Below are 56,549 nucleotides of genomic sequence, written 5' to 3'. Positions count from 1 at the left end.
AAGCAGCGCTTTCGTCGGTGATCAGCGTGTTGCAGCCTATGCGCTTTATCGTGGCGCGGATCGCCACGGCGCGATGTGCGCCCCCCGAGGAAAGCACGATGTGCCTTGCATTCTTCAGGGTATCCAGGTCGACAGACATGACGCGGCTGTTGATCGAATGATCGACGCTGTTGCCGTCCTTGTCGAGGAAGTTGAACATCGTGTCGCAGACGCACCCCCCATCGATCAACTGCTGCAATTCCGCCTTTGAGATCCAGCCTTCGGAGAGTGACGTCGAGTGCGGGCCGATGTCGCCGCAGCTGACGATCGCAAGATCGAGGTCTTCCGCCAGACGATAGATCGTATCCAATCCGCATTTGTCGATCAGGTTGCGCTTGGTCTCCACCGAGTCCACGAGCAGCGGCGACAGAAACATGTAGCACTCGGCGCCAAGCTGATTTGCGAGCCGCCACGTATAGTCGATGGGGTTCGTTTGGTGGACCGCGACGATACCCCCGAGCAGGGAGACGACCTTGCAATTGTCGCGCCGCGGCGGGCGAAAGCTCGACAGCGACGCCGTCATCGTGCGGCCCCAGCCGACGCCAATCGTGTAGTCGTCCGGGATTGCTTCGGAAAGAAACTGACCAAGGGCAAGTCCGACGCTCTTTGCCAGACGATCGACGTCGCACTTAACGGGCGCTGGCACGACGATCGCTTCATCCAAACCGTAGGCGCGTTCCAGCTTCACCGAGAGCTCGACGCATTCGCCGATCGAGTCGTTGATCCAGATCTGTACTTCGCTGCGCTTCATCGCCTCATCGAGCAAGCGGATGACAGTGGTGCGACTGATGCCCAGTTGCTCAGCAACATCCTTCTGAGTAAGGCCCTGGTTGTAATAAAGCCATGCCGCACGCAGTCTCAGCGACGAGGCTTCGGAGTAAGCTGTATGTGTGCCGCGCTTCAGCTTGACCATGTCTTGTCCCGTATCAATTTCACCCTGCTTGCACCAGAAGATCAAGGTCGGCAACTGCCTTGTTTCTGGTTGATGGTGACGGATATGACACTTTTGTCAATTCACATACGCAAATGTCCTTGACTTTCGCGTTGTGAAGCGGCGATAGTCACCTCACAACACAGCTGTTCTTGTTGCCCGAAGAGGACAACTTCGCGGACCCCAAAACGTTGCAGCCGGTTTTGAGCCACAGGCGGCATCGCCCGAGCAGCGTGCATGTTTGCCTTCGTTGCGTGATGAAGGCGCGCCTTCGCCTGATGCACGCAAGTCGTCAGTTTGTAGATTACCGCGTTGCCGACGGAATGCCCACCGGTCAGCAGCTCAAGATTAAGTTCGATTTTACAGGGGATTTGACAATGACATCCAAGCTTGACCAACTCCGCGACATAACAACAGTCGTCGCCGATACCGGCGACATCGAGGCCGTTGCCCGCCTGAAGCCGGTGGATTGCACGACCAATCCGACTATTGTTCTGAAGGCGCTCGGCACGCCGATGTTTGCCGATGCGATCAAGGAAGCCATCTCCTGGGGCAAGAAGCAGGGCGGAAGCAGCAACACGGTTGCGGCAGCGGTCGCCGATCGTCTGGCCATTTCCGTTGGCGCTGCGTTGTCGAAGCTGGTGCCGGGTCGGGTATCGACGGAAGTCGATGCCGACCTCTCCTTCGACACGGACGCATCCATAGCCAAAGCGCGCGGCATCATAGCATCCTACAAGGAGCGCGGCATCGAGCGTGATCGCGTCTTGATTAAGCTTGCCTCGAGCTGGGAAGGCATCCGCGCCGCAGAAATATTGCAGAAGGAAGGCATCGACTGCAACCTGACGCTTCTCTTCTCCAAGGCCCAGGCTGTTGCCTGCGCCGACGCGAAGGCCTTCCTCATCTCGCCCTTCGTCGGACGCATCCTCGACTGGTACAAGAAGTCGACCGGCAAGGATTACACTGCGGAAGAGGATCCGGGTGTTCAATCCGTGCGCGACATCTACAACTACTACAAGGCGCATGATATTAAGACGATCGTCATGGGCGCTTCATTTCGAAATGTTGGCGAAATCGAAGCGCTGGCCGGTTGCGACCGCCTGACTATCAGCCCGGCGCTGCTCGATGAGCTTGCCAACGACCAGGGCACGCTTGTCCGCAAGCTCTCGCCCGACGCCAAGAAGGCCGAGCCGAAGATCGAAATCGACGAGAAGACCTTCCGCTGGATGATGAACGAAGATGCGATGGCCACCGAAAAACTTGCCGAAGGCATCCGTGCCTTCGGCAAGGACCTGACGGCGCTTCGCACCATGGTCCAGAAGGAATTGCAGCTCGCTGCCGCTTGAGGCTCTTAACACGAAACGATCGGGAAGGCACGGCGCCATTGGCGGACGCGTCGCAACGACGTCCCAGCAGGGGCTCCATAGCGCGTGCTCGCCGGCAATGAGACTCTCTATGCGCAGCTTTGAAATCTACGACAACTGACCGGCCTTCCCGGTCAAACGCCAATTCTCCTGAAAGCCACTTACAATGATCTCTCGCAAACAACACGACCGGATGGCAAATGCGATCCGTTTCCTTTCCATGGATGCCGTCGAAAAGGCCAACTCCGGTCATCCGGGCCTGCCGATGGGCGCTGCCGATGTGGCAACGGTTCTATTCTCCCGTTACCTGAAGTTCGATCCGAAGGCCCCGCTCTGGGCAGACCGCGACCGCTTCGTCCTGTCGGCCGGCCACGGCTCCATGCTGATCTATTCGCTGCTTCATCTGACGGGCTACGAAGACATGACGATGGAGGACCTCAAGCTGTTCCGCCAGCTCGGCTCGAAGACCGCCGGCCACCCGGAATACGGCCATGCTTCGGGCATCGAAACGACCACCGGTCCGCTCGGCCAGGGCATTGCCAATGCCGTCGGCATGGCGATCGCCGAGCGCAAGCTCGCCGAAGAGTTCGGCAGCGACCTGCAGAACCATTACACCTACGTCCTCTGCGGCGACGGCTGCCTGATGGAAGGCATCAGCCACGAGGCGATCGCGCTTGCCGGCCACCTGAAGCTCAACAAGCTGATCCTCTTCTGGGACAATAACAACATCACCATCGACGGCGCCGTCTCGCTCTCGGATTCGACCGACCAGATCGCCCGCTTCAAGGCCGTTCACTGGAACACGATCCGCGTCGACGGCCACAATCCGGAGGAGATCGCAGCCGCCATCGAGGCTGCACAGAAGTCCGATCGCCCGACCTTCATCGCCTGCAAGACCGTCATCGGCTTCGGCGCGCCGAACAAGGCCGGCACGCATAAGGTTCACGGCTCCCCGCTCGGGGCCGAGGAAATTGCCGCAACCCGCAGGGCGCTCGATTGGGAAGCCGAGGCCTTCACCGTCCCGGCCGACATCCTCGAAGCATGGCGTGCAGCCGGCAAACGTTCCGTTGGCGCGCGCAGGGAGTGGGAAGGCCGCCTGGACGCGACAGAAACGGCCAAGAAGTCCGAGTTCACCCGCCGCTTCGCCGGGGAACTGCCCGGCAACCTCGATGCCGCCATCGACGCCTACAAGAAGAAGATCGCCGACGCGCCACCGACGGTCGCGACCCGCAAGGCTTCCGAAGATGCGCTTGAAGTCATCAACGGCACACTGCCCGAGACGCTCGGCGGCTCGGCCGACCTGACGCCGTCGAACAATACCAAGACCAGCCAGATGAAATCGATCACCCCGACCGATTTCTCCGGCCGCTACATGCACTGGGGTATCCGCGAACACGGCATGGCTGCCGCCATGAACGGCATTGCGCTGCACGGCGGTGTCATTCCCTACTCCGGCGGCTTCATGATCTTCACGGATTATTGCCGTCCGTCGATCCGCCTTGCGGCGCTGATGGGCATCCGGGTCATCCACGTCCTGACGCACGATTCCATCGGCGTCGGCGAAGACGGCCCGACGCACGAGCCGATCGAGCACATGGCCGCCCTGCGCGCCATTCCGAACCTCCTGATGTTCCGGCCGGCAGACGCGGTTGAAACCGCCGAATGCTGGCAGCTGGCGCTCAAGGAGCCGCATCGTCCGTCCGGTCTGGCGCTCACCCGTCAGAACCTTGCGCCGTCCCGCCTGAAGTACGACGCTGAAAACCTCTGCGCCAAGGGGGCTTATGAACTGGTTGCCGCCGACAATGCCAAGGTTTCAATCTTTGCATCAGGCTCGGAAGTCGAGCTCGCCGTCAAGGCAGCGGCCGAACTGAACGGCAAGGGTGTCGCCACCCGCGTCGTCTCGGTTCCCTGCTTCGAACTTTTCCAGGAACAGCCGGACGATTACCGCAAGGCCATCATCGGCAATGCGCCGGTAAAGATCGCCGCCGAAGCGGCTGTCCGTCAGGGCTGGGACTATTTCATCGGCTCGGATGGCGATTTCATCGGCATGCACTCCTTTGGAGCATCCGGCCCGGCCAAGGATCTGTTCAAGCATTTCGGCATCACGGCAGAGGCGATCGTCGCCGCCGCCGAGGCCAAGCTATCCTAATTGGTAATGGCGCGGTTCAACGCCGCGCCGACGCCCGATTTTCGCGCAGCAGAACTCCGTAGCCCGCCCTGAACCGCATGCCGAACCTGCTTGGCTCTTTAGCGCTGCCGAGCCAACGACCGCGCAATATCGACAATGTCGTTGCGTGATGTCGTCGGATCTTCTGAGTTCCAAGCAATACCCAGCCCGATCCGGAAGTCGACACCCCGTACTTTCCGAAGCGCGACATTGCGGTTCGGAAGCCCCCCCGTCCATTCCGGCGCAAAACCGATCCCAAGCCCGGCCGAGACCAACGAAACCAGTGAAAAAGTATCATCGCACGTGTAAGCGATGTTCCGTGTCAAATCATGTTCGGCGAACTTCTCGGCGAAATATCTCTCCGTGTAGGAGAGGTTTTGCCGTGAGAACGAGATGATTTTCTGGTCGCGCAGGTCTTCGACGCAGATCTCCTCTCGGGATGCGAGCACACTGCTTTTTTCTACCGCCAGCAGATAGTTCTCATGAGCAATGGAAACGAACCGAAGCGACCCAATGTTCTCCACCGGCCGGATAAAGCCGAGATTGATTTGTCCGCTTTCGAGGTTACGGATGATGTCGTCGGTGGTGCCGCTCGAAATATGCAGCTGGATCTCCGGATACTTCCTGGCGATACGTGCAAGGAATGCCGGCAGCAACCCGACGGTGGCGGGGTATATTGTTCCAATCCTGATTCTGGCCACTGTCTTGCCCGCGACTGATCTGGTGATCTCCGCGCTCAAATCTATGTCGCTCAAGATGCGCACGCATCGATCGTAGAAGGTGGCCCCTGCCCTGGTCAGCTCGACCCTTCGTGTCGTGCGAACCAGCAACTGGACACCGAGCTCGCGTTCGAGGGACTGGATTTGCGTGCTCAGTGCAGGCTGCGCGATGTGCACTCTCGATGCCGCCCGCGCGAAATGGAGCTCTTCGGCGACCGCGACGAAATAGTGGAGCTGACGAAGTTCCATATGCCAGTGATCCATCTATCTCACTTTTATGGGAATCCGAGAGAGGTCGACATCAGACAACCAAGACGTCTCGACGGAGCGAATGTAGAGAATACTCCGTGGTTGAATACTCTACAACCGCTTTCTCTGGCGTGTATGGAGATACGCGAAACATTTGCAAAAAATCTGCGGCGCCTTCGCCAGTCGAAAGGACTGTCGCAAGAAGAACTTGCTCACCGCGCCGACCTTGACCGAACCTACATAAGCTCCCTTGAGCGCTCGATATACAGCCCGAGCATAGACGTAGTTGATCGGCTTTCGACGGTGCTTGGTGTGGAGGCTGCCGACCTGCTTAAAAAATCGCACTGACTTCTCAGTAGGTCATTGATAGCCCACGTTTAACAATGGCTGGCAATCCATATTAGACCCGTCTCCCGTCAACCATCACCATCCTCCCGGGAACAATGAAACCGGGAGACCCTGCCGTGAATGTGAATCGCTGCCTTCCTCTATGTCTTGTGCTTGCGTTGGGCGGAGCACCGGAGCCGGCCTTTGCCGAAACTCTCATCGTCAATAGCTATGGCGGGCCGTACGAGGCGATCATCGAGGAGCGGATTATCAAGTCCTTCGAGGAGAAGTCCGGTATCGATGTCGTCTATGACGCTGTCGGATCAGCTGCCCAGGACTACGCGAAAATCAAGGCCACCAAGGGCCAGCCCGGATTTGATATCGTCATCATGACCGCCTCGCAGTCACTGCAGGGCTGTAAGGAAGGGCTTCTGGAGAAGCTGGACGCCGCAGCGATCCCGAACCTTGTAAAACTTTCGCCAAGGCTTTCGGACGTGGCCGGTCCCTGCGGCGCCGTCCATGAGGTGCAGTATATGTCGCTGCTTTACCGCACCGACAAGCTGACCTCTCCTCCAACCTCCTGGTCGTCGCTTCTAGCGCCCGAGCTCAAGGGCAAGATCATCCTGCCCACGTTCCAGAACATCATGGCGGTCTTTCTCCTTGAAATCATGTCGGTCGCCCGCGGTGGCGACATGATCGAAAACGTCGGTCCCGGTTTTACCGCCATGGCTGAGCTTGCACGCCAGTCGATCGGCTTCGAACAATCCTCGGCAATCCTCGAAAGCTACATCAAGGACGGGACTGTGTGGGCGATGCCGTTCTGGAACGGGCGTGCCCAGCTTCTCGTCGATCAGGGAGTTCCGGTCGACTATGTCCGCCCAAAAGAGGGTACGATCCCGCTGATCGCGACGCTGAACGTCCCTGTTGGTGCTGAGAACAAGCAAGCCGCCATGGCCTTCATCGACTTCTTCCTCGAAAAGTCCAGCCAGGAAGCATGGGTGACCGGCTACAAAGTCGGAAGCGCCCGCATCGATATCGATATTCCCGACGATGCTCGCAAGCGTCAGATCACCACTGAGGCCGATCTAAAGAGCCTGAAGCTGCCGGATCTCGCGCGTGTTGCCGACAAGCTCGGGGCATGGGGCGAGCGCTGGGAACGCGATGTCGTTTCCCAGGCCAAGTGAGAAGGCGGTTCCATGTCTACCATTGCACTTGCCGCGCCGGCAGTAATGCCGGCGGCGCCCGCCAGGACGTCCGGCTACCTGGTTCTCGCACCCTCCTGTCTTATGCTGACCGTGTTCTTTGCCCTGCCAATGGGCGTCATGATCGGGATGAGTTTCACGGACGGTGAGACTCTTGCCCCGACGTTTGCCCATTATCAGCGGTTCTTCTCCGACGGTCTATCGCTTGCCGGTCTTTATCGGACCGCCATGATGTCGATACTCGTCGCACTGAGCGTGACGGTTCTTGGCTCTCCGATTGCCTACTTTCTGGCACGCTCGCGCTCGCGCTGGCGGGCGGTAGTCTTTGCGCTGGCGCTGGCGCCGGAGCTTGCCGGCGTCGTTTTGCGCACCTACGGCTGGCTCATCATTCTTGAGGATCGAGGGTTCATCAATGATGCGCTGATGAATCTCGGTCTCATCGCCTCGCCGCTTCCCTTGTCGAAGAACCTTTTTGCCGTCGTTGTCGGTCTGACCCATGTCGTCCTGCCGTTCGGCATCCTGTCCCTGACGACGAGTATCCAGGGCATTGATCCCAATCTGGAGAGGGCAGCACAGATGCTTGGCGCATCGCGGCTCTCCGTCGTTCGCCACGTCATCCTGCCGCTGTCGGTGCCGGGGATCGTCAGCTCACTGCTGATCTCCTTCACGATGGCAGCAAGCGCCTATGCCACGCCGGCGCTCCTCGGCGGCGCCCGCTTCAAGGTGCTTGCGACGATGATCTACGAGCAAGTGCTCTTCTACATCGACTGGCGCTTTGCCGCCGTCATGGCAGTCGCGCTTCTCGTTATGATGCTCACCGTCTCGTTCCTCGGCATCCGATACGAGACACGCCGCAGCGCCCGAAGAACAGGAGAAAGGTCGTGAACAGAGTTCTGGCAGTTCTTTTCTGGCTCGCGGTCGGTCTGGTCCTGGCGTTCATCACCCTGCCGCTTGTGGTCGTGGTCGCCGCCTCGTTGAGCCCATCCTCCGCTGTCACCTTCCTTCCGTGGGGATGGACGCTTGACTGGTATGGCGCCTTGCTCACCGATCGATGGCTGCAGCCGTTTTTGCTGAGCGTCAGGATCGCAACCCTCGTCGCGGCGATCAGCGGTGTGCTTGGAATTCTAGCTGCCTACGCGATCGTCTATGAGCGGATCCCGGGTGCCACGGCGATCATGGCGGGCCTCCTGTCGCCACTGTCGGTGCCGCAGATCGTCAAGGGCGTGGCGATCGTGCTGTTCCTGTCGATCATCGGCCTGCAGGGTATTCTTGGCACACCGGCTCTGATTGCCGCCCATGTTGTGCTCGCCCTGCCCTTCGTGACCCGCATGGCGGCGACGTCCCTTGCCAATTTCGACGGAAATCTTGATCGCGCGGCCCAAAGCCTGGGTGCCACCAAGCGTCAAAGGCTGCAGCACATCGTGTTGCCGATGATCAAGCCCGGTGTCCTGTCGGGCATCACCTTCGCCTTCATCATCTCCTTCAACAACATCCCCTTGTCCGTCTTTCTCGTTCGTCCCGGCGACACGACGCTGCCGATCGCGGTGATCAACTACCTCGAATACAGCCTCGATCCCGTGATGGCGGCCGTCAACGTCGCATCGATGATCTTCATCCTGGCGGTCATTTTCCTGTTCGAGAAAATCGGCGGTTTCTCAGCCCAACTGCATGGTGGAAGCAAATGAACAATTACGACATTGAACTTGTGTCGGTCAGCAAATCCTTTGCCGGCCTCCCAGTGGTCAAGGACCTCAACCTTCAGATTCCGCGCGGCGAATTCGTCAGCATTCTTGGACCCTCCGGCTGCGGCAAGACGACAACGCTCAACATGATCGCGGGATTCAATACGCCGAGTAGTGGCGATATTCGCGTTCGGGGAAAAAGCCAGACGCGCGTCCCCCCGGAAAGACGCAATTTGGGCCTCGTGTTTCAGAATTACGCGTTATTTCCGCATATGACTGTGGCTGAAAATGTCGGCTTTGGGCTTCGCATGCGCGGCACGCCCAAGGCCGAAATCGGGCCGGCCGTCGAGGCCGCTTTGCGTAGCGTTCGCCTCGATGGCCTGGGTGGGCGTTACCCCAAGGCCCTTTCCGGTGGCCAGCAGCAGCGGGTTGCCCTGGCGCGCGCCATTGCTCCTCGGCCAACGGTCTTGTTGCTCGATGAGCCGCTCTCCAACCTTGACCTGAAGCTGCGCGAAGCTATGCGCATCGAACTTAAGGAAATTCACGAACACCTGGGTATGACCTTCGTTTATGTCACCCATGATCAGGAGGAAGCGATGGCCATGTCCGATCGGATCGTGGTCATGTGGCAGGGAGCCATCGCCCAGCAGGGAGAACCGGATTCGATCTACAGGAATCCGGCGACGCGCTTCGTCGCTGATTTCATCGGACGATCCAATATCCTGTCCGTCAGCAAGAACGTTCGGGAAGCCGCGTTTCTCACCCTCAACGTCGAACGAAGCCCGATTGTCCTTCGCTCAGCGTGCCTCACAGGTCCCCAGGCCGTTCGATCCTGTTGCATTCGCCCCGAGACCATCGCGCTTCTGGATGGGGCCCAAGAATTGATACCTCGGCAAAACCGCCTCGACGGTGTCGTTCGGCGGATCGTCAACCTGGGCGCCCATCAAGAACTGTTGGTCGAAATCGCAGACGGGCTGGCCCTCACCGTTCTTGTCCGCTCGGGCCGGTCTTCCAGCCCGCCGGAGCCCGGAAGCACCGTCACGCTCGGGATCGATCCGCACGACGTGCAGGTCCTCACCGACTGAACCGCAATCCATCGTTCAGCCCTATCAATGCACGCCGATCGGTATTGGAAACCCCGCCGCGGTCACTTCTAGGGTGATGATGGCCTTAGAGGAAGGCTACCAAAGGAGACAGGAAATGCTGATGAAGGAAAGACTACGGGCGGTTCAGAACCAAAGCAATGTCTGCGCCGATATCGAAGGCTTCGATTTCCATTCTTACGACGCCCATGACATCGAGGAGCTTCGCCGTTTCTGGCTGCAATATGGTGTGCTGCGTTTCAGACAAGCCGGCATCACCGATGCACAACAGGTGGAATTCTCCCGCCATTTCGGCGAGTTCGTCATTCACCCCAAACAGAAGCAGGAAGGCGGCCATCCGGACCATCCGGAAATCCTCGTGATCAGCAACGCCATGAAGGACGGCAAGCCGAGCGGCGCAATGGGCAACAGCGAGGCGACATGGCACACGGACACATGGTTTTACGAACGGCCGCCCGCAGGTGCAATCCTGCGCGCGGTGACCGTGCCGCCATCTGGTGGCGATACCTATTTCCTGTCGACCTACAGCGCCTTCGAAACCTTGCCGGATACGTTGAAAAAGATGACCGACGGGCGGCAGATCTTCTTCCAGAACGTCTATGACAAAACCGGCAAGCTGCGTCTTGGTAGGAGCGTGCCCGACGCCAAGGATTTTCGGGAGTGGAGCGGCATTGTTCATCCGCTGGTGCGAACCCACGGGGAGACAGGCCGCAAGGCCCTTTATCTCGGCGGCACCACCGAGGGCGCATGGATTGTCGGCCTGCCGCTGGATGAGAGCGAAGATCTGCTCCTGGAGCTGTGGCAGCATACAACGAAGGGACAGGAAGTCTTCATCCAGCGGTGGGACGAGGGCGACATCATGATGTGGGACAACCGCTGCACCATGCACCGGCGCGATGGGTTCGACCCGACCCTGATCCGCATCATGCATCGCACGACGACCGCGGGCGAACGGCCCGTCTGAACCCCGTTACCTATGATTTCGGAAGGACAGGCAACATGACGCCGATCTATCGCATTGATGACCGCCCACCGTCCTCGTCGATCGCTCTGCAGAATATGCTTTGCGATGTGGAAACGGCGACCATCGGTCACATAGAGCATCTCGGGTTCGTCAGCGATGACATCCGGCCTGTCTTTCCAGCGCGGGCCGTTGGAACGGCCCTCACCGTCGCGGCACCGGGTCGCGACGGCATCGTGATCTACAAGGCGATCGACCTGCTGCTGCCTGGCGATGTGCTGGTGATTTCACGCGTTGACCGGGACGACATTGCCTGCGTCGGCGGCGGTGTGGCCACGGCGGCAAAAGCGAAGGGTGCTGCTGCGATCGTCATCGACGGACCTTGCACCGACATCGATGAACTCGTCGCAATCGGCCTGCCGGTCTGGTGCCGTGGACGCTCGTCGAAAACCACCAACCGCAGCTTTCCGATCGGCGGCTCTGTAAATGTCCCGATCGCCTGTGGCGCGACCGCCGTTTTGCCCGGTTACATCGTCCTCGCCGACAACGAGGGTGTCTTTGTCGCCGACGCCACGCGGATGGCGGACCTTGCCATGCTGGCGATCGAACGCCAGCGCCGGTCCACGGCTCTGCGCGCCCATCTGTCCGCAGGCCGCTCAATCTTCGACTTTCAGAAGGAACCCTGCCCGTGAAGATAGCGCTCATCCAAATGAATTCGCAGCCTGATCGGGCTTGCAACCTCAAAGCCGCCCAGAACTTGATGGAACAGGCGGTTGCTCGCGAGCATCCTGATCTCATTGTGCTGCCAGAGCATTTCGACTGGACTGGCGGAACGGCTGAGGACAAACGCCTTGCTGCCGACCATGTTCCGGGTGGTGAGGCCTATGCCTTGGTCCAGGCCTTTGCCGCAAAACACCGGGTCTGGGTGCATGCTGGCAGCCTGCTTGAGAAAAGTCCGGGTTTTGAGCGGATCCACAACACGACAGTGGTTTTCGATTCCTCTGGCCGGCAGGTGGGCGTCTACCGCAAGATCCACCTGTTCGACATCACCTCACCGGATGGCAAGGTCTACGCGGAGTCCGCAACAGTCGCGCCCGGCGATCAGCTGCTGATCTATGAGATCAATGGATTCCGCATTGCCTGCGCCATCTGCTACGACCTCAGATTTTCAGGGCTCTTCAATCGGCTTTCAGCTGAAGGCGTCGATCTCTTCATCCTTCCGGCAGCATTCACCGAGCAGACGGGAAAGGATCACTGGGAGGTGTTGTGCCGCGCCAGGGCGATCGAATTTCAGGCCTATCTCGCCGCCTGCGGCCAATGCGGCTCGTATCCGGCGCCCGGAGGGGAAGTGCGGCGAACCTTCGGACACTCCCTGGTCTGTGATCCATGGGGTGACGTTATCGCGCGGGCTGCTGGCAATGTCACGGTTATCAGCGCGACACTGGATGCTTCGCGTTTGAAGGAGGTTTGCCAGTGGATCCCGATGCGGGACCACCGCCTGGATTTATCGGGCGTTGACGTCCGCATCGCCACATAACCCGGACACTGGGAGGCCTTGGCACACGAAATTCACGACACCGCACGTCACAGGTGGGTTCATGGTGTCGGGACATCCGGCCGCACAAGGTCCATGTGGTCGACGCCGAGCGCCTGCGCAAGTTCGTAGAGCGTCACGATGCTCGGGTTGCGTTTGCCCCGCTCGAGACCACTCAAATATTGCTGGCTGAAGCCAGCGCGCGCCGAGACATCCTCCTGCGTCAATCCCTTTTCCCGACGCAGGCGCGCAAAGTTCCGTCCGACCAATTTGCGCATGTCCATGCGCCACTGATGCCAGCCTGCAGAATTTAAGTTTATCAACTATAGTATGTAATTGCCGCGGACTGGCTGTCACACGGCTGAGGTCAAATGCGCGTAGCGGCTGCGTCGGGCGGCAAACGGTCAACGATCTCACAATTGACATCCAGCAATTGGAAGGCATGAAACTGGCTGTACGAAAACCAAACGTCATTGACCTTGCCATCGGCGGCAGAATTCGGGAGCACCGGCGAAGGCTGGGAATGAGCCAGCCCGAACTTGCACATTCCCTCGGCGTCACCGCGCAGCAGGTGCAGAAATATGAAGTTGGGCTTTCGCGTGTCGGGTCAAGCCGTCTACAACAGATCGCGAAGAAGCTTCATGTCCCGATCTCGTCGCTGTTTGAGACATCCGCAAGTTCGACCCGCAGCGTCACCGAGTCGACAGCCTCGATCGATACAGCGATCCTGGCCTGGTTGGGCACTCCCGAATGCATCGAGCTTAACCGTGCGTTCAAACAGATTGCCGACGCGAAAATCCGACGAAGGGTCGTTGCGCTGATCGTCGCTGTTTCCAAAGCCAGAGACTTGCCCTAGGCCCGGTCTCGCCGTCGGATTTGCGCGAACCGATCCACCGCACATTTGTTTACCCAGATTTATCCTGCGCGTGTCCTACGCTTCACAGGCGATACCGAAGCTTTGCGAAACCTTCATCCCGCGTGTCGCCTGCAAAAGCTAAGATTTGGCGAGCGCTCAATGGCCACACAGCGCTGTCGGTCCTGGGAGGAGCAATCATGTATCATTACGCGGGCGTCAGCGAGCCCGTCACCTTCATCGGCATCGACGAATTGCAATCGATGCAGGCCGACCTGACGACTGCCGAGTTGCTCACAACGATCAATTCGGCCTGGCGCGACATCCGGGCGGCCAAGTCATTCGGCGGAAAAGCTGTCCTGTCATTGCCCGAGGAGGAGTTCTGGAACAGGCCGGAATTCCAACCCTTCAAGGCTGACTTCGCCGAGCAGCGCCTCGGATGGAAGCTATCGTCGCTCTACAGCGTCAATGCGCATTTTGGCGCGGTCAAGATCATTGGCGCCAATGCATTCAACAGACGGCTCGGTCTGCCGCGATCGACGTCCACGATCGTCCTGCTGGAAAAGATGACGATGCGTCCCGTGGCCATTCTCGACGGTACGACAATATCGGCGACGCGAACCGGAACATACGCTTCGAAGGTGTTTCAGCGGTGCTTTCCTGAACAAGAGAGGGTTTCGGTCTTTGTCTTTGGCGCAGGGCCGGTTGCCAGAGCTGTGATTTCATGCCTGGACCACATCGGGTCGGGTAAGATCCGAGAAATCTTCGTGCGCAGCCGGACGCTCGAAAGTGCAGAATCCATGATAGGACTTCTGCGTGCGCAAACGACAATTCCCTTGATCCCGGTTGCCGACAACAGTCGGCTCTGCGACTGTGCTTTCGTCGTCACTGCGTCCAATGCCCGGCAACCCGTGTTTGAGGACGGTGAGCTTCTCGCAGACGCCGTGACGCTCCACCTGGGTGGCGATGAAGTTCCGCAAGCATACCTCGTTCGGGCGCTCCGCACGGGCACTGTCGTCTGCGACAGCCTCGCGATGGTGTCGCATCGAAAGTCGCAAAGCCTAGCCCTGCATTTCTGGCGCAATGGGTTGTCCCTCGAAACCGTTGGATCGCTTTTGGGGATCCGCGAATTTCAAGCACCGCAGGATTGGTATTTAAAGCTGGCTGGACCGGTCTGCATAACATGCGTCGGACTGCCAATGCTCGACCTCTACGTCGCCCAGGCAACCTTCGAGAAATACGCACGCGCGCGCGACAGGTTTTCCTCCTCAAATTAAACGCCGCGAAAGCGATCGCTTATCGGCTATCTGCGGTACAGGCTGGACATCACCATGCACCTGACAGGTATTTTGGCGGATCACATATGCAGCGTCTCGCAAGTGGAGGTCCCGCCCTCAATCGATGAAACCGTTTTGCGTTGCCTCCTTGACCTGGTTGGTGCTGCCATTGCCGGCGCGGAGGCAAAAGGTCCGACTGCAACGCGACAGTCAGCACTGCTCATCTTTGGTCAGGGCACCGCCCCGATCTGGACGTCGGCAAAGACAGCCGCTCCTGTTGCCGCCCTCATCTGCAATGCAGCGGCAGCTTGCGCACTTGATCTTGACGACGGGCACCGTGCAGCCCGCGGCCACCCCGGCGCCTGCGTGATTCCCACCGTCCTCACCCTCGCCACGCAGACGAAAGTGACCGGCCGCACACTCGTGTCAGCAATCATCGCTGGTTATGATATCGGTGTGCGGATCGCCGCAGCGCAAAATCCGCAAGGCATCCCGACCCGCCAATCCGGCCGCTGGGCAGCCTTCGCTGCGGTCGCCGCAGCGGCCTCAATGATGGGGGCCAGGCCCGCTCACATCGCACAGGCTCTGGCGATTGCCGGTGTGCTTGCCCCCAATCAGCAGGCAAATGGCAGCTCCGGCTATTCCAGCGACACGGGAAACGATGTGAAGGAGGGCATAGCCTGGAGCGCTGCGACTGGGTTGACAGCTCTCTACTTGGCGATGAGTGGCCATACAGGACCTGCTGATCTGCTCGATCATCCCGATTATTATGATCGTGAAAGGATTGTCGACCGATTGGGCAACCGCTGGGAAATCGGCGGTACGTATTTCAAACTTTATGCCTGCTGCCGATATATTCATGCACCTCTCGACGCCCTGTTGACGATCATGATCGAGCAGGCTCTCCTTGCCGAGGAGATCACGGGTGTAACTGTCGACACGTTCGGATGGGCGCTCAGGCTTGGCAACAAGACCAATCCCGAAAACCTTGTCGATATCCAATATAGCCTGCCATATTGCCTTGCCGTAACGGCCATCGACGGACCGGCGGCGCTCGCTCCCGTTGGCGTGGGACTGCTCAACCGCTCCGATCTTTCGCGTTTTGCCGAAAAGGTGCGGATGAGCGCCGATCCAGAGCTCGACCGGCTCTTTCCCCATCAGACTTTGGCACGGATCACGGTCGAAACAACCAGAGGCCGTTTCAGATCGCCGGTTGCGGGACCCGTCGGGGACCCGGCGCACCCGTTGTCCTTCGGTGCGCTCGAAGAAAAATTCCTCAGGGTGACGCGCGGGATCATCAGTCCTGGACAGCAAAAGACGCTGGTTAACGCCGTGCTGCGGCTCCGGGCCGATGACGGTGCGCTGCTCCTCCACGAACTTGGCTCCATTCGCTCGTCTGAGGCATGAACTCTGACCTTCTAAGTGGCGCAAGGCCACGCACATTACGGCCAGACACGCCGCGGCCTCGCGTTCACACGATCCTAGATGATTCCCGCACCGTGAGGTGCGGGAAAAACGCGTAGCTCCGGGAAACGTGCACTTGGCCCTTGCATCGAAAGAACCCCCTGGCTTCACCGAGAAAGGTACCTCGTCGAGCACCGGTTTTTTCGCCCGGTCATAGGTTTTCGATAGGCCTGCAAGTTTCGTGTGGTCCCACGTCCTGTCCTCAGAACCGTTAGAGACCGATCTTAAAGGGTTCCTGCCAGGAAGTCGTTCCAAAGCTGGATGCGACGCTCCACATCCTCCGGTTCTTTGAAGAAAAGGAGGTTCTCCTTGAGCGCCGGGCTGTCCGCGTCGAGGATGTTGGTGGTCTGTAGAAAGTCCTCAGAAAGTCCAGCCTTGCGGGCTCCCGCTGACGTCAGAATGCCGTTGCTCCCCGAGAAATTCATGAATCTCGATTGCCATTCCAACGACATCGTGTCGTTGATAAACTTGTAGACGATGTCCCGCTGACCCTGTTTGGTGATATACGTCCCTTCAATCCAGGATGGCGTGCCTTCCTTGGGCAAGGTATACGCGAAATTGAGCTTCTTCTTCTTGAGCGAGTTGACGACCGAGACAAGGTGGCAATAACCGATGACCGCCTCGCCCGACGCGTAGAGGTTAGTGGCGTCATCAAATCCACGCGTGATAACCCGCACCTGCGACCGAAGCCCTCGCAGTGCATCGGCGACGAGGGTAAACTCATCCTCCGTCAAATTAAAGGGATCTTTCGCGCCGACATACAGTGCGACCATCGGGATGTTGACCGTCGCGTCGTCGAAGGTGCTCACCTTCCCTTGGTGGGCCTTGTCCCAAAGCGCCGCCCAGGTCATCGGGGGCTCCTTGATAACATCGGCGTTGTACATGAGCGGCTGCGTACCCCAGTGCAAGGGAATACCCATCAGAACACCATCCACGCTCAGCGGATTCTTCCAGTTCAGCGCTGGGAGGATGTTCGCAATGTTGGGAACTTTTGCGATATCGAAAGCGTCGATCTGGCCGGCCTTCTTGAGGCGCCCAGCTGTGGACGCCTCTGAATAGATAACGTCTGGCTTTATCGCCCCGGATTGGAGTTGCGCGAATACTTCGTCAAGGGAAGAAATGACCACCGGGTTAAGCTTGACACCTTCGTTAGCTGCTTCCCACTCCTTGACCCAGTCAGGTTCCTGATAGGTTTCCCAAGTGAGCAGCGTGATCGTCTCCGCCGCCGCTGCCCTGCCTATGATGGCCGGAGCAAATAGCGTACCGGCGGCGAATGCACCGCTAGCCTTAAGAAGGGTGCGACGGTTGATGGGCTGTAAAACTGAGTTTTTCATGCGCTTATTCCCCTTGGTTATGGTTCGATTACACAACTCCGCTGACCGTTAACGAGCTCCCTTTGGAAAAAATTTCGTTCGGTCTTGTTCTTTTCGTATTCAATTCGGCCGGCCGGCGCTCTCCTGCACACCGGAATTCCAATGCCTCGTCGTTTAACTCAAAGCGCACAGCACCGAGTACGGCCAAAGGCATCCCCGTGAATGAAGGACAAAAAGTGGATACAGGCAGTCGCCCTATCGATATCAAGGACCCTGCAGTTACCGCGGCCGGCACAGGGTGGATGCTGCGCGCATCCATCCGCACAAAACAACTCTCCACTTCCGTATAAATACAGCCTTTGAGCGCTCGCTCGTAAATGACCCGGCTACACCGCTGTTGTGCCCTCGTCCCGACTTCGTCTCGTCCCTAATCCGTGCTTAATTAGTGACAGTGAACACATGATCCAAACTGTTGTCAACTGTATCATGTGATCCAAACGAGATTTATTTCGCGCTAGGAAAATTGCCTGAACTCAATGTGGACCACGCGCAAACGGCCACGATCACCCGGTTGCATCGATGAGTGCCCCGTTCCATACCGCAATCTCGCCCCTGATCATGACATGACGGACACGGCTGAGATTGTGATCTTCGGAGATTGTCAAGTCCGCACGTCTGCCCTGTTCGAGGAGCCCACGGTCGCCGGCAAGCTGCGGAAAAGTCCGAGCAACATTGCCCGTGGCAAGAGCGACCGCTGCTGGTGCTGACAACTGACTTTTTGTCACCATGCGTTGCACTGCCGACAGAATGCTGTCCCAATCGCCCCCGGCAAAATCCGTCGATATCGTATCGACCAAACTCGCCTCGATCAGTGCGTCCAGATTATCCGGTTCGTTACGCCAGCGCGTATGGACACAGTCAAGCGTCGATACGTCAATTGCAGCACCCCGCTTGCGAAGCTCCGATGCGAAGTGCACTGCTTCCTCTGCCGAAAACGAAGGATGGTTGGTGTGCCCAGCGACCATCTTGCAGACCGGATGTGTTGCCGCAACCTTCAACAAGGTTTCGATCGTCGGCAACGCCGTGTGGAAAATAGCTGGCAGACCGAAACGCGCGGATTGGGTCGCGATCTCCCAAAAGCCATGAAGCGAGAGAGCAACCGGCGGAAGCACGGTCTTTGCGATGAGCTCGCGCATCGCTGCCGCGTCGAGATGCGCTGTCAGGCCGCAGCTCTCCATCAGGTTCTCAAGATAAGGCTGATCGGCGGATCCATCGCCATTGAGCGACCGGCCGAGCACTGCTTCTTTCAAGGAACGGGCAATTTTCGGGTGAACGGAGACTCCGGTCGCAGCCAGAATGGCGGCGGGAATGAAGCGGTAGTCCTGCGCTCCACCGCCCAACGTCTGGCCCCCACCTGCCTCGCCCAGCGCCTTGGCGCCATCGGCAATCATTGCCTCGATCGTCAAGGCGTGGTGTCGGTTCGACAAGCCCTTTCCGTCAATCTCCATGGCTGCGGCGATGTTGCTCCGTGTGTGCGCGGTCGACACATGGATGTCGAGTGAATGTCGCTCCGCACCAGGAGGGTGAATTTCGTCAGCCGCTGCGAGGCCACAGACATTGAGCAGCGTCGTCGTTCCGGACAAAAGATGCCTGTTGCGGAAATACGCGACGTCGTGCTCGGCAAAGGGCGCTGAGCCGCTTGGCATCGCAGGCCCGTGAATACAGCCGTGCGCATGCGCGTTGATAATCCCTGGCAGAATCGTGCATCCGGTGGCATCGATCACGAACGCGTCCTTGGTTGTAGACTCGGTACCCTCTCGCACCTCGAGGATCCTGTCGTCGCGCAACCGCACGACACCCCTTTCGAAGAACGTCCTGCCATCACCCGTGATCACGCTCCCATTGATGACGACGGTATCCTGAAAACCGATGCTCATCCCGCTTCTCCTTGGCTGATCCTGACGGTTCCCCGTCCTTGGCGTCCATCCCACTCGTGTTAAGCGCGTAGCCAATGCCGCGTACGGTTCGGATCGGGTCCTTGCCCGGGACGAAATTCAGCGACCTTCGCAGGTTCCCGATATGAACATTGACCGTGCGGAGATCGACAAAGACGCCCTTCGGCCACGCACCGGCTATCAGCTCGCCGCGGCTCATCACCTGCCCTGGCCGCTCCATGAGGCAACGTAGAAGGTTGAATTCGATTAGTGGCAAGTGGATCTGCCTGCCGCTGCGGAACACCCGGCAGGCAAGGGGCTCAAGAACAATATCCGCTTGCCCGAGGCTGGCATGATGCGTGAGATCCGCAGTCTCGCTCGCCGGAGACGGCGGTTGTGCTCTGAGGACATCCAGAAATCGCACCGGGTCCACCGGTCTTACGAAGGCGATGTCGACACCGGCATTGACGAAGCGCGGATAATCGGTGGCCGCTGCGGGATCGATCAGCGCAATCAGTGTTAAGTCCTGTGTCTGGGGCGTGGCCTTGATCATTCCACAAAGCGCAAGCGAACAGGCCGGATCCCAGTCCACCAGCAAAGCATCGGCGAGACCTTCTTTCGTTAGCGACAGGGCCTCGTCGCAATCCGCCGCCAGAACCGTATCAAAACCATCCCGCACAAGAATATGCCGCAGGAATAACGAACATTGCGGGTCGCTCGATGTGATGATGATCACGCGTCTCACATTTACACGCCATGGCACGCCGGCTGCGGCGTGAGGCTGCCGCGCCTCTGACCGGAATTGTTGCCATTAGTCTGTCATTTCGTTGCATGGAATTCAAACCACATCTTAATGTTGTAGGTTAAGATTTATTACGCCGCGACGGCACCTGTCTGCATGGATCACTCGAATGTCTGTGACTCGGTCCTCTCGGGAAAAAAGGGCACTCGTACTTTTACCAGTTGCCGCCTTCTCAACGCGAGGGAAGCATGCCCTGGTTCTATTGATCGCCATGCAGGCTGGGCCTTTGCCCCTGTCAGAAGCGAGGGCGCAACATGCCGGTGTCTGAAAAGACAAGTTCAGAAAAATCAGCCCCCAGCATTCTTTTGCTTGGAGATGATGAGGCGTATGGTGCCATTGCAGCGGCAGGGTTTGCGACGACGTGGACCGGATGGCCGGAGGGCAGCGTGTTGCTCGCGCACCAGCCGTTCGATCTGGTGGTCGCCTGTACGGCGCATGCAGCAGACAGCCTTCCTATCTGCCACGCCATTCGCCGCCAAAGCACGATTCCCCTGATTTTTCTGATCAACGGTGCAACCAGACAGGATAGAATTGCCGCACTCGATGCTGGAGCGGACGACTGTCTGTCGCAACCCTTCGATATCAGCGAACTTGTCGCGCGCATTCGTACGCTTCTGCGCAGATCAAAGACCTGCGGCGCAAGTGGCCACGACATGCACGGGTTGCGGTTTGAGAACTGGCGGATCAATCCGCGCCGTCGCCTCGTCTACGATCCGGCCGGCCGGTCGATACCGCTCACGGCCGCCGAGTTCGACATGCTGCTTGCCTTTTGTCTCAATCCTGGTCGGGTGATGACAAGGGCGGAGCTTCTTGACTTCGCGCATGTGGGCGTGGGCAAACCAGGAGAGCGGAGCGTCGACGTGCACATCCGCCGCTTGCGATCAAAGATCGAGAGGAATCCGCGTCACCCGGAGTTCGTCAAAACTATCAGGCTTGGCGGCTATATGTTCACCGCTGTCGTCGACCGCGACCACCTGACATAATCCTTTGCGCATGCAGCCCGACGCACTTTCCCTTTATCAGAAAGAAATCCGCTCATGAATCAGCATTCACGCCTGGAAAAACGAAGCAATGGGCAACGACGTAAGAAACAGCGAAGTGACGATACAACTTGAAAACTCCATGCGGCTGTTCTATATTTGTTTGTTAGAACTCGTCTCCAGCATTTGACCACGGATATACTTGCACTTGCTGTTGAGACGAGCCTCTGGGGTCGGGCGTTAACCCGGCCTTTTTCTTTGAGTGGTCATTGTCCCATCCAGCATTCAATAAAGTCATTTCAGCATGTCCCAAACCACGGACTTCATCACTGACCTGTATCGAGCCGCCAACGAAATCGGCAAATTGAGCATCGACGAGCGCCGCCGGCTCGTCGGTCGCGCGGTGAGAACGGCTGGGGAGATGCGTATCGAGACCGGCGTTCGTCCCGGCCGCGGAAATAACGATGCGCTGCGTGACATCGAGATCGCGGCATTGATGGCAGAAGCCAGGGGTAGCGAAGACGACGTCAAAGCGGTCCTCCTTGATCTAGCCGAGATGATCAGGACGTTGAAGATCGTGTTGGATGGGAAGACGAAATAGGATTCAGTCTTCTTCTATCGTACTTCTCGTTTCTGGCCTCCGGGCACAATCCCGGCAGCCGAAATCGCCACGGCTACCGTTTCCGCTAATTCCTCTTAACGCTGCTGGGTCTCATCGCGAGGAGCGATGCACACACAGCGTGTGTCGAGGCAGTCATGTCGGAGAAGACTGCCAGGCAATACCGAGCTCTAACGTGAGCGCATGGATTCTCCATTTTCACGCGGGTCCTTCCGGACGGCAGGCGCACGGCGCATGAACATGATGCAGAGCATCGCATCGTGATTTTTTCGCCGCGGCTATGGCACTCGTAGACTAGCGACTGGATGTGTTTCAACCCGCAAGGCCTTAGTTCGAAGGCATACTTGAGCTACGATGAGAGGCAAAATTCAACAGCCGGCGAAGTCCAGCACGGGTTTGTCCCATAAGGTTTCCATCGTGATGCGATATTCGAGGAAACTGCAGACCGGGGTGCCGCCTCGGTTGAAGCTACTGGCGCGGATGCGCATCTGCAGCGCGATCGTCCGCATGGAATTCTTGCCGATGCCGGCAAAGCACGAATTGTTAAGTTTTGTTGCGAGGAAGCCTTGAGGTTGTAGAAGATGCCACCGGCAGCTAGAACGGGTTCTGGGCTCCGTATGGCCTGATCGCAAAACCGGTCCGGATTTTTTTAAAGCAACTTCGTGCCCGGAGCGGCACTTAAGTCAACACGCCATGTTGGTGGTGATGCCTGCAGCAACTCTCACCATGTGCAGCATGGCGGCTTCAGATGGAGTTTGATCGCATGAGGCGTAACCGTTTTTTTAGTGAGCTCATCGAAACCATAGCGCGGGCATCCGGTGAAAAGCCCTTGAAGCTCGCATTGAGCCGTCTGAGAGCCAACTATGGCTATGACTACTTCGCCTACCTCAATCTCCACGCCCAGAAGGTCCACGCCGTATCGGACTGCCCAGAGGAGTGGCAAGCCATTTACCTGGCACGATCCTATACCATCATCGACCCAGTCATAACGAACGCAAAGCGCCTCAAGCGGCCGTTCGAGTGGTCAATCGACCGGGATCGCCGCCTCGCCGGGGACGATGTCAAACGCTTCTACGACGAGGCGGCAAGCTTCGGCATTCGCTCCGGCATTTCAATCCCGGTGCGAACCGGCCATGGACAGTTCGCAATCTTTACGCTTGCATCCTCGCGTGATGAAGTAATGGCGAAAACTGCGGAGTTGGATATCGCCTTGGCGGTGTCGGCCGTGGCGCTGCTTCACGCAAAATTCGCTCAGGAACCCGTGGCGCCACCGGCGATTGCCGACCTGAACAAAAAGGAAGCTTCATTTCTAAAGATGATAGCCGAAGGTATGAGAATGGCTGACATCGCCAATTTGGAAGGTCTCGCATACAAGACCGTTGTATTCCATATCAATAAAGCCAAGGCAAAGCTCGACGTCTATACCCTCCCTCATGCAACGGCGCGTGCGACCAAACTGAGCCTGATCTAGTCGCGTGGCGACGGACATCTTGGAAGCAGAATCTGAGGCTAACTATCCTTCCCGATATGCCGATGGGAAAACGATGTCCTGGTCGACGAGGATGTTGAATTTATAGCCCGGCCGGATCTCGAGAGTGGGCTGAATATCCAGGTTCCTGTCGATCGTTCGCTCCACCACCCGCCCGAACGTCTCGGCGAAATTCCGTCGCGCGGCGTCAGAGGCGGTGTCCTTTGTCTCAAGTGACGAGCTTTCGGGCACCGACATATCGATGCCCGTACCAATGATCGCGAGCAGAGCCGCAGAGCCAAACGTTCTTAGATAGTGCCGGTCTACCTTGTCCTTGAATCCCCCATAGCCTTGCGCATCCGTTCCCGCCATGCCGCCGATCTGCAGGGTCGAGCCATTCGGAAAAATGACGTCGGCCCAGACGACCAGGACACGGGATTGCCCGAATGAGACATCGGCGTCGTAGCGTCCAAACAACTTCGTTCCCTGCGGAATCAGAAGCCTGTGGCCAGTTGCGCTATCAAATACATGCTGGCTGACCTGCGCGGCGATCCGGCCGGGAAGATCGGAGTTGATGCCCGTGATGAGTGTGGCGGGGATAACCGAGCCACGTTTTAGCTCATATGCTGAGAGCGGAGGAACGACGCTGTTCGGAAGGTAGCCTAGATCCTTGATGTCCTGATTGAAGAAATCGGCCTTGTTGGTCTGACCGTTCGGATCGACATTCTGCCCGGCCAAGCCCGATCGCAGAGCTGCGGCATAGAGATCGGAAGCGTTTCGTTTCAACGTGTCCTGGACGCCCGTGTTTGCGGACGTATCATTCACTGCGTCGTTCGCATCGGAAACTCGAACATCCACCGTCAAAGGCGAGTCAAGTGCGGCGCTTCTCGCCTGCAATCGTGCCATCCGTTGGCGCTGCTGCTCGCGCAGGTATTGCTCTTTTTGTTCACGCTCCAGTCGTGCACGCCATTCTTTCTCGGGCTCAAGTCTGTTTTCGGTTTCAGCCTCTTCCGGTTGGCGGAGCGTCGGGACGTTCTCAAGCCGTTCCACCGGGTCCTGAACGACCGGCGTAGGCTGAAACACCTGGGTTTGGCTGGGCTCGCCGATAATGCCATCGGAGACACCTCGTTTCAGCTGATCGGCAAAGGTCGAAGCGGGATTGTTCGAGGCGGAATCAATGCCGGGCTCTCCCCGGAAATAGAGACCGCGCGACGAAAGCCCGTAAATGATCACTGCGAAAAACAGAAGCGCGAGGACAATGACGATCACGACCGGCAACCGGTTTAATCGTCGGATGCCCCGGTGTTGCTCGTGCTGAGGTGACGTGCCGCCGAGCTGCAAGGACTGAACCATGCTCTTGCCCTCCCTACTGGCGCTGCATTACCGACAACGGACTGGAGGGCGAGGCGCCGCCCTTCGTCGTGCTGTAAGCCCGGGTAAGCTCTACCGACCCGGTCGAAAGCCGCGCGAGCGTCTGTCCCTCGAAATTGTCGATCATATAGGCCAGCTGAACGGACGGTTTTTTGTCTTCAATTGCCTGCTCGGTGGCCACGGCATAGCCTGAGCTCTTCAGGGCCGCGACAAGCGCCTGCCCGAATGGCGACCTATCCTGTTTCAGAACGAGTGTACCCGTACCCTGCCCCACCTGTTCGGCAAACCGGCTTGCCATGTCGCCAGCAATGGCGCTGGATGCAGCCTCGGAAAGCTCGGGTGGAGAAGCACTCGTGGTCAAGGCGTCGGCGCCACTCTGGCAACCGGACATCGGCGCGGCAAGTAGAGCCATCATGAGCAGGTTTCGCATGGTCACCCTCCCCTGCGAATCGTAATCTTCTCTCTTCGCCAGCCGACGTCGGAAACGAGAACGGCGCGATCAACATTGTAGTCGACTACCATCACGTCGTTCTTCATGCGGTAATTGACGATACGGTTCTGGCCGCCCGACACGACAAAAAGAACCGGCGCGTCCTGGCCTGAAATCGAGCGCGGGAACTGGATGTAGGTTTTCTGTCCGTCGGAATAGACCCGGGTCGGACGCCAGGACGCCCGGCCGCTGACCAAATAGGAGAAGTTCAATCCTTCTGCCGGGACGCCGGCGCCCGGTATCATGCTTGCCTCCAGTCGGGCATTGATATCGGTCAGTTTTGTCGAAACATCTTCCGGATACTCGAACCCGACGCGCGCCATGTATTGGTTCGGATGTGATTTCAGCTGGATATGATAGGTCCGCCGTGAGGTTGTCACGACCATCGAGGTGACAAGGCCGGGCTCGGATGGTTTGACGATCAGGTGGATCGCCTGCCCACCCGCTGCACCCGAGGTTGCCGGCTCCACTTTCCATCGAACGGTGTCGCCGACAAGAACATCACGCACGACCTCGCCACCTTGCAGCTCAATGTCGCAGACCTGTAAGGGCGAGCAGACGACGGATGGTTGGATCTCGCCAAACAGAAAGACCACCTTTCCGTCAGCGCCTTTGGTCACGAGACCGGTGCTGCCGCGCCATTTACCGGAAATACCGGTACCCTTGGCTTCGTTCGACGTCATGCTCTGCGCCAAAGCCGGTCTACTTGCGAGAACAGTGGCGACGACAAGCATGGCGCACATCCCGAAGGAACTCGACCGACACGATCTCAATGGTTTCATCATGTATCCCAGGCCCCTCAAAGCTGTGCCGTCCAATCGAAGTCGCGGAGGTAGAGACCGATCGGATTGAGACGGATGACGCCCTCATCCTGCGGTGCGGTCAACGTGACGGTCGCAATTCCACGGAAACGGCGCACGCCCGTTTCCTTGCCCTTTCGATCTCGCTCGAACTCGGTCCAGTCTATCTGGTAGGACTGATTGGAGATTGCGACGATGTTGTTGACCTCAATCGCCACCGTCGCGTTTTTTGCTTTTGCAAAGGGTGAGTTTGCCCGGAACCAGGCGTTCACTTTTTCGGTGGATGGATCAGACGTACGCAAAAGCGCATAGGTCCGATCGATATATTGCTTCTGGACGACGGCGTCTGGGCTGACGGACCGAAAGCTCGTCACGAAACCGCCGAGCGTGGCACGTACGACCCGCGGATCGGCGTATTCGATCTGCTCAGGAAACCCGCTACTGACTGAGGTGCCGAGCTTATCGACCTCGACGATGTACGGTACGAGCTTGACCTGGGAGCTCTGATAGAGCGCAAAGGAGAAGCCGACGATCGCCATTCCGAGGCTGGCAATGCCAACGATCCGCCACGCAACTGCCGCTTTCACATAAGAGCCGTATCGCTCGTTCCACTCCTGCCGTGCGGCAAGGTAGGCATTGTCAGGCGGTTGTCGCGCTGCCATTGCTCAATTCCCTCAATCTCATTTCTTGTCGTCGCGAAGTAGTGGTGGTGCTTCAGAGTTGCCAACACCGGAGGCTTGGTCGAGTTTTGCATTCGCCAGCCCCATGATTGACCCAGCATAGGCGCCGGGAGAGCCGATCGCCTTGTCCTTGACAGCCGATCCAGCCGCTCTTCCGGTCGCGCCAATGCCAGACGCCATGCCTTTCAAAGCAGCCGCTGCGGCTGAAGAGCCGGCGGCCCTCGCGGCATTGGCAGCTGCCGCCCCGGCTGCTGCGCCGCCGGCTGCCAGGAAACCTGCCCCGGCCGCAAAGGAGGCCGACTGCCCGCCATGGCGGATTGCTTCCATACCGCCGCTCACGGATGCACCCTGGACGACGCCCTGCATGATGTTTGGGACATACATTGCGACGATGAACACGACGACTGAGATCCCGGCGATCGCAAGCGACGTTATGAACTGCTCCTCCTCCGCGGCTGGCGCGCTTGCTAGTCCCAAGAGAACATCGGACCCGATTCTTGCGATCATCACCAACGCCATCAGTTTCATGCCGACGGAGAAGGCGTAGACGAGATATCGCACGGCAAAATCCTTCGTGAAGGACGAGCCGCCAAGCCCCAACATGATCATGCCCGCGAGCAGCCCCACATACATCTCGACCATCACTGCGACGAAGATCGCCGCAACCAGCGAAAAAGCGATGACAACCACGACCATTGCAAAGACAGCTGCGATGGCCATCGCATTGTCTTCAAACAACCCGAATTGGGCTTGTTTCGACATTTGAGCGGCAACGCGGATGCCCGCGTCAAAGACCGCCGCCGGTGACGCGGTCCCACCGCCTGCACCAATCTGAAAAAGACTGTCCACGACTGCCTTCGCAAAGGCCGGTCCCCTATCGAGGATGAACGCAAAAAGGCCGACAAACATGATCCGCCGGACCAATTCGGCAAACCAACTGTCAAGCGAGGCAGCCTGGATGGCAAGCCAAACGGCCGCAATGCCTATCTCGATCCCGGCGAGAATCCAGAACAGCGATCGGGCGGCGCCCATCACCGTCGTTTCCCAACCGCGCGCTGCGGCGACGACCTGGTTTTCAAGCTCGGTCAGCACCCGACCTTCCTGGGCAAGTACCGGCGCACAGACACATGTCAGGAGTGCAGCGAGCGATACTACACGCAGTGAGAGGCGGAGGTTGACTACCATCTCGGCCGCATCTCCTGACCTACGAGTTGTTTTTCCGCAGGGGCTTTGAAAAACCTTTCCCGTTCGCGGCGCTGGTCACCTCTTAGGTGTTCAGCGGCAGTGTTGTTCCTGGCCAAAAACCGGTAGGTCGCCGCAGACGTGAGACTGATCGTACCAATGACCAGGACGACAATCGTTAAGCGGCTCACCAGCGCGGCTCCATCTTCTGGCCTTCGGGAATGGATTTGAGGTCAGCGGCGAAGAACTTCTCGCGGCGAGCCTGCGCCAGGTCCTTGTCCGTCTGCTCTGACTGGTACCAGGTCCCCATCACGGTCATCTGCTGCGAGACAAGGCCGCGAAGCTTCTGCATCTGTGCGACTTGCTGCGCGGCAATCTGATGGCCGACCTGCAGCGCCTTCATTTGACCGTCGGCGTTTTCCGACATCGACCGCAACGAGGTCATAGTCGATTCCTCGCTGGAAAACTGATCGGCTGTCAGGTTGGCGGCCTTTAGGGTGCCGGCAATCGTATCGCGATTGGTATCCGACCAGCTCTGATAACTTGAAGAGAAGGTCTCGCCGGTGGGCAGGTTCGACTTGAAGTCTGCGTAGCTCTGGAAGCGCTGCTTCAAAACGTCATCGACATTCCCCATTGAGAAGGCGATCCCTTCCCCTTGCGACACAACGCCCTGTAACTTCTTCAGGTCTCCCTCGACCTGACCCCAGATGTGGTTCGGCAGCTGCGCTGTGTTCTGCAGCATGTTTTCGTAGATGCTCAACTGGTTCTGGATCTGTTCGGCCAACTGACTGATCTGCTTGACCTGGTTCTCCACCTGCACGCCGGAGCTTTCCAAAAGCTTGATAAGCTCGGCGTTGTTGGCGAGCTGCGTGAACTCCGTTGCCTCGCCAGTGACGCCTCCCGCCACGGAGATGTCGGGCAGCATGGCGGCAGTCGCGATCAAGGCCGCTGTAAGCACCTTAGATTTGTCTGAGAAGCGCTTCTGCATCGTGAATTCCTCTCGTCTGGAGCCAGTGGATAGGCCATTCACGACCGTGTTCTGAATGAAGGGAACGGATGCGCTTCAGATCCTCCTTGCCTGTTGCGCCGACGAAGGAAAGCGTCAGCGGACCGAGCGCCATGTCGAACAGACGACGGCCTTCGGGCGAGGCGACGTAGTATTCCCGCTTCGGGATCGCGGTTGCCACGATCTCGATCTGACGTTCGTTGAAACCGATGCGCTCGTAGAATTCCCGCGTCCCTGGTTCGGTGGCAGCACCATTTGGAAGGCAGATCTTTGTCGGGCAGCTTTCCTTAAGCACGTCGATGATGCCTGACCGCTCAGCGTCGGAAATGGACTGTGTCGCGAGCAGCACTGCGCTATTGGCCTTGCGCAGCACTTTCAGCCATTCGCGGATCTTGTCCCTAAATGTCGGATGACCAAGCATCAGCCAGGCCTCGTCGAGGATGATAAGGCTTGGGGCGCCGGTGAGCCGCTTTTCGATCCGTCGGAAGAGATAGGTGAGCACCGGCACGAGATTGCGCTCGCCCATATTCATCAGTTGCTCGATCTCGAATGTCTGAAACGACCCAAGCGCCAGTCCATCGGTCTCGGCATCGAGCAACTGACCCATCGGGCCATCGATAGTGTAGTGGTGGAGTGCGTCCTTGATTTCGCGCAGCTGCACGCCGCTGACAAAATCTGACATCGACCGGCCGCGAGCACCGGCCATCAGCCCGATTTGGCGGGCAATCGCGTTGCGATGGTTCGGTGTGATGATGACGCCCTGCAGTGCGACAAGGGTTTCAATCCATTCCGAGGCCCAGGCGCGGTCTCCGTCTGTCTCAAGATCGGCCAATGGGCAGAAAGAAAGCCGAGCCCCCTCCTCTTCTTCGCCGGCCACATCGTAGTGATCGGCCCCGGCCGCAAGTGTCAGCGGCAGCATGGACTGGCCCTTGTCGAAGGCAAAGATTTGCGCTCCTTCGTATCGTCTGAACTGTGCGGCAATCAGCGCCAACAAGGTCGATTTGCCGGACCCGGTCGGACCGAACACCAGTGTGTGGCCGACGTCGTCGGCATGCAGGTTCAATCGGAAGGGCGTCGAGCCGGAGGCTACCTGCATCAGAGGGGGCGATGCCGGCGGATAATACGGGCACGGCGCGTTCGCGTTTCCCGACCAGACTGAGTTCAGCGGAACCAGATCCGAAAGGTTGCGGGTATTGATCAGCGGCTCGCGGATATTGCAATACCAATTGCCAGGAAGGCTTCCGAGATAGGCTTCGGTGGCATTGAGCGTTTCGATCCGAGCTCCAAACCCCTCGGCCTGGATCAGACGGCGGATTGCCTCGGCCTTCTCCTTCAGCCGTTCGCTATCCTGATCGAACAGCACCACCACCGGAGTGTAATAGCCATAGGCGACGAGTTGAGACGATGCTTCTGCAATCGCATCCTCCGTTTCGGCGACCATCGTCATGGCGTCCTGATCAACGGATCGACTCTGTGTCTGGAACAGCTGATCAAAGAATGGCCGTACTTTTTGCTGCCACTTTTTTCTCGTGCGTTCGAGACGTGCCCGTGCTTCCTCGGCATCGAGGAAGATAAAACGGGATGACCAGCGATAGGTCATCGGCATCAGGTCCAGGCTGCCAAGAATGCCGGGCCAGCTTTCCGCCGGCAGTCCATCGATGGCGACGACAGCTAGAAATCTGTCCTCGACCATTGGCGTTACGCCATGCTGGAGCTCTGCCGTCGCGACCCAGTCCAAATACATTGGAATATCCGGTAACCTGACCGGATGATTGTCGCCCGTGATGCAGAAGCGGATGAACTGCATGAGTTCGTCATAGCGGGCGACGCGCGCGCCGCCGCGTTCTTGCGCTTCGCGCGTCGCCATCCGCCGGATGGAAATCGTATTGCCGAGATACTGCTCGATTTCACGGATCGCGTTGCGGAAGATGAACAGCACGGTATCGGCGTAGGACTGTGCCCGGCTGTTCTCGTCGGAATAGATGTATTTGCTGAGACGGGAACGGCGTTGTTCGGCAGGGCGGTAGGTGAGGATGATTGCATGCCGGCTTTCGAAGTGTCCCTGCTCCCGCTCGAAATGGGTTCGCCGTTCAAGGTCAATGGCGCGCGTTACCGGGTCGGGAAAATGGGATTGTCCTGCGGACGTATAGTCGACGGTCGAAACGCGCACTGCCTCGACCTGGATCATCCAGCCCGATCCGAGCCGCGAGAGGATCGCGTTGATCTGGCGCGAGAGCTCGTTTCTCTCGAAATCGGTGGAGCTTTCAGAGTCCGGACCGGCGAAATACCAGCCGGCCATCAACGATCCATCCTTGAGCAGCATGATGCCGTTGTCGACGAGGCCCGCATAGGGGACCAGATCCGCAAATGACGGGCCGGTCTGCCGGAAGGTGTGAAGAGCGACCATCCCAGCCTCCTAATATCTGCGCCACGGGGTGGAGGTTGCCCGGTAGGTGGACTTGTAGGAGATGTGGCGGATATAGATGCGCCGCATCATCGGATCGGCCTTGGCCATCATCCGCAAAGCGGCGACAACAACGATCCACACAGCGATCCCGAAGAGCGCCGAATAGACGGTGAGTACGACGAAGATCAAGATGATGGCCGCAAGTCCGGTTATCAGCACCAGTTCACGATCGGCGCCCATCAACAGGTTGGGTCGCGACAGCGCCCGGTGGATGCGATTGCGTTGCAGACTGGAAATAGGATCAGCCAATGGTCGCCTCCCCTCCCCTCTTCGAGAAAAAAGTTGGCGGGCGTTCGATTACGGATCCGATGGTCGCCCCGGTTGCCCCAAACAATCCGACGATCTGGGTGGCGCCGAGCAGGATGCCGGCGACCAGGACCACGTACATGAGACGTCGTGCGAAGTCGTTGAGCTCCCCGCCGAAGATCAGCATTCCCCCGGCAATCGCCACGGCCGCCAATGCGATGTACCCCGCCACCGGCCCCGTGATCGATTCCTGGATTTGCTGGAGCGGTCCCTCCCAAGGTAGCCCGCCGCCTGAGCTGGCGAACGCAGGCGCGGTGAATACGCAGACCGACAGAATGGAGACGAAGAAGATTCTTCTCACGCACTTATGCAGCATCTCGTTCTCCCCGGGTTGCGTAAAATTGGATCTGGTATTGGCCAGCGGCAAATCCCTCGACGTGGAGGATGTCCGTCACGAGCCGGCCTTTCGCCGTCCGCGCAATTGAGACGATCAGATCCACCGCGTCCCCAATGACGGCTTGCATAGGCTGCTGGCTTGCCTCGGCCGTCAGCTGCTCGAGACGCTGCAGGGCTGAACCTGCCGTGTTGGAATGGATAGTCGTCACACCGCCTGGATGGCCGGTGTTCCACGCCTTCAGAAGGGTCAGAGCGGCGCCGTCGCGCACCTCACCGACAATGATGCGGTCAGGTCTCAACCGCATCGTGCTCTTGAGCAGCCTCGCCATGTCGATAGTGTCGCTGGTGTGCAACGTCACGGCGTTGTCCGCTGCACACTGGATTTCCGCCGTGTCTTCGAGCACGACAAGCCGATCCTCAGGAGCGGTTTCCACGATCTCGGCAATCACGGCGTTGGCAAGCGTGGTTTTGCCCGAGCCGGTGCCACCCGATATGACGATGTTCAGGCGTGACCTTATGGCGTTGCGAATGACCAGAGCCTGGTGAGAGGTCATTACCTTCGAGGTGACGTAGTCTTCGAGCGGTATGAGCCGGGACGCCCGGCGCCGGATGGTGAAGGACGGTGCGGACACGATCGGAGGAAGAAGGCCTTCGAACCGGTGTCCTCCCATCGGTATTTCACCGGAGACGATCGGTCGATCGGCATCCACTTCGGAATTGAGAACGTGGGCGACGCTTCCGATCACGATTTCGGCAGCACTTCTGTTCATCTCGCCCGCGGGAGCGATCCCGTGTCCAAGCCGCTCGATGTAAAGCCGGCCATCGGGATTGAGCATGATCTCGACGACCGTCGGATCGTCGAGCGCAACGCAGATCCGGTCTCCAAGCGCGTCCTGGAGTTTTCTAATGAGGCGTGGAAGCGAGCGTAGTTGGTTCATGGCATGCTCCTAAGCGGCGTAATCGCGGGAAAGACTGAAGTTGGAACGATAGCCTTCAGGACGAACCCGCTCGAAGCTCGCTCGGTCTGCCGGCAAAAGGCCGGCGACGCTTTTCGTCTGGCTGATCATTTGCGGTTCGCCAAGCCGGCGCATGGGCCAGCCCGCGCGTCGAAGAATGCGTTCAACGCGGAAGTCGGTAGCGGTGACGATCTCCGTGAAACCGTGGATCACGCACCATTCGATAATGCCGGCGAACATCGTCAGCGTGGCTTCATGGAGCGGCCCCGCGCCCCTGCCCTCGTAGATTGCGGTGTCAACGCAAAAGCGGGAGCTTTCGATCATGCCATCGTGGGCGCCGAGGTATCCTTCCGCAAGAAGCGGATGGAAAACCCGCTGCAGCATGGTCGGCCCAGTAGCGGGCAAAAGCCTCGCGCAACCGATGACCTCATCACGGATCGTCAGCGCAAGAATATAAGTTGGAGACAGGTGGTCAAATTGGTCAAATTCCAACCCATCGGTGTTGGTCACTTGCCATTGCAGACGCCCACCAAAGACTCGGGAACGCAGCCGATGCATGGCATCAAGAAATCCCCGCTCCGCATTTGAAGGCGCACCCTGTACTGCAACGATCCTCATCCTTTCACTCCGCTTTTGGTTTCAGCGGAGACATGTGTGCGGGACCTTCGAAGCGGGTTCCACTGGCAAAAGTACCAATGCTGATTCTACCGGGAAGCGCTTGAATAGCGATCTGTGGCTGGTCGAAAGGGTGAGGCGTCAACGCGGCGGACTCGTACTCCACTGGTAAAAATACCAGTGAAGCGGACGAAGTGCCGCCGGCCAGAAATCTCTTAAGTTACTGACTCTAATCAGTGAATCGCTGGACGCGACCGAGAGTCCTGCTCTCGGCGGCGTCCGACATTAACCATCCGTTAACCAAAAACATCTTGCCGCATTGCGAGAATCGCTCATAGTAATCACGCTTTAGAGGCGAAGGTTTCCGGAAAAGCGTTATTCTTAAGGTGGCGGCGAAAGTGAACGTGGTTGCGAACGTGAACATCATCGAAGACATGGACTTCGACGAGGAGATCCTCGAGCAAGGCGAGCTTATTTCCGATAAGCTCAACATGCTCCGGCTCGAGCAGTATCCGCCAAATGCGGAGAAGGGCCTGCGCCTCTTCTCGTCCGCGGAAGTTGCCGATTACATCGGTGTATCACAAAATCACATAAAGAAGCTGCACCTCGAAGGCAAAGGTCCCGTGCCTGAGGTGACAGGGTCGGGTCGCCGATCCTACACGGCTGCCCAGATGCTCGAGTTGCGCCAGTTCCTGGACAAGCATGGCAGGTCCGATTTCAAACGCTATGTTCCTCATCGTCGGCAGGGGGAAGCTCTGCAGGTTATTTCCGTGGTGAACTTCAAGGGCGGAAGCGGAAAGACGACGACCACGGCGCATCTGGCGCAGTACCTGGCTCTGACGGGCCACCGCGTGCTTGCCATTGATCTTGATCCTCAAGCGTCGCTCACCGCCCTGCACGGCATACAGCCGGAACTTGACAAGAACCCTTCCCTCTTCGAGGCGCTGCGCTACGACGATCAGCGCAAGTCGATCACGGAGGTCATCCGCTCCACGAATTTTCCGGGCCTCGATATCATCCCGGCTAATCTCGAACTCCAGGAGTATGAGTACGAGACCCCCCTCGCCGCCTCAAACAAGAGTTCTCCGGAAGGGCGGCTGTTCTTCACCCGTATTTCGAAGGCGCTCAAGGAAGTTGATGATCGCTACGACGTCGTGGTGATCGATTGCCCGCCACAACTGGGCTATCTCACATTGACGGCATTGACCGCCTCCACCTCGGTACTGATCACGGTTCACCCCCAGATGCTCGACATCATGTCCATGAGCCAGTTCCTGTTGATGCTCGGAGGAATTCTCCAGTCAATCAAAAGTGCGGGAGCGACGGTTCGGCTGAAATGGTTTCGCTATCTTGTGACGCGCTATGAGCCGACCGATGGGCCACAGGCACAGATGGTCGGGTTTATGCAGGCCATGTTCAATAAACGTATGCTGCAGCATCAGATGGTGAAGTCCACGGCCATTTCCGACGCGGGCATTACCAAGCAGACGCTTTACGAAGTCGAACGCAGCCAATTCACGCGCAGTACATATGACCGCGCGATGGAATGCCTGAACGGCGTCAACAAGGAAATCGCCTCGCTCGTCCACAAGGCATGGGGGCGAAAATGATCGAATTATTGACAGCCGTGCAAAACGTGTTTTTCGTGATGAATTTCAACGAGATGGAGCAAAGTTCGAGGGTTGACCATGGCTAGGAAGCATTTGCTCACGAGCGTTAGCGCTTTACCGACGCAAAAACCAGGCGCTGGCAACTCTGCTGAGGCGCGCGCCGATTATGCGCGGCGTGGAGCTTCACGCTCTATGATGCAATCTCTTGATGAGATGGCCGAAAACTCGATGCGCGTTCTCGAGGGAGAGACGATCGTCACGCTTGATCCTGATCTGCTCGACGCGTCAGCCTTCGTCGACAGGATCAGTGATGACGAGGAGGAGTTCAGCGCTCTCGTCGACGCAATACGTCAGGCGGGTCAGTCATCACCAATTTTAGCACGTCCCCATCCGGATGAGCCTGACCGGTACATGATCGTGTATGGGCATCGGCGCGCTCGCGCAGCCAAGGAACTGGGCATCAAGGTTCGTGCTGTCATAAAGCCGCTCGAGGACATAGCCCACGTAATAGCCCAGGGGCAGGAAAACACTGCCCGCGCCGATCTGACGTTTATCGAGAAGGCGCTGTTTGCCAAGAAACTGAGCAGCAGTGGAATGACCAAGGACACCATCAAGACGGCTTTGACGATCGATGACACCCTTTTGTCCCGGATGCTTTCCGTCGCCGAAAATGTCCCGGAAGCAATCTTGGATGCGATCGGATCTGCCAAGGGCGTCGGCCGCGACCGCTGGGAAGAAGTTAAAAAGCTTGTCCTCGATCCGGCTCGGGCCGAGTGGGCGATCGAGTTTGTGGCCAGCGATCCGTTTCAGGCACTGGCGGTTGAGGCGCGCTTCAATGCGCTGCTGGCGCAACTGAAAAAGGCTCGCAAACAAAAGCCGCGCTCGAACAAGCCTCTCGAGCGATCATGGGCATTTGCAGAAAAGGCAGTCTCGGTGTCGACCAAAGACGCAGGCAAAGCCTTCACGCTCTCACTGAAATCGAAGGACGCCTCAGGGTTTGGCGCGTTCTTATCCGACCAGTTGGAAGATCTCTATCAAAAGTTCCAACGAACTGAAACGCAGCGAACAGGAGACTGAACCGCAAAAGAAAAAGGCCCCCAAACGTTGCCGTCCTGGAAGCCTTCCTCATCGTGTCGCAACATGAGAATCGCATTTCCCGGATTCACAGTCAAGAGTCTTAGGCGCCGTTTGAGCGAGCAGATTTCTTTTGCCTTCTAGAAGGTGAAGAAAAATGCAAACGGGAAGTGTGACGACGCCCTTTGGGCGGCGGACGATCAGTCTTGCCTTGATCAAAGGTCAGATGGAATCGGCTAAGATCAAACCGGGCAAGTCGGTCGACAAGTGGAAGATCTATCGAGACATTTGTGATGCCCGGTCATTGCTGGGCCTGCGAGACCGTGCTCTGTCGGTCCTTAATGCGCTATTATCCTTCTACCCAGAGACCTGCCTCGTCGAAGGAACGACGTTGGTGGTCTTTCCGTCGAACGCGCAACTTGCAACGCGGGCAAATGGCATTGCCGGAACGACACTCCGGGAAAATCTCGCAATTCTCGTCACTGCCGGCATAATTCACCGCAAAGACAGCCCCAACGGCAAGAGGTATGCCCGCAAGGATCGAGCGGGCACAGTTGAGGAAGCGTACGGATTTAGTCTGGCGCCGCTGCTGGCTCGCTCAGAGGAACTGGCGCACCTCGCTCAACAGGTGGCAGCCGAACGTATGCAGTTAAAGATCGTGAAAGAGAAGATCACGCTTTGCCGGCGCGATATCCGCAAGATACTCACAGCTGCCATGGAGGAAGGAGCATCGGGTGACTGGGGAAAGATCGAAGCTCATTATGTAGGGCTGGTTTTCCAAATCGCGAAGGCACGGTCCCCCGCAGTACTAGGCAACGTCCTGGACGAACTAGTCATGCTTCGCGAGGAATTGCTCAACACGCTGGAAAACCAGCTGTTTTCGGAAAAATCCGACGCCAATGGTGACGAATGCCGTCAGCACATACAGAATTCAAATACCGAATCCATCCATGAATCTGAACCTCGCTCTGAAAAAGAGCAGGGGGCAAATTCGAACCCAGCCATCCAGCCGATGAGCGAGCCGATCAAAGCATTCCCGCTGGGGCTGGTGTTGAGGGCTTGTCCGGATGTGGCGTCGTATGCGCCGGACGGGACGATCACCAGTTGGCGCGAATTGATGTCGGTGGCTATTACCGTTCGATCGATGCTCGGGGTCAGTCCGTCGGCGTATCAGGATGCATGCGACGTCATGGGGCCCGAGATGGCGGCCGCAGCGATGGCTTGCATTCTGGAGCGAGGGGGGCACATCAATTCCGCCGGCGGCTATTTGCGGGATCTGACGCGACGGGCCGAAAAAGGTGAGTTTTCGCTTGGACCGATGCTGATGGCGCTGATGCGCGCCAATGCGTCTGGCGAACGAAAGGCAGGCTAGGGGAGGGCGCGACGAAGTTGTCTGGCTGGTCCGAACGGTGTCCTGCTGCTAGGTTCGAGCTGTGCGAATGTGAGGAACAAGCGAAATGCCGTCTGAAACCCGATCGCCGCGTCTTGCCGTCCTGATCGACGCCGACAATACCTCGGCCAAGATCGTCGACGGCCTGTTTGAGGAAGTGGCCAAGATCGGGGAGGCCAGCGTCCGTCGCATCTATGGCGATTTCTCCGGCACGCGCTCGAAGGGATGGGCAGATGTGCTCTCCAAACACGCGATCATCCCGCAGCAGCAATTCGCCTATACGACGGGAAAGAATGCCTCCGACATAACCCTGGTGATCGATGCGATGGACTTGCTGCACAGTGGCCGCTTCGACGGCTTCTGCCTGGTGTCGTCGGATAGCGATTTCACCCGGCTTGCTGCCCGGATCCGCGAGCAGGGCGTCGATGTGTTCGGCTTCGGTGAGCAAAAGACGCCGGAGAGTTTTCGCCAGGCGTGCCGGCGGTTCGTCTACACCGAAAACCTGCTTCCCGGGGCGGTCAAGGACGAGCAGGGCACCGCGTCGACGGACAAGCCTTTGCAGCCGGTGAGCGCCGCCGTGCCGCTGATCAAGAAAGTGCTGGCGCGGGAGGACACCGAGGATGGCTGGGTCAATCTCGGCACGGTCGGCAAACAGTTGCTGAACCTGGCGCCGGACTTTGACCCGCGCACCTTTGGGTTCCGAAAGCTCAGCGATCTCATCCGCAAAACAAACCAGTTCGACGTTCAGCAGGCCGAGAGCGGTCCCGTCAGCATCCGGGTGAAACAGAGAGGCAAAAAGTAGCGCCAGTCGCGGCCAGGATCACTGCTTGGGAGCTGTGAGGGGACTTGCCTGGAGGCATCGATAGAATTTGCGACTTTGTGCGGAGTGCGGAAGCGTCTATCTCTATTGAGCACGAGGCCCGTCCGCCGATGGGGCGGTAAGACAAATGCTCAAAGGAAGATGCTATGGCGACCGGTACTGTAAAATGGTTCAATGCAACAAAGGGCTTTGGTTTCATCCAGCCTGACGATGGCAGCACGGACGTCTTCGTCCATATTTCCGCGGTAGAGCGGGCCGGAATGCGCGGCCTCAACGATGGCCAGAAGATTACCTATGAGTTAGTCAAGGATCGCAAGACCGGCAAGATGTCCGCGGACAATCTGCAGGCCTGAGCTGACTGTTCAACAATCTTGAGAAGGCCGGGTTCAACCCCGGCCTTCTGCGAATGTACGGGCACTTGCGATAGTTTCGCCTCTGGCAACGCTTGGTGCGTAATGGGGTGGATACGCGGTTTTGTCGGGGACTCTCTTACCCGCGCGACAGGGTTCTTGGCTACCCGGACTTAGGGGAGGGGGTGTGATCGGGCGCTGACATGGGCGGATTCTCGCCGACTTTTTACAGTTACGCAATGTGTGAGAAAAGGTTCCTTTGCAGGCGTGTTTTATCGATCGATTTGCAGCCTCGCACCGCGCGACGGAGGGGTTGTTTGATGACAGACATCCGAGAGCCGACAAAACGCGCCTGCGGCCTTGCAGGGCCGAAACGCGCCAACTGCGGGGTTTAACCAGTAGAAAGAAGGGCTTTACGCCGTTTGAAGCCCGTTTCCGGGCCATTCCCCAGATCATGACCAACAGACAGAGAGCTCGCGACCGCCGTCGTTAGCGATGTTTTCAGGGTTCTCATCGATGATATCAAGCATTCTCCCGCCCACGGAAAGAACGACCGATAAGCCGGCATTATCGGTCGTAATCCGGTGGCGACGGGCGGTGCGGTTTTTGGATCAAAATCCGTCTAAAACGCACCATGCAAAATCAACCCAACCAGGGATCGACGATGATCGCGCCGGTCCCCTCGAAGTCTTTGACGTTGCGAGTGACCACCGTCAGCCCGTGAATGAGCGCCGTCGCAGCAATCAAGGCATCTACCTCATTGCGGCGATCGGGGATGTGCAGATGGGCGCAGTGTGTGGCGACGGCATCGTCGATGGATAAAATCCGGCCGGCAAATTCAGGCCGGACATAGCTGTCGAGCCAGGTCCGTAGCCGTCCGCCTTGGCGAGCATCGCGCCGCTGCACGCCAAGGATACCACGCTCCAGTTCCAGGATGGTGATCGCCGAGAGGAAGAAGGAGGCCGCATTTTCCCGACCGATCCAGGCGACGACATTGGCGTCGGCCCTGCCGTCACCGATCTTGCGCAGTTCCGAGATGACATTGGTGTCGAGCAGATAGGTCAAGACAAATCCACCGCGCGCGAAACAATCTCGACACGCTGGGGGGCGAAATCGATCTCCGAAAGCCCCGGCATGGACAGAGTTTCGATCAGGCTGCGGCGCTTGCCGGACAGACGATTGAAGTCGTCATAGGTCATCAGTACGTGCGAAGGCTTGCCACGGTCGGTGATGATCACAGGTCCATTTTGCGCCGCTTTCTTAGCGCTGCTGACATCATGATTGAGTTCACGGCTCGTGAGGGTGGACATGTCGAAACACTCCGATGTAGGTATGTACCTACATATAGCATAGATCGCCCCCGATACAAGGCTAGACGTCACAGGATGAGGACGCGCCTAGGGAATGGAGCGGCGCACCGCTCCATTCCAAGTCATACCGGTCGTTACGCGGCTTCCCAGACCTGGTTCAATATCTTGGCAGCCAAAGCTGCCTTGTCCTGCGGCAGAAAGCGGCCATAGTGTTGCTGCACCACATCCGGGGTGTCCTGGATGGCGTAGCTCGCCTGCTCATACGAGCCGGTCTGCTTGAGAATATGGGTTGCCAGGATGTCCCGGACGTTATGAGGGCCATGCGGCAGCAGGCCTTTGATGGCGCCACGGCCGGTATAGGGATTGTAGATCCCATACCGTTGAATCACGGTTCGCCAGCCCTCATAAAACTTGGTGGAGTCGTAGGCTGCGTCCAGACTGGTCGTCTTCACCGTCTTGACGAACAGCGTGCCGGGATCCTTTGCCAACCCAAGCAAGACACCGCGATGGCGGTCGATATAGGCGTCGAGATATTTATAGAGATCAAGCAGGTCCGGCAGGATGAGACGGAAGGGCTTTTGCCCGAAGAAGGATGAGCCTGAGTTCTTGAAGGCTGCCGACGGGATGAGCACTTCCCAGCCACCTTCCCGATCGCTCCAGCGCAGCTCACCGCATTTCATATCTTCCAGCCGTCGCTCGGAAGTCGGGAAATGGCCCCGCGGGCAGAGACGAAGCTGGCGAAGGTTCTTTTGGCGAAGTCCGAGATGCAGACCGAGGCGAAGCATCAAGAAGGAGCGGACGGCTTCGGCGGCCGGTCGCGGGTAGCGATCCTCATCCGGCATACGCTTCAGGATCTCATCGGTGATCTTGCGGTATTCCGCCAGCGGCTTGTCCGCCTCCAGAATGCACATGATCGGCTCGAACGGATCACGGTGCACCCGCATCACCCGCTGAACCTCCTTGGATCGATTGGCGGCGTGCCGATGAAATGCATCGCAGGCGCCATGCCAGTCGCGTGCAGCAAATTCGATTTCCTCGGTGGCGATCAGGCCGTCAATCGGCCTGACGTTCTTCAACAATTCGGGATGCTGTCGGATCCAGCCGACCTCCGAACGGGTGAGGGCCTGCGCGACCATCAACATGTCCTCTTCCCATTTGGTGTAAAAACCACGGCGTTGCTCGCGCCACTGCAGGTACCAGTCCCAGATGCCCGGAAAAATCAGCAGGCCAAAGGTCAGTAGGCTGAGCGGGACGCCACGCCCCTTGACGACGCCGGCAGGCGAGGCGGCAAGCGCCCCGAACATGAGGCCCAGATGTTCGATTTTCTGCGACGCGGTTTCCTCGCCCCAGACCCCGTTGCGCTGAAAGCCAATCGCCGTGAGCGTCGACGTCTTGAACCGGATCAAGTCGGCCATCTCCATGGCCAGCCGCAGGGGTGCGTCGACGACCCCGCACAGGAGATCAGGGTCTTGCAGGGGTTCCGCAACGCTATGGTTGGCGCTGACCGTCAGGGCGTGGGCTCGGGGTGATAGTGACCCACCACCATAAGTGACGCCTGGAAACCGGATGGCATATCGCTGTTTGACCGCCGCAGCTTGGTAGCGCCGATAGTCAGTCGCGCCGGAAATAATGACCCGGCGCACCCAGTCCAGGATTTCCTCACGCTTGGTGAACGGCAGGCTGGCGAAATCGTCCGGAAGATGTACCGCAATCCGTCGCCGCTCGGCTGGGCTGATATCTCCAAGGTCGTGACCATAAAGAGCGCGCGCTTGATGGGGTAGCTTCGCTTTGAAATATCCCGCCGGCAATCGGTATCGCTGCTCGATGCGCGCCAGTATCCCGAAGCTAGCAACGGATCGTGGCACCCGCTCGCCCTGGATCCAGGACAACAGAGTTTTGTCGTCGAATGTCTCGCCCAGGCGAATGACAGCGCGATAGAGCTGCCAGTAGCTCTCGCCGAACCGACGCATATGATAAACGAGGGCATCTTGAAAAGCGGCGGGATCTTGGCTTGCTTCGAACAATGGATCCGGAAACGGTTGGATTGGCTTCGGTTGAGACTCTCTCGGCACTGAGGCAGATTGAGGACGAGTATCGTTATTGCCAGTCTGCAGTGGCTGTCGGATAGAGGGCGCAGGGGTTGTTGGCTTTTGCTGCCGGGCCGCGCTTGATCGCGCCTTCCGCTCCGCTGGCCGAACGTCCTCCGCCGCTGGCGGCGAGCCAAGCCAGCGGATGATTGCGTCCAGTCCAAGGCGAAGCTGCTTCTTCAACTCCGCCGTCAGTTCTTGTCCCAGTCCGCAGGTGTGGGCGATTGTCGTCCAGTCTATGCGACCGTTCAGCAGAGGTGGCGCCTTGCGACAGACGATGAGGCTGATCAGGAAAGACCTGACATTCTCCAGTAATGGCTTCGATACGATCGGCGCGATCCGCACTCCGCAAAAGTCCGAGATTTTTCGCTGAAAATGATGTGATGAAAGATCGTGTTTTGGCATTCTCTTACCCTATTGCTATCGGCACCAGTGCCGAGGGCGAGGGGGAATAGGAGCCGGCGTTTAAAAAAGAATGTATCGGGCCGCATCGCGTCAAGGTTACCTGTGGATAATACCATTCATGACAAAATTAAGAATATTTTTGCTTATCGAAAACAATGTTCGTTTTGATAAAATATAGATACAGACATAATTCGAATTAGTTGACCGTAGATTCGCTACTATTCTATGGATTACCATCGATAAGCGTTGGTTATCGATGGTTCTACACTCAACGCACAGAACCATGCAGTGACGGACACAAACTATTCACTGGTGTCCGTTTAGCAAATCATTTACCATAATTTCAATGTCTTACGATCTTGCCAAATTGCCCATCCAGACCCTCCACGGATTTCCGACGCGGGATCGGCGTTTGACCCGTCTCGATGAGCGCATCGCCCGCTCGCCGGTCGGCGAGGGCTTCGGCGAACGCTCGCATTTTTCCGACGCCTGCGCTTCGCTGTGGATCGACGGCGAACTCGTGCATCTCGAAGACCTGGTGCTGCATGACGCCGGCGCCGACATCCGTGCGCCGACCCATGAGCTGACCATCGCCCGGGACGTGCTCAGGACGCGACGACGCATTGCGGCGCAACCGCCCGGTTGGGCGCTCAGCCCCGACGGTCTGCGCAGCCTGCGCGGGCACGACTTCGTCGCCGGCCCACCTGCAGTAACTTCGGGTACGAATAGCAAAGGGGCGGCCAGCACGGAGTCGGATGTCGATTCAGCCGAAGGAGCGGAGGGAGACGATAACGATCTCGGTGAGAGCTTCCCCGATGTCGACTATGCCGCCATCGACGCCCTGCTTGCTCGTTCGGACGCTGCCATCGAAGAGGCAAAGAAGCCCGGCCGCGTCGGCGGCTGCGAAAAGGATCCGCTGGTCTATGATCTAGACTGGGATGAAGACGAGCGGTTTGAAGAGTGGCGGCGCGTCCTGCGGCAGACCGAAAACCAGCCGCCAGTGCTGCAGGCGGTGGTCGCCCTCGATGCCTGGAATGATTTATCCGTGCTGCAGCATGCGCCCTGGCTCGGCCGGCTGCTGTCCGCCTCACTCCTGCGCCAGGCCGGAATCACCACCGCGGCGCACCTCGTCGCGTTCAATCTCGGCCTCAAAACCATTGCCGTCGATCGGCGCCGCCACCCCGCCCGCGAAACCCGGCTGCTGGCCATTCTCGGTGGAATCATTGCCGCCGCAGAGCTCGGCCTCAAAGAACATGACCGTCTGCTGCTTGCGCGGAAAATGATGGAGCGCCGCCTGGTGGGGAAACGCACATCGTCAAAACTGCCAGAGCTGATCGAGTTGGTGCTCTCGCGGCCGCTGGTGTCGGCCGGTATGATTGCGAAGGAGCTTGCCGTCACGCCGCGGGCGGCGCTGCGGATCGTCGAGGAGTTGGGCTTGCGCGAGATGACGGGGAGGGGGAGGTTTCGGGCGTGGGGGATCCTTTGATAGCCCCGTTCCTCGCGAAAAATGCTTTCAGCGGCACGGCACTCGTCCCAAAAATGCCGGGTGAGTTGCCTTCCCGTAGTTTTGCGGTCCGGCCGGTTCCGCTACAACCTACTTCAGTTCTTTCGGAAGGTCTGCCCATTTCACTAGTTTGATGCCATATTCGGATACCCATTTTGGGGTAGTCTTCGGGGCTTTCCCTTGTGGATGCACGCCAACCACTTTCTTGCCCTGACGTAAGCTCTCTTGGACTTCCCACTTCACCCAATCGCTTTGACGCGTGCTTTCGGACACGTAAACTACGCACACCGATGACCGAGCGATACGTTCCCCTATCTTCTCCTTTATGTAGGCAGCGCGGTCGCTGTTATAGGGCTCTCTAACCGAGTGATCGTTGAACTCGATGTCGCTATTCTCATTCTTCGCATGGGCACGAAGAAGGTTTACCTCGTCCATGTCCTCGGTCGCGAAGCTTATGAACACATTTCTCTTGCCACCTTGCAGCGCCTGTTTTGCCTTTTCCTCAAGGCTACGTATGTCGCCGAGCCGGCTCCAGCTTCCACTGCTGCCTCCCCCCACTTCACGCCTCCCCCACTTTGAACTCGTTGCAGGCAATGCAATTGCCGCAAGGCTCTTCCTCGCCCATATGGCACGAGTAGGTGCCTTCAACACCCTTAATCTGTGCAAGTGCAATAACTTCATCCTTATGGAAAGCGGCCAAAGGCGCAAGGACCCTGATCTCTCGTCCCATGATTCGAGAAATCAAGCTTTCCGCTTCTCTCAGGAACCGGGATGTTTGGTCGGGAAATAATGCGGTCTCCTCATGCAAAAGGCCGATGGAGACGGCATCGGCTCCAACCTTGTATGCGTGCGCAGACGCAACCAACAGGAAGAGCATGTTTCGACCAGGGGTGAAGGCGTCCTCAATGACCCTTTGGCTTGGATCTGTTAGACCGGAGCGTATGAGCGCTCCAAAACCCGAAAGGTCCGCGACTTCGAGATTGTCGAGCCCGAGTTTCGCCATCGCCCGTTTGCAGGCGGCAAGCTCGCGCTCGAGCGCTCGCTGCCCGTAGTTGACGAACAGCGGGTGGAGGCGCAAGCCCTCTTCTTTGGCGAGATACGCAACCAGAGTGGAGTCGAGGCCTCCGGACACCAGAGTGACGACGCTCATGAGTACGCTACCTTACCGTTTCCGGCTTTAAACACCCGCATGACAATCCAGATCGCCCAGTCCATCAGGCCGACAGCCATCCCCAAATCATGGGCATAAGACTTCAAGACCGTCTCGCGGTTTGAATATCCCTTCAGGGTGGACAAGGCGCCGGGACGCTCCACGCGAGAGATGCCGAGTTCATTCATGTAGTCAATAACGTGCCGGTCGAGGACGGCTAAATCGTAGGTCATACCCGTATTCCGAAGGAACATGCTCGCCTGCTTGGGGCCTATGCCCGATGCGTTTGCCACAAACCAGCGACGCGCTTCTTCTGCGCACGAAAACCCGTCGAGCAGTGCTAAGAGGCCGTTTGCCGACGAGTGAACGGCGGCATGGGTCGCTGCTAGTTGCTGGGCCTTCGATTTCGGGAAGCGATAGTGGTGAACGCGGCAGTCAACCAGTAACGGAGATCGCAGAACTGATTCCAGCGCGTCTGCCGAGGCGCCTTGGCGACACAACACGGCTTGGCGCTCCAATGCCTCTGCTGCAGCGACGGCGACGGGATATCTAACCTGACTGCTCAAGACGCAGCATGAGAGCTCCTTCCACAGCAGCCTCTCGTCCGCATCGTCCACCGAAGATGTGACCCGACGGTGGATCTCGGGATAAATCGACACGACGGCGCGTTCCAGGCGAGTCGTGTTTATCATCGCGCGAAGATTCCCGGCAACTCTTCGGTGATCTGGTTGGTGGCGCCGTCCCCCATTATTTTAATCATAAATGCTTCCATTCGTTGTGTATGAGCATGGTCGTAAAGCTTCTGTGCGTACGATCGATAGTATTCGAGATTGTGGAACGCGACCTTGCCTGCATAACCAATATCCTTGTTTCCCAGCGCTTCTAGGGTGACCTTCGAATCGGAGAATTCGGTCTGGAAGGTAAAGAAATCAAAATGCTGATAATGGTTTAGCCGGTTATTGTGGTGGTCGAAAGCCATCCGACACCATTCTAGGCCATCGAAACTGTCGGCGCCAGCGGCGGCCAGGAGTGCAATGCTCCACGGGTTACCTGTCCCCAAAATGTGCAGGGCTTGGTAAAACGGAAGCTCGTTGAGTGCGCGTCTAATTTTTCGAACCGTGGCAGCCCTTTCGATCAAACCTCGCCCGAGCTCTCGCTCGGCCACCGCAACGATCGGTAGTCGCAACGCGCCAGCGACAGCTTTTACGACTTCAGGTAACTGTTGCGTGTCATAACCGGCTTCACGTCTATGGGTGTGCACGATCGGAAGAACTGTTGATCCGGTCGCTTGCGCGTCGCGATTGACCGCATCGACTACCTGCGTCACTGCTGTCGCGGGATCTCTCGATGGCCGCATGACATCGAAACAATAGGACCAATCATGTGGAACGCCATCGAGTGCCTCGTGAAAACGCTCAGGCCTCCACTTCCTGTCACCGCGCCGTGTTGCCTCGTAGTTTCCGGAATCGACAAGGACAATTCCGCCGGCACTGCGTATCTTTTCTAACTCGGATACCATTGTCGCGGGGCGGCGCTTGTTCCACAGGTCGTAAGCTGAGATCAGAATGGCAGGCGAGCCAAAAACCCGTAGCGCCTCGACGGCCTCCAGTGGGACTAGTTGGGTCTCGTGCGATGAGACAGACAGGAAAACGGCTGGCAGCGCGAGCGATGTATTGGGTATCAACGTGGGCCGCGTCGGCGGGACTCGGCGAGGTACGACGGACCCGATTTTGCGAAGTAGTTTCTGGAAATCAATATGCGCTTCGGTTTCGTCCCATTCTCCTAAGCTCACGCGACTGAGTCCGCCGTAAGGGTAAGGGAGCTTGGCGTTGTCGAGCATTATGGGAAGTATTTTAACACCCGCCTCTTTTGCGAGCCGCATCTCGTCGACGACTGTCTCCTTCTCCACCGCGCTGGCCGAAAGGATCGCCACGACGCACTTTGTCCCAGCCATCTCCTGTTGGATAACCTTCGCAAAGTCGCCGACCATCTCGTCGTCCCACCAAACATTCCAGTGTTTCTTGAGAAGCTCGACAATGTTGGTAGTGATTGCGTTGTCCTCGCTCGAATGGACAACATAGACGTCTGACATGTAGCGAATCCCCTCCCGAAGGACAGCCGAACCTATTGAGCATAATCGAATTTGCAACTGGTACGTCCCTCATTGCTCAACTTAAGGGCGTTTCATACAGATTTGGTAAACTGCGGACGCAAAATCATCGGAGACGCAAGCGCGACCGATATCGGCTGGCAACGGTCGATGCTCCTCGTCGAGGATCACAATCCCGCCAAGCGAGGCATTTAGCGCACTTAGACACTCATCAGAGAAACCGTCCGCAATTACGAGACCGACAGTGCTATTGCGGCTCCCGTCGCTAGGCAGGGTTGCCGCTGCGATCGATGCGTCCACCCCGAGCTTCCTTACGCAGTAGAGTGCCTCTTGTAACGTGTATCGGCGGCCCAGCGTATCGGCGGGGCTGTAAATCTCCACCGCCAAAGGTGGGCTGCCTTGGACAGGTTCGCGACGTTTAAGTTCGGCCGCGTCAATAGGGGAAACGGGATCTTCGCAGTAACTGGCGACGGCGCGGGACGCTAAATCAGCTGCCTCTGCTGGATTTCGTCGCTCCTCTGCCCAGTAGTGCGCGAACACGCCCGAAAATATATCTCCGGTTCCGATCTTGAACACCCGAGACGATTGGTAAATGGGAACCTGAACCGGAGCGTCGGTGTTGGCGTAGACTAGGGCGCCAAAGATGCCGCGCTTGACGACAAGGACATTCGCGGCGCCGGACCTCATGACGTCACGGGCGCCGGTATTGAGGTCATCCGACCTCGAGTAGGCCTTGAGCTCCTGCTCATTCATCACGAGGGCGAGCTCTTCGGCAGCCGACCCGTTCTCGGAGAAAGCCTCCGGATCGCCGGGCGACTGCGGATCGTAGACAACCCTGGAGCCGGTCACTCTAGCTGACCCTTCGAGGAACCCGAAGCGGAGTATACTCTCAGCTTGTACGATTAGAGGGCTTTCGCACCGAATCCCTCCCAAGGGTGGTTCTATGAATGGGTTCGATAGTGGATGGAAGTACGCAAACGCGATGTCGTGCGACCTTGGATGGCATTGCAACGTTACCCTGAGAGATTCTAACCGGCGGGTAATCTCGCTCGATGGCTCACGGTAGTATCCGTGCAGGCTGACGGCAGGGGCCAGGCGACTTACAGCCACCGCCGCGCGTAAGCCCGATCCCCAAACGCCGTCCCAGTACGGAGTCTCGCAAATTTCTCGATATATACCCCCAGCAATATGCAACACTGCGCCCCTTTCAGAGAAGGTTAAATGAAGCACGGTTCACGTGCCGAAGGCTAGAGGGTGTGGTCGTCGTCGACCGCCCGGCCAATTGCTGCCTACACGCGAGCGAGATCCATCATTCCGATGAAGCCTGCATTCGCACAAAACCGGCTGCCAAATTTTGTGGTTTTATCCCTGCGGCCGCTTGTTTATCGCGCTCACCGGTACCGATAGAGAAATCGTTGTGCAAACTGGGTGGCGAATGGTCGATGCGCCTTGTGGTTGCGCCGCCTCACGAGTAGCTATCACTAAACCGCTGCGGAGGCGCTCAATGCCATACTTGCACAACTATCGACTTTTCGTCAGCCATGCTTGGCGGTACAGCGAAGGGTATGATCGGGCCATTCGCTTCTTGAATGACACCAACCATTTCATCTGGACCAACTATTCTGTTCCAGAAGCCAGAGCATTCGAGGGCCTTACGCGGGCTCAATTGCAGGAGCAGCTACGCAACCAGATCAGACCAGTCCAATGCGTCGTCATACTCGCTGGCATGTATGTCACCCACAGCGATTGGATTCAGTTCGAGGTCGATTTTGCAAAGCAACTCGGAAAGCCAATTCTGGGAATCGTGCCGTTCAGATCCCAGCGAATTCCGATAGCGGTTTCGCAGGCAGCAAATATGATGGTCAATTGGAACTCAGCCTCCATCGTCGCGGGGATCAGGGCAATCACACCATGAAAACCAAGCAATTCGAATATCCGGCCCTCTACGATACTGCCAACGACATGTCGGCAGGTTCGCAAGCCCTGTATTTTCGGCTCGTAAGAGCCGAGTATCTGCTACTGTTCGTGGCAGCGATCCTTTCGATGAACTTCTATTCGACGCCGGTGTACTTCATCACTCCTGTGCTGGTGCTAGTAGCTGCTCTAGGCGTCCTAATTTACAGAAATCAACAGAAGCCGGAGCAGGATTGGTACCGCGGTCGGGCGCTCGCAGAATCGATCAAGACGTCCTGTTGGAAATATTGCATGGGGGCCGAGCCTTTCGGCAACGGCGACAGCCCTCGGGTGACCCGGGCAGAATTCCGCTCCTACCTCGCCGAGATTCTGCAGGCGAACCGGCATATCGGAGAGCGTATGCCCCCCGACAAAGCAGCGCACGACCAGATCACGGAATCGATGGAGGAAGTGCGGGCCTTGCCCTTGGAAGAGCGGATCAAGTACTACGACACTCTGCGAATTCGCGAGCAGCGTACCTGGTATGCAAACAAAGCGGGCCTTAACAAGAAAGCAAGCAGGTCCTGGGTGATCACAAGTGTCATTGCGTACGCGTGCGCCATCGTCATGAGCTTGGTGCGCATCGCACTTCCTGGGTTCGCGTTCTGGCCTATCGAACCGGTCATCGTTATAGCATCCTCCATCCTTGGATGGATGCAGATCAAGAAATTCAACGAGCTTGCCTCAAGTTACACACTAACGGCGCACGAAATCGGCATCATCCAGGGACGGGTCTTGGAGATGAAGGCCGAGGACGAATTCTCGAAATTCGTGGCGGATGCCGAGCAGGCCTTCTCAAGAGAGCATACGCAATGGGTGGCTCGCCAGCAGCAGGCTTAGTGCTATTGCCACGCTGTCGAGCCTACTGCGGCAAGCATTAGCGCCTTTACTGGCAAGACGCCGCCTCAGGTCTGTTGAAAGCGCGGACGTTGCAGTGACGTGCTTCACGAACAAACGCATTATCGCATGAGAAAATTGGGGGCCGGTTGATGACAAATACCAATGCGAAACCAGACGAACGACCAGTGTGCTTCGTGGTTATGGGGTTTGGAAAGAAGACAGACTATGAATCGGGCCGGACGCTCGATCTGGACTCTACATTTGACGCCATCATACAGCCTGCAGCCGAAGCCGCAGGTCTAAGGCCGATACGAGCGATAGACATCAACGCGAGTGGCGTGATTGACGTCGCTATGTACGATTTGCTCCTACGAGCGGACGTCGTCGTGGCTGACATCTCGACGGGAAATGTCAATGCCGTATACGAACTGGGAGTGAGGCACGCCCTCCGGCCGAATACGACGGTCATCATGAAGGAAAAGGACGGGAAACTTCATTTCGATCTAAACCATATCAATACGTTCATGTACGAGCATCTGGGGCCTGATATTGGTCACAAGGAAGCCAAACGCGCGAGCGTCGAGCTCGGCAACCTTATAAAGAAGGCATTGGCGTCGACCGTTCCGGATAGCCCGGTTTACACGTATCTGCCGAAGTTGCAGCGACCTCTCCTATCGGATGAACAGTATGCCGAGGTGTTGAACGAGGCAGAGGAGGCCCACCAGGTCTTAAGTGCGGTCCTGCAACGGGGTAGAGATGCTTTTGACGCCAGCGACATGGTGGCAGCTACCGAAGCGTTCGAGAAGGCATCAGAGTTAAAGCCCGAGGAACCGTCCTTTAGGCAGCAGTTCGCTCTGGCGGTTTATAAATCCCAAACGCCATCCCCAGAAATCGCACTGCTACGAGCGTTGAAAATTATTGATGTCCTCAAGCCCGACGATTCCAACGACCCGGAAACACTTGGGATAACTGGAGCCATTCATAAAAACCTTTGGCTCCTAAAGAGGGAGCGCGTTCATCTCGACTTCGCTCTTAGATACTACAGTCGCGGTTTCGAGATCAGGCGCGACTATTATAATGGCGAAAATCTCGCCAGCTGCTTCGATATGCGCTCAATGGAGCAAGAAGATCCGGCGGAGCGGCAGTTCGACAAGATGAGCGCCCGCAAGACGCGGATGGCCCTGGTTGGCATCTTGCAATCTATCGTGTCTGAGCCGTCGTTCACCGAGCGCTCCGACCAAGCTTGGGTCTATGCGACCTTGGCGAATACAATGTATGGCTTAGGCCGTGCTGCCGAGGGAGCTTTATATGAAGATGAGTTTAGGAAACTAAACCCGCCCGATTGGCATATTGCGACTTTCGATAAGACCAAGGTCACCCTTAGTGCCTTGGTAGAGGGCAACGATAGGGAACCAGAGACGGCGTGAGACGGCAATGCCGCTCGATCGCGCTGGGTTATCGCTAGGTAACTCGCTGGGCTTGGTGATGAACAACGGACCGACGGGTGTTGGCGTTGCGCATATGCGGGCGGTCAAGATACTCCAGGAACTGAATCTGAGCTTGAGTAACGACCGCGTAAATGAAGGATGGCGCGGCCGCCTTCTGCCTAACAAACTGCAGCTGGCTCACTTCTTCATGACCTTGTTCCAATCGATTAGGTGGCCGGCGGCCTCCAACTCGCGGGCCAGCGCCGACTTCCAGCCACCGCTGTCGTCCATCGACTCCCAGACCACCCCTGCAAAGTCGCTAGGTATCTCTACTTGGCCCCGCATCAGAGCGCAGACGTTTTCACGCCCCAGGTGGGCCATGAAGTAACCTAGCTCGAGCAGGACATTTTGGCGCGCGCGGGGCTCAGGTGTCCCACCCTTCTTGCAGCCTTCATCATCTGGCGTTAGAAGGATGACCGCAAAACTCACATCGTGGTTCGCCTCGATCTTCTCGATTATTGTGCGGCTGCGATTCGCCTGCTCGTGCAGAATTATGGGCTCAAAACCGATCCTCTCCAGATAGCGGGCGACGGTTTCCCTGGCTTCGCCGTCGTGGCCGTGAACCACAAAGATCCGATTGGTAAGAGGGTGCATAAGCTTTGGCACAGTATGTCCTTGGCTTAAAACATACGATTTGTAGTCGCGATTGAACGGCACGATGACCTGGCGGGTCACCGCGCTGACGTTCTTCATGATATTGCTGCTCGCGTAGAAGAAGGTGTGCCCGAAATCTGCCATCTCATCTGGCTTCTCCGCAAAGCGCCAAATGAGTAGGAGGGTCAGCCCGAGGATCTTCTCGTGATCCTCAGGCCATGCCAGTACATCACTGCCAACCATTCCCCCACCAGTCTCCTGACTGGCTAGGAAGGCATCCAGGTCCAGCTCATTCGTCAGCTCGGCATTGACGTCTTCGAGATCGGGACTGCGCAACAAGCGGGCTAGCGTTTTCAACGGCCGATCATAGCTTTGCAGCTGGGCATTTTGCAGATCCAACACCGCATTATTGACCTCTGTGAACAGGTCGGCGAAGTTAGGCATCCGGCGTCTCACCTGCTCCACGAGCTTCGGCCGCCTTATCCAGAATGCCCTGGCGGTAGGTGTCCTTAAGGCCTTCGATGATGGAGGCCGCCATAGAATTGGAAGAGTAGCTTCCGACTTTCTGATCAATAAGCGCGTGGACGTTGCTGATCGCGCTTTCGATGCTGGCGGGATCGTTCGGATCGAAATTGACGGTTCCGATTTCGCCGTCCAGCTGCCCGATGACACGTTGAAGCTGGTCGAGCTCCTTGGTCAGTCTATCCAACCCGGTAATCTTGATCACACGCTCCTCCTATATTTGATAAAGAACATTATCATCGATATGCAGGTAATCCAGTTCCTTGTTCAACGGTAGCGTTTGACGCCTCACTCCACGCAACTTACGCTGCGGAGCAAGGGAGAAAAAATGCGCTTAGCGTTTATCGAGGTAAATAATTTCCGGGGGATCAAGCGCCTGCGATGGGCACCCGAAGCGGGCCTCAACTGCCTGATCGGCCCTGGCGATTCGTGCAAGACCACGATCTTGGACGCGGTAGAGCTGGTTTTATCCCCGCGCCATACGATCGGCTTCGATGATCTGGACTTTTTCGACGGCGATCACACCGCACCGGCGGTGATCACGGTTACCCTTATAGACCTGCCGGCCGAGTTCATCACGGACGCAGCCTATGGTCACTACCTCCGTGGTTTCGTCACGGCAACGAAAACGGTTGTCGATGAGATCCCCCTTCCGGAAGAAGGCGTTCCGGCATTATCGTTGCGCCTTAGTGTAGATCAGTCCTTGGAGGGTTGTTGGGGCATCTACAACGATCGCGTTGCCGCCGGCGATCAGAAGGAGCGCTCGCTATCGTATACGCACCGGTTGGAAGCAGCTCCCGTCCGGCTTGGCAGCTATGCGGCACGAGACCTGAGTTGGGGGCGGAATTCGGTCCTCACGCGTATGAGTGAGCGTGCGTCGGGAACCACCGATATCCTCGCGCGGGCCGGCAGGCTCGCCCGGTCCCATTTCAGGAAAGAAGCAGCCGAGCTTTTCAAGGATAGTCTTAACAACATCGCGAAGGCGGCCGGCATGGTGGGGATGTCGTTGCCGCAGGAGCTTTCGGTCGGCCTCGATGTCGAAAATCTCTCCATTACCAAGGGCAGCATTGCGGCCCATAACGGAGAGGTGCCGTTGCGGGTGATGGGCATGGGCTCGTCGCGCCTCCTCGTTGCGGCCCTTCAAGACCATGCGAAGGCCTCGTCTTGCCTTACCATCATTGACGAGGTCGAACACGGGCTGGAACCCTATCGTATAGTCCGCTTGCTGAAGCATCTGAAGTCGGAGCAGCGGCAAAGCCCGCAGGTTTTCGTAACGACACACTCTCCGGTAGCCCTAAGGGAACTGAAGGTCGATGATCTTCACGTCGTCCGGCGTTCGGTGGATGGAACCGTGCACGTCCGCGCGGCCAAGAAAAGACATACAAGCGTGGATCCACAGGCCCCGCTTCGGTCTATGCCGGAGGCCTATCTTGCGCCAGCTGTCCTCATTGGCGAGGGCAAGACGGAAGTCGGGTTGCTTCGCGGCTTAGAGGATTTCTGGGTCGACGCTGGCGAGGCGAGCTTCGCCTCTAAGGGCATAGCGGTGGCCGACGGCGGCGGCATCGATCGTGCGCCCGCCCTTGCGGTTCACTTCTATAAGCTCGGCTACCGGGTCGGCCTTCTCCTCGATTCCGATAGGGAACCGGCCGACGCCGAAGTCCTCCGGAAACTCGAAGAGCGAGGCGTTCCCGTTTTCCGGTGGCAGAAGGACTATACTACTGAAGACATGCTTTTCCGGCAGCTCTCTGCCGAAGCTGTTCGCAAATTGCTTGACTACACGCTCACCATCGTCGAGCCGGATGCGGTGCTTTCTGCCGCCAATAAACCACGCGATGCCGGCGATCGAATCGCGTCGATCGACGAGTTGCGCGCCCGCCTCGCCGAACCCGAAATAGCGGAAGCCCTGTTAGAGCGGTCGAAGGGTAAAAAGGGTAAGGATGGTGAGCTACACCATGCGTGGTACAAGGACATCGATAAGGCGGACCACATCGGACGGCTAATCTTAGGCCCCCATCTTGGTGAGTGCCAAGAGCGCCTGCGAGAGGTTGTCGCCAGCATCAGGACGTGGGTCGATGCTGGCACCTGAACTCGTCGCGGCCGCGGTCCGCGGCCGGATCAACGGCTCTGTTGTCGCGCCGGCAGGCTATGGCAAGACCGAAACTATAGCGGACCTGGTCGCGGACACCGCAGGCCGCTGCCTCTTGCTGACACATACCCTAGCAGGCGTCGACGCACTCAAAAAGCGCTTGAAGGAAAAGGGTGTAAGGCTGGACCGCTACCAGCTCGATACAATTGCAGCCTGGTCCCTGCGCTACGCGTCTTCTTTCCCGAGAACGGCCGGCTTCGTTCAGTGCCAGACGCCGCGGAGCCAGCAGTGGGAGACGGTGTACCGGTCCGCGGCGCAACTTTTAAGCACCCGCACCCTCGATGATGTGATCCGCGCGTCCTATACTCTCGTCCTTGCCGATGAATATCAGGACTGCACCCTCAGCCAGCACGAGATCCTGAAGGCGGTTTCCCGCATTACGCCGACCGTCGTGTTCGGAGATCCCCTTCAGGGCATTTTCGACTTCGGCGGCGAAAACTTCGTCGACTGGGAACGGGACGTTCTTCCAGCGTTCCCGCACATCTACGAACTGGAAATTCCTTGGCGGTGGCGTAACAAGGGGAACGAGGCTCTGGCAAGGTGGCTCGCCTCTACGCGGGAACGGTTGCAGGCAGGACGGAGCGTGGACTTGCGGAACGCTCCCGCCTGCGTCCATGTGCATCACGTGGAGCGGCCGGAGCTCGAGCGCGTCTTGGAGATGAAGGCCTGCAACGGCGTGCGTCCCTCCGAGCGCAACCGCCTCGCGATCATCGGGGCGAAGGGAAGCGAAAACGTACGGGCCGGACTTGCCAAGCGCGTAAGGGCTCAAAATGTGGAAACGATCGAGTGCAAGGAACTACAGGCCATCTGCGCCAAGATCGAGGCAACCACCGGTGACGGCCGTCTTGAGGTCATGGTGCAGCTGCTTGAGAGGTGCATGCTCGGGGTAAACCCCACACCCTTCCTGCGCCGTGTTCGGCACATCCATGGTGGGGGCCGCATTACGAAACGAGTGACAACAGGAGAGGCCGCCGCCCTCGAAATTTTGAAGGATGACCGGCTAGAGCCGCTGGTAGGCCTTATCGATGCGTTCCGAAAAACTGGCCGGTCCTTCCGCGGCGAACTAGTCTTCGCGCTCCGCGAGAGTTTGCTCGCCCGATGTGCCACGGAGGAAATGTCGTTGCTGGACTGCGCGTGGCATGTGCAGGAACGGCGCCGGCACGCGGGCAGGCGTCACGGATATAAAATCGTGACCAGTACCCTTCTCGCCAAGGGGCTGGAGTTTGAAAACACCGTGGTTTTCCTCAAGCCCCCGATGAGGAAGGAAGATATCTACGTGGCATTGACGAGGGCATCACTTCGTATCGACATCGTTACCGCAGACCTCGATTTCGAACCTGCTCCTGCCGACCGTTAGCACGCTTGGTTACAATCGATCCGATAAACAGATACGGAAATAAATTCCGCATCTGTTTGCCGGTCATTTGGATGCATGTTGCTCGACTTGGCTGGTCTATGCGGTCTCCCAAACCTGATTCAGTACCTATGCCGCCAATGCCGCCTTGTCCTGAGGCAGGAAACGACCGTAGTGCTGCTGGACCTCATCTGCCGTGCCCTGGATGGCGTAGCTCGCCTGCGCGTACGATCCAGTCTGCTTGAGGATATGGGTCGCCGAAACATCCTTAAGTATGAGAGCGCCGTGCGGCAGCAAGCACTTGATGACGCCGCCACGGTATACGGATAGAGATAGTGCTTTTCGACGAGTTCGATGAAGAACAACTAGCCCCCGCCGCTTTGCTATGCCGATAACAGGTCCTACGGCACCCCTGCAAGCTTGCGATTGCAGCCGAGCAATCTCTTCGGCAGATGTTTTCTGGTACTCAAACTTAAGAATGCTTGGACGAAATTTAATGATTTCACCCGGTTCTGACGCTACAATATTTATTGATGCCTTGAGCCCCGTCGACGAAGGGCGTCCGGCCAAAGGATGCTGGGCTTGATCTAAGTCGTTGATCTGCCCGCGATACTGCGTGCGTATTAGGGTAGCGTCGGTTCGGATCCCA

The 56,549-nt window shown here is 57.9% G+C and carries 56 protein-coding genes and 1 pseudogene (1 of these 57 running past the window's edge); 27 read left to right on the top strand and 30 right to left on the bottom strand.

Features of this window, described 5'->3' with window-relative positions:
* Positions 1-952, bottom strand: the 5' portion of a protein-coding gene (locus ACSQ2W_RS26770; RefSeq protein WP_436089213.1) for a sugar-binding transcriptional regulator. The gene continues 29 nt to the left of window position 1, outside the view; only the first 952 of its 981 coding nucleotides appear in the window; its start codon is at positions 950-952; its stop codon lies off the left edge, out of view.
* 395 nt (positions 953-1,347) lie between these two features.
* On the opposite strand from ACSQ2W_RS26770, the gene tal reads away from it, so the two are divergent.
* Positions 1,348-2,313: a transaldolase gene (gene tal / locus ACSQ2W_RS26765; RefSeq protein WP_436089193.1), complete on the top strand. Its 966-nt coding sequence runs from the start codon at positions 1,348-1,350 to the stop codon at positions 2,311-2,313.
* A gap of 184 nt (positions 2,314-2,497) precedes the next feature.
* Positions 2,498-4,480 (top strand): transketolase, encoded by a 1,983-nt coding sequence (gene tkt, locus ACSQ2W_RS26760; RefSeq protein ID WP_436089192.1) that lies wholly within the window; start codon positions 2,498-2,500, stop codon positions 4,478-4,480.
* 98 nt (positions 4,481-4,578) lie between these two features.
* On the opposite strand, the gene ACSQ2W_RS26755 is transcribed toward tkt, so the two are convergent.
* Positions 4,579-5,466 (bottom strand): LysR family transcriptional regulator, encoded by an 888-nt coding sequence (locus ACSQ2W_RS26755; RefSeq protein ID WP_436089191.1) that lies wholly within the window; start codon positions 5,464-5,466, stop codon positions 4,579-4,581.
* 135 nt (positions 5,467-5,601) lie between these two features.
* Here ACSQ2W_RS26755 and ACSQ2W_RS26750 point away from each other — a divergent pair, with 135 nt between their 5' ends.
* From ACSQ2W_RS26750 to ACSQ2W_RS26715, 8 genes are all read left to right on the top strand, one after another.
* Positions 5,602-5,814: a helix-turn-helix domain-containing protein gene (locus ACSQ2W_RS26750; RefSeq protein ID WP_113002530.1), complete on the top strand. Its 213-nt coding sequence runs from the start codon at positions 5,602-5,604 to the stop codon at positions 5,812-5,814.
* 116 nt (positions 5,815-5,930) lie between these two features.
* A complete protein-coding gene (locus ACSQ2W_RS26745) occupies positions 5,931-6,977 on the top strand; it encodes an ABC transporter substrate-binding protein (RefSeq protein ID WP_436089190.1) in 1,047 nt (348 codons plus the stop codon).
* Positions 6,978-6,989: 12 nt separating this feature from the next.
* Positions 6,990-7,880, top strand: a complete 891-nt coding sequence (locus ACSQ2W_RS26740) for an ABC transporter permease (RefSeq protein ID WP_436089189.1) — start codon at positions 6,990-6,992, stop codon at positions 7,878-7,880.
* Positions 7,877-8,680: an ABC transporter permease gene (locus tag ACSQ2W_RS26735; RefSeq protein ID WP_436089188.1), complete on the top strand. Its 804-nt coding sequence runs from the start codon at positions 7,877-7,879 to the stop codon at positions 8,678-8,680. The genes ACSQ2W_RS26740 and ACSQ2W_RS26735 overlap by 4 nt, the downstream gene beginning before the upstream one ends.
* On the top strand, positions 8,677-9,762 hold the full coding sequence (locus ACSQ2W_RS26730) for an ABC transporter ATP-binding protein (RefSeq protein WP_436089187.1): 1,086 nt from the start codon (positions 8,677-8,679) through the stop codon (positions 9,760-9,762). The genes ACSQ2W_RS26735 and ACSQ2W_RS26730 overlap by 4 nt, the downstream gene beginning before the upstream one ends.
* 115 nt (positions 9,763-9,877) lie before the next feature.
* Complete coding sequence (locus tag ACSQ2W_RS26725; protein WP_436089186.1) at positions 9,878-10,744, top strand: TauD/TfdA dioxygenase family protein; 867 nt, start codon at positions 9,878-9,880, stop codon at positions 10,742-10,744.
* Positions 10,745-10,779: 35 nt separating this feature from the next.
* Positions 10,780-11,433 carry an RraA family protein gene (locus ACSQ2W_RS26720; RefSeq protein ID WP_436089185.1) on the top strand — a complete coding sequence of 218 codons (654 nt, stop codon included), beginning with the start codon at positions 10,780-10,782 and terminating at the stop codon, positions 11,431-11,433.
* Positions 11,430-12,278, top strand: coding sequence for a carbon-nitrogen hydrolase family protein (locus ACSQ2W_RS26715; RefSeq protein ID WP_436089184.1), 849 nt, complete (start codon positions 11,430-11,432; stop codon positions 12,276-12,278). Before ACSQ2W_RS26720 ends, ACSQ2W_RS26715 begins: the two co-directional genes overlap by 4 nt.
* A 59-nt stretch (positions 12,279-12,337) precedes the next feature.
* Here the strand turns inward: ACSQ2W_RS26715 and ACSQ2W_RS26710 are convergent, their stop codons facing one another.
* Positions 12,338-12,559 (bottom strand): helix-turn-helix domain-containing protein, encoded by a 222-nt coding sequence (locus tag ACSQ2W_RS26710; RefSeq protein WP_436089183.1) that lies wholly within the window; start codon positions 12,557-12,559, stop codon positions 12,338-12,340.
* Between the two features lie 158 nt (positions 12,560-12,717).
* On the opposite strand from ACSQ2W_RS26710, the gene ACSQ2W_RS26705 reads away from it, so the two are divergent.
* The 3 genes from ACSQ2W_RS26705 (at position 12,718) to ACSQ2W_RS26695 (ending at position 15,812) form a co-directional block, all read left to right on the top strand.
* Positions 12,718-13,131, top strand: coding sequence for a helix-turn-helix domain-containing protein (locus ACSQ2W_RS26705; RefSeq protein ID WP_436089182.1), 414 nt, complete (start codon positions 12,718-12,720; stop codon positions 13,129-13,131).
* A 197-nt stretch (positions 13,132-13,328) separates the two neighbouring features.
* Positions 13,329-14,405 (top strand): ornithine cyclodeaminase, encoded by a 1,077-nt coding sequence (locus tag ACSQ2W_RS26700; protein ID WP_436089212.1) that lies wholly within the window; start codon positions 13,329-13,331, stop codon positions 14,403-14,405.
* 54 nt (positions 14,406-14,459) lie between these two features.
* The gene (locus tag ACSQ2W_RS26695; RefSeq protein WP_436089181.1) at positions 14,460-15,812 is read left to right on the top strand and encodes an MmgE/PrpD family protein; all 1,353 of its coding nucleotides are present in this window, start codon (positions 14,460-14,462) and stop codon (positions 15,810-15,812) included.
* Between the two features lie 281 nt (positions 15,813-16,093).
* On the opposite strand, the gene ACSQ2W_RS26690 is transcribed toward ACSQ2W_RS26695, so the two are convergent.
* From ACSQ2W_RS26690 to ACSQ2W_RS26680, 3 genes are all read right to left on the bottom strand, one after another.
* Positions 16,094-17,203: a substrate-binding domain-containing protein gene (locus tag ACSQ2W_RS26690; protein WP_436089180.1), complete on the bottom strand. Its 1,110-nt coding sequence runs from the start codon at positions 17,201-17,203 to the stop codon at positions 16,094-16,096.
* A gap of 542 nt (positions 17,204-17,745) precedes the next feature.
* Complete coding sequence (locus ACSQ2W_RS26685; protein WP_436089179.1) at positions 17,746-19,119, bottom strand: amidohydrolase family protein; 1,374 nt, start codon at positions 19,117-19,119, stop codon at positions 17,746-17,748.
* On the bottom strand, positions 19,064-19,852 hold the full coding sequence (locus ACSQ2W_RS26680; RefSeq protein ID WP_436089178.1) for a winged helix-turn-helix transcriptional regulator: 789 nt from the start codon (positions 19,850-19,852) through the stop codon (positions 19,064-19,066). The genes ACSQ2W_RS26685 and ACSQ2W_RS26680 overlap by 56 nt, the downstream gene beginning before the upstream one ends.
* Before the next feature lie 320 nt (positions 19,853-20,172).
* Here ACSQ2W_RS26680 and ACSQ2W_RS26675 point away from each other — a divergent pair, with 320 nt between their 5' ends.
* Both ACSQ2W_RS26675 and ACSQ2W_RS26670 read left to right on the top strand, forming a co-directional pair.
* Positions 20,173-20,901, top strand: a complete 729-nt coding sequence (locus ACSQ2W_RS26675; protein WP_436089177.1) for a response regulator transcription factor — start codon at positions 20,173-20,175, stop codon at positions 20,899-20,901.
* A 301-nt stretch (positions 20,902-21,202) separates the two neighbouring features.
* Positions 21,203-21,499 (top strand): hypothetical protein, encoded by a 297-nt coding sequence (locus ACSQ2W_RS26670; RefSeq protein ID WP_113002498.1) that lies wholly within the window; start codon positions 21,203-21,205, stop codon positions 21,497-21,499.
* A 386-nt stretch (positions 21,500-21,885) separates the two neighbouring features.
* On the opposite strand, the gene ACSQ2W_RS26665 is transcribed toward ACSQ2W_RS26670, so the two are convergent.
* A complete protein-coding gene (locus tag ACSQ2W_RS26665; RefSeq protein ID WP_436089176.1) occupies positions 21,886-22,026 on the bottom strand; it encodes a hypothetical protein in 141 nt (46 codons plus the stop codon).
* Between the two features lie 239 nt (positions 22,027-22,265).
* Between ACSQ2W_RS26665 and ACSQ2W_RS26660 the strand changes: the two genes are divergently transcribed.
* A complete protein-coding gene (locus tag ACSQ2W_RS26660; RefSeq protein ID WP_436089175.1) occupies positions 22,266-22,988 on the top strand; it encodes an autoinducer binding domain-containing protein in 723 nt (240 codons plus the stop codon).
* A gap of 42 nt (positions 22,989-23,030) precedes the next feature.
* Here the strand turns inward: ACSQ2W_RS26660 and trbI are convergent, their stop codons facing one another.
* The 12 genes from trbI to traI are packed head-to-tail and all read right to left on the bottom strand — an operon-like array spanning position 23,031 to position 33,197.
* Entirely contained in the window at positions 23,031-24,338 is a 1,308-nt protein-coding gene (gene trbI, locus ACSQ2W_RS26655) for an IncP-type conjugal transfer protein TrbI (protein ID WP_436089174.1), read from the bottom strand.
* Between the two features lie 13 nt (positions 24,339-24,351).
* Positions 24,352-24,786 carry a conjugal transfer protein TrbH gene (trbH, locus tag ACSQ2W_RS26650; protein WP_436089173.1) on the bottom strand — a complete coding sequence of 145 codons (435 nt, stop codon included), beginning with the start codon at positions 24,784-24,786 and terminating at the stop codon, positions 24,352-24,354.
* Between the two features lie 2 nt (positions 24,787-24,788).
* The gene (gene trbG, locus ACSQ2W_RS26645; RefSeq protein ID WP_436089211.1) at positions 24,789-25,589 is read right to left on the bottom strand and encodes a P-type conjugative transfer protein TrbG; all 801 of its coding nucleotides are present in this window, start codon (positions 25,587-25,589) and stop codon (positions 24,789-24,791) included.
* Between the two features lie 56 nt (positions 25,590-25,645).
* On the bottom strand, positions 25,646-26,308 hold the full coding sequence (locus ACSQ2W_RS26640) for a conjugal transfer protein TrbF (RefSeq protein ID WP_436089172.1): 663 nt from the start codon (positions 26,306-26,308) through the stop codon (positions 25,646-25,648).
* Between the two features lie 18 nt (positions 26,309-26,326).
* Positions 26,327-27,511, bottom strand: coding sequence for a P-type conjugative transfer protein TrbL (trbL, locus tag ACSQ2W_RS26635; protein WP_436089171.1), 1,185 nt, complete (start codon positions 27,509-27,511; stop codon positions 26,327-26,329).
* Positions 27,505-27,699, bottom strand: a complete 195-nt coding sequence (gene trbK, locus ACSQ2W_RS26630; protein WP_436089170.1) for an entry exclusion protein TrbK — start codon at positions 27,697-27,699, stop codon at positions 27,505-27,507. The genes trbL and trbK overlap by 7 nt, the downstream gene beginning before the upstream one ends.
* On the bottom strand, positions 27,696-28,496 hold the full coding sequence (gene trbJ / locus ACSQ2W_RS26625) for a P-type conjugative transfer protein TrbJ (RefSeq protein WP_436089169.1): 801 nt from the start codon (positions 28,494-28,496) through the stop codon (positions 27,696-27,698). Before trbJ ends, trbK begins: the two co-directional genes overlap by 4 nt.
* Complete coding sequence (locus ACSQ2W_RS26620) at positions 28,468-30,921, bottom strand: conjugal transfer protein TrbE (protein WP_436089168.1); 2,454 nt, start codon at positions 30,919-30,921, stop codon at positions 28,468-28,470. The genes trbJ and ACSQ2W_RS26620 overlap by 29 nt, the downstream gene beginning before the upstream one ends.
* Before the next feature lie 9 nt (positions 30,922-30,930).
* On the bottom strand, positions 30,931-31,230 hold the full coding sequence (locus ACSQ2W_RS26615; protein WP_436089167.1) for a conjugal transfer protein TrbD: 300 nt from the start codon (positions 31,228-31,230) through the stop codon (positions 30,931-30,933).
* On the bottom strand, positions 31,223-31,603 hold the full coding sequence (locus ACSQ2W_RS26610; protein ID WP_436089166.1) for a TrbC/VirB2 family protein: 381 nt from the start codon (positions 31,601-31,603) through the stop codon (positions 31,223-31,225). The genes ACSQ2W_RS26615 and ACSQ2W_RS26610 overlap by 8 nt, the downstream gene beginning before the upstream one ends.
* Positions 31,593-32,561, bottom strand: a complete 969-nt coding sequence (gene trbB, locus ACSQ2W_RS26605) for a P-type conjugative transfer ATPase TrbB (RefSeq protein WP_436089165.1) — start codon at positions 32,559-32,561, stop codon at positions 31,593-31,595. The genes ACSQ2W_RS26610 and trbB overlap by 11 nt, the downstream gene beginning before the upstream one ends.
* Positions 32,562-32,570: 9 nt before the next feature.
* Positions 32,571-33,197 (bottom strand): acyl-homoserine-lactone synthase TraI, encoded by a 627-nt coding sequence (gene traI, locus ACSQ2W_RS26600; protein WP_436089164.1) that lies wholly within the window; start codon positions 33,195-33,197, stop codon positions 32,571-32,573.
* 413 nt (positions 33,198-33,610) lie between these two features.
* On the opposite strand from traI, the gene repA reads away from it, so the two are divergent.
* From repA to ACSQ2W_RS26575, 5 genes are all read left to right on the top strand, one after another.
* Positions 33,611-34,804 (top strand): plasmid partitioning protein RepA, encoded by a 1,194-nt coding sequence (gene repA / locus ACSQ2W_RS26595; protein WP_436089163.1) that lies wholly within the window; start codon positions 33,611-33,613, stop codon positions 34,802-34,804.
* Between the two features lie 78 nt (positions 34,805-34,882).
* Entirely contained in the window at positions 34,883-35,881 is a 999-nt protein-coding gene (gene repB, locus ACSQ2W_RS26590) for a plasmid partitioning protein RepB (protein ID WP_436089162.1), read from the top strand.
* Between the two features lie 154 nt (positions 35,882-36,035).
* On the top strand, positions 36,036-37,250 hold the full coding sequence (gene repC / locus ACSQ2W_RS26585) for a plasmid replication protein RepC (RefSeq protein ID WP_436089161.1): 1,215 nt from the start codon (positions 36,036-36,038) through the stop codon (positions 37,248-37,250).
* A gap of 85 nt (positions 37,251-37,335) precedes the next feature.
* A complete protein-coding gene (locus ACSQ2W_RS26580; protein WP_436089160.1) occupies positions 37,336-38,070 on the top strand; it encodes an NYN domain-containing protein in 735 nt (244 codons plus the stop codon).
* Positions 38,071-38,234: 164 nt separating this feature from the next.
* Entirely contained in the window at positions 38,235-38,441 is a 207-nt protein-coding gene (locus ACSQ2W_RS26575; protein ID WP_115156338.1) for a cold-shock protein, read from the top strand.
* Between the two features lie 639 nt (positions 38,442-39,080).
* Here the strand turns inward: ACSQ2W_RS26575 and ACSQ2W_RS26570 are convergent.
* From ACSQ2W_RS26570 to ACSQ2W_RS26560, 3 genes are all read right to left on the bottom strand, one after another.
* Positions 39,081-39,503, bottom strand: a complete 423-nt coding sequence (locus ACSQ2W_RS26570; RefSeq protein WP_436089159.1) for a type II toxin-antitoxin system VapC family toxin — start codon at positions 39,501-39,503, stop codon at positions 39,081-39,083.
* A complete protein-coding gene (locus ACSQ2W_RS26565; RefSeq protein ID WP_436089158.1) occupies positions 39,500-39,748 on the bottom strand; it encodes a type II toxin-antitoxin system Phd/YefM family antitoxin in 249 nt (82 codons plus the stop codon). Before ACSQ2W_RS26565 ends, ACSQ2W_RS26570 begins: the two co-directional genes overlap by 4 nt.
* A 134-nt stretch (positions 39,749-39,882) precedes the next feature.
* Positions 39,883-42,240, bottom strand: coding sequence for a hypothetical protein (locus tag ACSQ2W_RS26560; protein ID WP_436089157.1), 2,358 nt, complete (start codon positions 42,238-42,240; stop codon positions 39,883-39,885).
* Between the two features lie 337 nt (positions 42,241-42,577).
* Here ACSQ2W_RS26560 and ACSQ2W_RS26555 point away from each other — a divergent pair, with 337 nt between their 5' ends.
* On the top strand, positions 42,578-43,726 hold the full coding sequence (locus tag ACSQ2W_RS26555) for an RHE_PE00001 family protein (protein WP_436089210.1): 1,149 nt from the start codon (positions 42,578-42,580) through the stop codon (positions 43,724-43,726).
* A 108-nt stretch (positions 43,727-43,834) separates the two neighbouring features.
* On the opposite strand, the gene ACSQ2W_RS26550 is transcribed toward ACSQ2W_RS26555, so the two are convergent.
* The 5 genes from ACSQ2W_RS26550 to ACSQ2W_RS26530 form a co-directional block, all read right to left on the bottom strand.
* A complete protein-coding gene (locus ACSQ2W_RS26550; protein ID WP_436089156.1) occupies positions 43,835-44,302 on the bottom strand; it encodes a TIR domain-containing protein in 468 nt (155 codons plus the stop codon).
* A 1-nt stretch (position 44,303) separates the two neighbouring features.
* Positions 44,304-44,894: a 7-cyano-7-deazaguanine synthase gene (locus ACSQ2W_RS26545; protein WP_436089155.1), complete on the bottom strand. Its 591-nt coding sequence runs from the start codon at positions 44,892-44,894 to the stop codon at positions 44,304-44,306.
* Complete coding sequence (locus ACSQ2W_RS26540; RefSeq protein ID WP_436089154.1) at positions 44,891-45,586, bottom strand: 8-oxoguanine DNA glycosylase; 696 nt, start codon at positions 45,584-45,586, stop codon at positions 44,891-44,893. Before ACSQ2W_RS26540 ends, ACSQ2W_RS26545 begins: the two co-directional genes overlap by 4 nt.
* Positions 45,583-46,986 carry a toll/interleukin-1 receptor domain-containing protein gene (locus ACSQ2W_RS26535; protein WP_436089153.1) on the bottom strand — a complete coding sequence of 468 codons (1,404 nt, stop codon included), beginning with the start codon at positions 46,984-46,986 and terminating at the stop codon, positions 45,583-45,585. The genes ACSQ2W_RS26540 and ACSQ2W_RS26535 overlap by 4 nt, the downstream gene beginning before the upstream one ends.
* An 81-nt stretch (positions 46,987-47,067) precedes the next feature.
* The gene (locus tag ACSQ2W_RS26530; RefSeq protein WP_436089152.1) at positions 47,068-47,853 is read right to left on the bottom strand and encodes a hypothetical protein; all 786 of its coding nucleotides are present in this window, start codon (positions 47,851-47,853) and stop codon (positions 47,068-47,070) included.
* 655 nt (positions 47,854-48,508) lie between these two features.
* Here ACSQ2W_RS26530 and ACSQ2W_RS26525 point away from each other — a divergent pair.
* From ACSQ2W_RS26525 to ACSQ2W_RS26515, 3 genes are all read left to right on the top strand, one after another.
* On the top strand, positions 48,509-48,919 hold the full coding sequence (locus ACSQ2W_RS26525) for a TIR domain-containing protein (RefSeq protein ID WP_436089151.1): 411 nt from the start codon (positions 48,509-48,511) through the stop codon (positions 48,917-48,919).
* Positions 48,916-49,797 carry a DUF4231 domain-containing protein gene (locus ACSQ2W_RS26520; RefSeq protein WP_436089150.1) on the top strand — a complete coding sequence of 294 codons (882 nt, stop codon included), beginning with the start codon at positions 48,916-48,918 and terminating at the stop codon, positions 49,795-49,797. The genes ACSQ2W_RS26525 and ACSQ2W_RS26520 overlap by 4 nt, the downstream gene beginning before the upstream one ends.
* Positions 49,798-49,946: 149 nt before the next feature.
* Positions 49,947-51,224: a TRAFs-binding domain-containing protein gene (locus ACSQ2W_RS26515; protein WP_436089149.1), complete on the top strand. Its 1,278-nt coding sequence runs from the start codon at positions 49,947-49,949 to the stop codon at positions 51,222-51,224.
* Between the two features lie 198 nt (positions 51,225-51,422).
* Here ACSQ2W_RS26515 and ACSQ2W_RS26510 read toward each other — a convergent pair whose 3' ends face one another.
* Together ACSQ2W_RS26510 and ACSQ2W_RS26505 are read right to left on the bottom strand one after the other, a co-directional pair.
* A complete protein-coding gene (locus tag ACSQ2W_RS26510) occupies positions 51,423-52,322 on the bottom strand; it encodes a TIR domain-containing protein (protein WP_436089148.1) in 900 nt (299 codons plus the stop codon).
* Positions 52,315-52,605 (bottom strand): hypothetical protein, encoded by a 291-nt coding sequence (locus tag ACSQ2W_RS26505; protein ID WP_436089147.1) that lies wholly within the window; start codon positions 52,603-52,605, stop codon positions 52,315-52,317. The genes ACSQ2W_RS26510 and ACSQ2W_RS26505 overlap by 8 nt, the downstream gene beginning before the upstream one ends.
* A gap of 75 nt (positions 52,606-52,680) precedes the next feature.
* Here ACSQ2W_RS26505 and ACSQ2W_RS26500 point away from each other — a divergent pair, with 75 nt between their 5' ends.
* Both ACSQ2W_RS26500 and ACSQ2W_RS26495 read left to right on the top strand, forming a co-directional pair.
* A complete protein-coding gene (locus tag ACSQ2W_RS26500; protein ID WP_436089146.1) occupies positions 52,681-54,486 on the top strand; it encodes an ATP-dependent nuclease in 1,806 nt (601 codons plus the stop codon).
* Positions 54,473-55,903 (top strand): UvrD-helicase domain-containing protein, encoded by a 1,431-nt coding sequence (locus ACSQ2W_RS26495; protein ID WP_436089145.1) that lies wholly within the window; start codon positions 54,473-54,475, stop codon positions 55,901-55,903. The genes ACSQ2W_RS26500 and ACSQ2W_RS26495 overlap by 14 nt, the downstream gene beginning before the upstream one ends.
* A 126-nt stretch (positions 55,904-56,029) precedes the next feature.
* On the opposite strand, the pseudogene ACSQ2W_RS26490 reads toward ACSQ2W_RS26495, so the two are convergent.
* Positions 56,030-56,549 (bottom strand): annotated as a pseudogene (locus ACSQ2W_RS26490) (hypothetical protein); the annotation flags it as partial.

The sequence above is a fragment of the Pararhizobium sp. LjRoot255 genome, assembly GCF_964252905.1.
In the GTDB taxonomy this organism is placed as follows: Bacteria; Pseudomonadota; Alphaproteobacteria; order Rhizobiales; family Rhizobiaceae; genus Pararhizobium.
Note: the sequence above shows the minus strand (reverse complement) of the source record. Positions and strands in the feature narration are given on the sequence as shown.

Coding starts and splice junctions, on each gene's coding strand:
- tal (WP_436089193.1), top strand. CDS start 1,348: ATGACATCCAAGCTTGACCAACTCCGCGACATAACAACAGTCGTCGCC.
- tkt (WP_436089192.1), top strand. CDS start 2,498: ATGATCTCTCGCAAACAACACGACCGGATGGCAAATGCGATCCGTTTC.
- ACSQ2W_RS26755 (WP_436089191.1), bottom strand. CDS start 5,466: ATGGAACTTCGTCAGCTCCACTATTTCGTCGCGGTCGCCGAAGAGCTC.
- ACSQ2W_RS26750 (WP_113002530.1), top strand. CDS start 5,602: ATGGAGATACGCGAAACATTTGCAAAAAATCTGCGGCGCCTTCGCCAG.
- ACSQ2W_RS26740 (WP_436089189.1), top strand. CDS start 6,990: ATGTCTACCATTGCACTTGCCGCGCCGGCAGTAATGCCGGCGGCGCCC.
- ACSQ2W_RS26730 (WP_436089187.1), top strand. CDS start 8,677: ATGAACAATTACGACATTGAACTTGTGTCGGTCAGCAAATCCTTTGCC.
- ACSQ2W_RS26725 (WP_436089186.1), top strand. CDS start 9,878: ATGCTGATGAAGGAAAGACTACGGGCGGTTCAGAACCAAAGCAATGTC.
- ACSQ2W_RS26720 (WP_436089185.1), top strand. CDS start 10,780: ATGACGCCGATCTATCGCATTGATGACCGCCCACCGTCCTCGTCGATC.
- ACSQ2W_RS26710 (WP_436089183.1), bottom strand. CDS start 12,559: ATGGACATGCGCAAATTGGTCGGACGGAACTTTGCGCGCCTGCGTCGG.
- ACSQ2W_RS26705 (WP_436089182.1), top strand. CDS start 12,718: ATGAAACTGGCTGTACGAAAACCAAACGTCATTGACCTTGCCATCGGC.
- ACSQ2W_RS26700 (WP_436089212.1), top strand. CDS start 13,329: ATGTATCATTACGCGGGCGTCAGCGAGCCCGTCACCTTCATCGGCATC.
- ACSQ2W_RS26695 (WP_436089181.1), top strand. CDS start 14,460: ATGCACCTGACAGGTATTTTGGCGGATCACATATGCAGCGTCTCGCAA.
- ACSQ2W_RS26690 (WP_436089180.1), bottom strand. CDS start 17,203: ATGAAAAACTCAGTTTTACAGCCCATCAACCGTCGCACCCTTCTTAAG.
- ACSQ2W_RS26685 (WP_436089179.1), bottom strand. CDS start 19,119: ATGAGCATCGGTTTTCAGGATACCGTCGTCATCAATGGGAGCGTGATC.
- ACSQ2W_RS26675 (WP_436089177.1), top strand. CDS start 20,173: ATGCCGGTGTCTGAAAAGACAAGTTCAGAAAAATCAGCCCCCAGCATT.
- ACSQ2W_RS26670 (WP_113002498.1), top strand. CDS start 21,203: ATGTCCCAAACCACGGACTTCATCACTGACCTGTATCGAGCCGCCAAC.
- ACSQ2W_RS26665 (WP_436089176.1), bottom strand. CDS start 22,026: ATGCGGACGATCGCGCTGCAGATGCGCATCCGCGCCAGTAGCTTCAAC.
- ACSQ2W_RS26660 (WP_436089175.1), top strand. CDS start 22,266: ATGGAGTTTGATCGCATGAGGCGTAACCGTTTTTTTAGTGAGCTCATC.
- trbI (WP_436089174.1), bottom strand. CDS start 24,338: ATGGTTCAGTCCTTGCAGCTCGGCGGCACGTCACCTCAGCACGAGCAA.
- trbH (WP_436089173.1), bottom strand. CDS start 24,786: ATGCGAAACCTGCTCATGATGGCTCTACTTGCCGCGCCGATGTCCGGT.
- trbG (WP_436089211.1), bottom strand. CDS start 25,589: ATGTGCGCCATGCTTGTCGTCGCCACTGTTCTCGCAAGTAGACCGGCT.
- ACSQ2W_RS26640 (WP_436089172.1), bottom strand. CDS start 26,308: ATGGCAGCGCGACAACCGCCTGACAATGCCTACCTTGCCGCACGGCAG.
- trbL (WP_436089171.1), bottom strand. CDS start 27,511: ATGGTAGTCAACCTCCGCCTCTCACTGCGTGTAGTATCGCTCGCTGCA.
- trbJ (WP_436089169.1), bottom strand. CDS start 28,496: ATGCAGAAGCGCTTCTCAGACAAATCTAAGGTGCTTACAGCGGCCTTG.
- ACSQ2W_RS26620 (WP_436089168.1), bottom strand. CDS start 30,921: ATGGTCGCTCTTCACACCTTCCGGCAGACCGGCCCGTCATTTGCGGAT.
- ACSQ2W_RS26610 (WP_436089166.1), bottom strand. CDS start 31,603: ATGCTGCATAAGTGCGTGAGAAGAATCTTCTTCGTCTCCATTCTGTCG.
- trbB (WP_436089165.1), bottom strand. CDS start 32,561: ATGAACCAACTACGCTCGCTTCCACGCCTCATTAGAAAACTCCAGGAC.
- traI (WP_436089164.1), bottom strand. CDS start 33,197: ATGAGGATCGTTGCAGTACAGGGTGCGCCTTCAAATGCGGAGCGGGGA.
- repB (WP_436089162.1), top strand. CDS start 34,883: ATGGCTAGGAAGCATTTGCTCACGAGCGTTAGCGCTTTACCGACGCAA.
- repC (WP_436089161.1), top strand. CDS start 36,036: ATGCAAACGGGAAGTGTGACGACGCCCTTTGGGCGGCGGACGATCAGT.
- ACSQ2W_RS26580 (WP_436089160.1), top strand. CDS start 37,336: ATGCCGTCTGAAACCCGATCGCCGCGTCTTGCCGTCCTGATCGACGCC.
- ACSQ2W_RS26575 (WP_115156338.1), top strand. CDS start 38,235: ATGGCGACCGGTACTGTAAAATGGTTCAATGCAACAAAGGGCTTTGGT.
- ACSQ2W_RS26565 (WP_436089158.1), bottom strand. CDS start 39,748: ATGTCCACCCTCACGAGCCGTGAACTCAATCATGATGTCAGCAGCGCT.
- ACSQ2W_RS26560 (WP_436089157.1), bottom strand. CDS start 42,240: ATGCCAAAACACGATCTTTCATCACATCATTTTCAGCGAAAAATCTCG.
- ACSQ2W_RS26545 (WP_436089155.1), bottom strand. CDS start 44,894: ATGAGCGTCGTCACTCTGGTGTCCGGAGGCCTCGACTCCACTCTGGTT.
- ACSQ2W_RS26540 (WP_436089154.1), bottom strand. CDS start 45,586: ATGATAAACACGACTCGCCTGGAACGCGCCGTCGTGTCGATTTATCCC.
- ACSQ2W_RS26535 (WP_436089153.1), bottom strand. CDS start 46,986: ATGTCAGACGTCTATGTTGTCCATTCGAGCGAGGACAACGCAATCACT.
- ACSQ2W_RS26525 (WP_436089151.1), top strand. CDS start 48,509: ATGCCATACTTGCACAACTATCGACTTTTCGTCAGCCATGCTTGGCGG.
- ACSQ2W_RS26520 (WP_436089150.1), top strand. CDS start 48,916: ATGAAAACCAAGCAATTCGAATATCCGGCCCTCTACGATACTGCCAAC.
- ACSQ2W_RS26515 (WP_436089149.1), top strand. CDS start 49,947: ATGACAAATACCAATGCGAAACCAGACGAACGACCAGTGTGCTTCGTG.
- ACSQ2W_RS26510 (WP_436089148.1), bottom strand. CDS start 52,322: ATGCCTAACTTCGCCGACCTGTTCACAGAGGTCAATAATGCGGTGTTG.
- ACSQ2W_RS26495 (WP_436089145.1), top strand. CDS start 54,473: ATGCTGGCACCTGAACTCGTCGCGGCCGCGGTCCGCGGCCGGATCAAC.